67 protein-coding genes and 6 pseudogenes (1 of these 73 running past the window's edge) are annotated in these 54440 nt (G+C 55.5%); 26 read left to right on the top strand and 47 right to left on the bottom strand.

Annotation, left to right across the window (positions count from 1 at the left end; translation table 11 throughout):
- The 12 genes and pseudogenes from G3A56_RS27615 to G3A56_RS27565 all read right to left on the bottom strand — a co-directional run.
- Positions 1–198: the 5' portion of a L,D-transpeptidase gene (locus G3A56_RS27615; protein WP_003501207.1), read on the bottom strand. 501 nt of this gene lie to the left of the window's left edge; only the first 198 of its 699 coding nucleotides appear in the window; it begins with the start codon at positions 196–198; its stop codon lies beyond the left edge, outside the window.
- Positions 199–220: 22 nt separating this feature from the next.
- Positions 221–1867, bottom strand: coding sequence for a phosphoethanolamine transferase (locus tag G3A56_RS27610; protein ID WP_035226354.1), 1647 nt, complete (start codon positions 1865–1867; stop codon positions 221–223).
- 63 nt (positions 1868–1930) lie between these two features.
- Positions 1931–2119: pseudogene (locus G3A56_RS29215) on the bottom strand (hypothetical protein); the annotation flags it as partial.
- A gap of 51 nt (positions 2120–2170) precedes the next feature.
- Positions 2171–2923, bottom strand: a complete 753-nt coding sequence (locus G3A56_RS27605) for an IS6 family transposase (protein WP_035228067.1) — start codon at positions 2921–2923, stop codon at positions 2171–2173.
- 44 nt (positions 2924–2967) lie between these two features.
- Complete coding sequence (locus G3A56_RS27600) at positions 2968–3585, bottom strand: hypothetical protein (RefSeq protein ID WP_164056993.1); 618 nt, start codon at positions 3583–3585, stop codon at positions 2968–2970.
- Positions 3586–3653: 68 nt separating this feature from the next.
- Positions 3654–3929 (bottom strand): hypothetical protein, encoded by a 276-nt coding sequence (locus G3A56_RS27595; protein WP_164056992.1) that lies wholly within the window; start codon positions 3927–3929, stop codon positions 3654–3656.
- A gap of 143 nt (positions 3930–4072) precedes the next feature.
- The gene (locus G3A56_RS27590) at positions 4073–4618 is read right to left on the bottom strand and encodes a hypothetical protein (protein ID WP_164056991.1); all 546 of its coding nucleotides are present in this window, start codon (positions 4616–4618) and stop codon (positions 4073–4075) included.
- Positions 4608–5033 (bottom strand): hypothetical protein, encoded by a 426-nt coding sequence (locus G3A56_RS27585; protein WP_130519743.1) that lies wholly within the window; start codon positions 5031–5033, stop codon positions 4608–4610. The genes G3A56_RS27590 and G3A56_RS27585 overlap by 11 nt, the downstream gene beginning before the upstream one ends.
- The gene (locus tag G3A56_RS27580) at positions 5030–6031 is read right to left on the bottom strand and encodes a hypothetical protein (RefSeq protein ID WP_130519745.1); all 1002 of its coding nucleotides are present in this window, start codon (positions 6029–6031) and stop codon (positions 5030–5032) included. Before G3A56_RS27580 ends, G3A56_RS27585 begins: the two co-directional genes overlap by 4 nt.
- Positions 6032–6041: 10 nt before the next feature.
- Positions 6042–7055, bottom strand: a complete 1014-nt coding sequence (locus tag G3A56_RS27575; RefSeq protein WP_130519748.1) for a hypothetical protein — start codon at positions 7053–7055, stop codon at positions 6042–6044.
- Complete coding sequence (locus G3A56_RS27570) at positions 7052–7807, bottom strand: hypothetical protein (protein ID WP_130519750.1); 756 nt, start codon at positions 7805–7807, stop codon at positions 7052–7054. Before G3A56_RS27570 ends, G3A56_RS27575 begins: the two co-directional genes overlap by 4 nt.
- Before the next feature lie 12 nt (positions 7808–7819).
- Complete coding sequence (locus G3A56_RS27565; RefSeq protein ID WP_130519752.1) at positions 7820–8467, bottom strand: hypothetical protein; 648 nt, start codon at positions 8465–8467, stop codon at positions 7820–7822.
- An 88-nt stretch (positions 8468–8555) separates the two neighbouring features.
- On the opposite strand from G3A56_RS27565, the gene G3A56_RS27560 reads away from it, so the two are divergent.
- Entirely contained in the window at positions 8556–8720 is a 165-nt protein-coding gene (locus G3A56_RS27560) for a hypothetical protein (RefSeq protein ID WP_164056736.1), read from the top strand.
- A 120-nt stretch (positions 8721–8840) separates the two neighbouring features.
- Here G3A56_RS27560 and G3A56_RS27555 read toward each other — a convergent pair whose 3' ends face one another.
- The 11 genes from G3A56_RS27555 to G3A56_RS27505 all read right to left on the bottom strand — a co-directional run bounded on the left by G3A56_RS27555 (position 8841) and on the right by G3A56_RS27505 (position 22344).
- Positions 8841–9812, bottom strand: a complete 972-nt coding sequence (locus G3A56_RS27555; RefSeq protein ID WP_130519756.1) for a helix-turn-helix domain-containing protein — start codon at positions 9810–9812, stop codon at positions 8841–8843.
- Between the two features lie 271 nt (positions 9813–10083).
- Complete coding sequence (locus tag G3A56_RS27550; protein ID WP_164056990.1) at positions 10084–12597, bottom strand: hypothetical protein; 2514 nt, start codon at positions 12595–12597, stop codon at positions 10084–10086.
- Positions 12585–16091, bottom strand: coding sequence for a strawberry notch-like NTP hydrolase domain-containing protein (locus G3A56_RS27545; RefSeq protein WP_164056989.1), 3507 nt, complete (start codon positions 16089–16091; stop codon positions 12585–12587). Before G3A56_RS27545 ends, G3A56_RS27550 begins: the two co-directional genes overlap by 13 nt.
- An 87-nt stretch (positions 16092–16178) precedes the next feature.
- On the bottom strand, positions 16179–17393 hold the full coding sequence (locus tag G3A56_RS27540) for a hypothetical protein (RefSeq protein ID WP_130519760.1): 1215 nt from the start codon (positions 17391–17393) through the stop codon (positions 16179–16181).
- A gap of 140 nt (positions 17394–17533) precedes the next feature.
- Positions 17534–18067: a hypothetical protein gene (locus G3A56_RS27535; RefSeq protein WP_130519762.1), complete on the bottom strand. Its 534-nt coding sequence runs from the start codon at positions 18065–18067 to the stop codon at positions 17534–17536.
- Complete coding sequence (locus G3A56_RS27530) at positions 18064–18354, bottom strand: hypothetical protein (RefSeq protein ID WP_130519764.1); 291 nt, start codon at positions 18352–18354, stop codon at positions 18064–18066. The genes G3A56_RS27535 and G3A56_RS27530 overlap by 4 nt, the downstream gene beginning before the upstream one ends.
- Positions 18347–19024 (bottom strand): YcbK family protein, encoded by a 678-nt coding sequence (locus G3A56_RS27525; protein ID WP_130519766.1) that lies wholly within the window; start codon positions 19022–19024, stop codon positions 18347–18349. Before G3A56_RS27525 ends, G3A56_RS27530 begins: the two co-directional genes overlap by 8 nt.
- A 3-nt stretch (positions 19025–19027) precedes the next feature.
- Positions 19028–20242 (bottom strand): type IV pilus twitching motility protein PilT, encoded by a 1215-nt coding sequence (locus tag G3A56_RS27520; RefSeq protein ID WP_130519768.1) that lies wholly within the window; start codon positions 20240–20242, stop codon positions 19028–19030.
- A complete protein-coding gene (locus tag G3A56_RS27515) occupies positions 20239–21393 on the bottom strand; it encodes a type IV secretory system conjugative DNA transfer family protein (RefSeq protein WP_130519770.1) in 1155 nt (384 codons plus the stop codon). The genes G3A56_RS27520 and G3A56_RS27515 overlap by 4 nt, the downstream gene beginning before the upstream one ends.
- Positions 21381–21620 carry a hypothetical protein gene (locus G3A56_RS27510; protein ID WP_130519772.1) on the bottom strand — a complete coding sequence of 80 codons (240 nt, stop codon included), beginning with the start codon at positions 21618–21620 and terminating at the stop codon, positions 21381–21383. Before G3A56_RS27510 ends, G3A56_RS27515 begins: the two co-directional genes overlap by 13 nt.
- A 7-nt stretch (positions 21621–21627) precedes the next feature.
- On the bottom strand, positions 21628–22344 hold the full coding sequence (locus tag G3A56_RS27505) for a hypothetical protein (RefSeq protein ID WP_210255087.1): 717 nt from the start codon (positions 22342–22344) through the stop codon (positions 21628–21630).
- 745 nt (positions 22345–23089) lie between these two features.
- On the opposite strand from G3A56_RS27505, the gene G3A56_RS27500 reads away from it, so the two are divergent.
- The 3 genes from G3A56_RS27500 (at position 23090) to G3A56_RS27490 (ending at position 24870) form a co-directional block, all read left to right on the top strand.
- A complete protein-coding gene (locus tag G3A56_RS27500) occupies positions 23090–24019 on the top strand; it encodes a site-specific integrase (protein WP_130519776.1) in 930 nt (309 codons plus the stop codon).
- Between the two features lie 70 nt (positions 24020–24089).
- Complete coding sequence (locus tag G3A56_RS27495; RefSeq protein WP_130519778.1) at positions 24090–24428, top strand: hypothetical protein; 339 nt, start codon at positions 24090–24092, stop codon at positions 24426–24428.
- Positions 24429–24441: 13 nt separating this feature from the next.
- Positions 24442–24870, top strand: a complete 429-nt coding sequence (locus G3A56_RS27490) for a hypothetical protein (RefSeq protein WP_130519780.1) — start codon at positions 24442–24444, stop codon at positions 24868–24870.
- Positions 24871–24976: 106 nt separating this feature from the next.
- On the opposite strand, the gene G3A56_RS27485 is transcribed toward G3A56_RS27490, so the two are convergent.
- Entirely contained in the window at positions 24977–25249 is a 273-nt protein-coding gene (locus G3A56_RS27485) for a hypothetical protein (protein ID WP_164056988.1), read from the bottom strand.
- Positions 25250–25737: 488 nt separating this feature from the next.
- Here G3A56_RS27485 and G3A56_RS27480 point away from each other — a divergent pair, with 488 nt between their 5' ends.
- From G3A56_RS27480 to G3A56_RS27460, 5 genes are all read left to right on the top strand, one after another.
- Positions 25738–26118 carry a hypothetical protein gene (locus G3A56_RS27480; RefSeq protein ID WP_130519785.1) on the top strand — a complete coding sequence of 127 codons (381 nt, stop codon included), beginning with the start codon at positions 25738–25740 and terminating at the stop codon, positions 26116–26118.
- A 29-nt stretch (positions 26119–26147) separates the two neighbouring features.
- Positions 26148–26753, top strand: coding sequence for a hypothetical protein (locus G3A56_RS27475; protein WP_130519787.1), 606 nt, complete (start codon positions 26148–26150; stop codon positions 26751–26753).
- 191 nt (positions 26754–26944) lie between these two features.
- Positions 26945–27529 (top strand): MucR family transcriptional regulator, encoded by a 585-nt coding sequence (locus tag G3A56_RS27470; protein ID WP_130519790.1) that lies wholly within the window; start codon positions 26945–26947, stop codon positions 27527–27529.
- Positions 27530–27944: 415 nt separating this feature from the next.
- On the top strand, positions 27945–28622 hold the full coding sequence (locus tag G3A56_RS27465; RefSeq protein WP_164056987.1) for an AAA family ATPase: 678 nt from the start codon (positions 27945–27947) through the stop codon (positions 28620–28622).
- The gene (locus G3A56_RS27460) at positions 28619–28984 is read left to right on the top strand and encodes a hypothetical protein (RefSeq protein ID WP_130519794.1); all 366 of its coding nucleotides are present in this window, start codon (positions 28619–28621) and stop codon (positions 28982–28984) included. The genes G3A56_RS27465 and G3A56_RS27460 overlap by 4 nt, the downstream gene beginning before the upstream one ends.
- A 53-nt stretch (positions 28985–29037) precedes the next feature.
- On the opposite strand, the gene G3A56_RS27455 is transcribed toward G3A56_RS27460, so the two are convergent.
- Both G3A56_RS27455 and G3A56_RS27450 read right to left on the bottom strand, forming a co-directional pair.
- Positions 29038–29616, bottom strand: coding sequence for a hypothetical protein (locus tag G3A56_RS27455; RefSeq protein ID WP_130519796.1), 579 nt, complete (start codon positions 29614–29616; stop codon positions 29038–29040).
- Between the two features lie 3 nt (positions 29617–29619).
- Positions 29620–29991: a coiled-coil domain-containing protein gene (locus G3A56_RS27450; RefSeq protein WP_130519798.1), complete on the bottom strand. Its 372-nt coding sequence runs from the start codon at positions 29989–29991 to the stop codon at positions 29620–29622.
- 145 nt (positions 29992–30136) lie between these two features.
- On the opposite strand from G3A56_RS27450, the gene G3A56_RS27445 reads away from it, so the two are divergent.
- From G3A56_RS27445 to G3A56_RS27435, 3 genes are read left to right on the top strand one after another with little or no spacing between them, the layout of a single operon-like run.
- Complete coding sequence (locus G3A56_RS27445; RefSeq protein ID WP_130519800.1) at positions 30137–30562, top strand: hypothetical protein; 426 nt, start codon at positions 30137–30139, stop codon at positions 30560–30562.
- Entirely contained in the window at positions 30559–32010 is a 1452-nt protein-coding gene (locus G3A56_RS27440) for a M23 family metallopeptidase (protein ID WP_130519802.1), read from the top strand. The genes G3A56_RS27445 and G3A56_RS27440 overlap by 4 nt, the downstream gene beginning before the upstream one ends.
- 43 nt (positions 32011–32053) lie before the next feature.
- Positions 32054–32470: a hypothetical protein gene (locus G3A56_RS27435; RefSeq protein WP_164056986.1), complete on the top strand. Its 417-nt coding sequence runs from the start codon at positions 32054–32056 to the stop codon at positions 32468–32470.
- Positions 32471–32479: 9 nt separating this feature from the next.
- Here G3A56_RS27435 and G3A56_RS27430 read toward each other — a convergent pair whose 3' ends face one another.
- The gene (locus G3A56_RS27430) at positions 32480–32626 is read right to left on the bottom strand and encodes a hypothetical protein (RefSeq protein WP_164056985.1); all 147 of its coding nucleotides are present in this window, start codon (positions 32624–32626) and stop codon (positions 32480–32482) included.
- 188 nt (positions 32627–32814) lie between these two features.
- The gene (locus G3A56_RS27425) at positions 32815–34395 is read right to left on the bottom strand and encodes a secretion/conjugation apparatus DotM-related subunit (RefSeq protein ID WP_130519806.1); all 1581 of its coding nucleotides are present in this window, start codon (positions 34393–34395) and stop codon (positions 32815–32817) included.
- A gap of 97 nt (positions 34396–34492) precedes the next feature.
- Here G3A56_RS27425 and topA point away from each other — a divergent pair, with 97 nt between their 5' ends.
- Both topA and G3A56_RS27415 read left to right on the top strand, forming a co-directional pair.
- The gene (topA, locus tag G3A56_RS27420; RefSeq protein ID WP_245462372.1) at positions 34493–36595 is read left to right on the top strand and encodes a type I DNA topoisomerase; all 2103 of its coding nucleotides are present in this window, start codon (positions 34493–34495) and stop codon (positions 36593–36595) included.
- Positions 36596–36613: 18 nt separating this feature from the next.
- Positions 36614–37012 carry a helix-turn-helix domain-containing protein gene (locus tag G3A56_RS27415; RefSeq protein ID WP_130519809.1) on the top strand — a complete coding sequence of 133 codons (399 nt, stop codon included), beginning with the start codon at positions 36614–36616 and terminating at the stop codon, positions 37010–37012.
- A 13-nt stretch (positions 37013–37025) separates the two neighbouring features.
- On the opposite strand, the gene G3A56_RS27410 is transcribed toward G3A56_RS27415, so the two are convergent.
- The 9 genes and pseudogenes from G3A56_RS27410 to G3A56_RS27365 form a co-directional block, all read right to left on the bottom strand.
- Positions 37026–37547, bottom strand: a complete 522-nt coding sequence (locus G3A56_RS27410) for a PH domain-containing protein (protein WP_130519811.1) — start codon at positions 37545–37547, stop codon at positions 37026–37028.
- A 94-nt stretch (positions 37548–37641) separates the two neighbouring features.
- A complete protein-coding gene (locus G3A56_RS27405; protein WP_164056983.1) occupies positions 37642–37812 on the bottom strand; it encodes a hypothetical protein in 171 nt (56 codons plus the stop codon).
- A 130-nt stretch (positions 37813–37942) separates the two neighbouring features.
- Positions 37943–38491, bottom strand: coding sequence for a hypothetical protein (locus tag G3A56_RS27400; RefSeq protein ID WP_164056982.1), 549 nt, complete (start codon positions 38489–38491; stop codon positions 37943–37945).
- Complete coding sequence (locus tag G3A56_RS27395) at positions 38455–38976, bottom strand: hypothetical protein (protein WP_164056981.1); 522 nt, start codon at positions 38974–38976, stop codon at positions 38455–38457. Before G3A56_RS27395 ends, G3A56_RS27400 begins: the two co-directional genes overlap by 37 nt.
- A complete protein-coding gene (locus G3A56_RS27390; protein ID WP_164056980.1) occupies positions 38939–39232 on the bottom strand; it encodes a hypothetical protein in 294 nt (97 codons plus the stop codon). Before G3A56_RS27390 ends, G3A56_RS27395 begins: the two co-directional genes overlap by 38 nt.
- Before the next feature lie 4 nt (positions 39233–39236).
- Positions 39237–40040 (bottom strand): AcrVA2 family anti-CRISPR protein, encoded by an 804-nt coding sequence (locus tag G3A56_RS27385; protein ID WP_130519817.1) that lies wholly within the window; start codon positions 40038–40040, stop codon positions 39237–39239.
- A gap of 15 nt (positions 40041–40055) precedes the next feature.
- Complete coding sequence (locus G3A56_RS29755; RefSeq protein WP_130519819.1) at positions 40056–40475, bottom strand: thermonuclease family protein; 420 nt, start codon at positions 40473–40475, stop codon at positions 40056–40058.
- A 73-nt stretch (positions 40476–40548) separates the two neighbouring features.
- Positions 40549–41300 (bottom strand): annotated as a pseudogene (locus tag G3A56_RS29750) (protelomerase family protein).
- A gap of 718 nt (positions 41301–42018) precedes the next feature.
- On the bottom strand, positions 42019–42252 hold the full coding sequence (locus tag G3A56_RS27365; protein WP_130521491.1) for a hypothetical protein: 234 nt from the start codon (positions 42250–42252) through the stop codon (positions 42019–42021).
- Between the two features lie 157 nt (positions 42253–42409).
- Here G3A56_RS27365 and G3A56_RS27360 point away from each other — a divergent pair.
- The 3 genes and pseudogenes from G3A56_RS27360 (at position 42410) to G3A56_RS27350 (ending at position 43273) form a co-directional block, all read left to right on the top strand.
- Positions 42410–42687: pseudogene (locus G3A56_RS27360) on the top strand (type II toxin-antitoxin system RelE/ParE family toxin).
- Positions 42688–42699: 12 nt separating this feature from the next.
- The gene (locus G3A56_RS27355; protein ID WP_130521495.1) at positions 42700–42987 is read left to right on the top strand and encodes a HigA family addiction module antitoxin; all 288 of its coding nucleotides are present in this window, start codon (positions 42700–42702) and stop codon (positions 42985–42987) included.
- Between the two features lie 76 nt (positions 42988–43063).
- The gene (locus tag G3A56_RS27350) at positions 43064–43273 is read left to right on the top strand and encodes a hypothetical protein (protein WP_164056900.1); all 210 of its coding nucleotides are present in this window, start codon (positions 43064–43066) and stop codon (positions 43271–43273) included.
- Between the two features lie 23 nt (positions 43274–43296).
- Here G3A56_RS27350 and G3A56_RS27345 read toward each other — a convergent pair whose 3' ends face one another.
- Together G3A56_RS27345 and G3A56_RS27340 are read right to left on the bottom strand one after the other, a co-directional pair.
- Positions 43297–43542: a hypothetical protein gene (locus G3A56_RS27345; protein WP_130521497.1), complete on the bottom strand. Its 246-nt coding sequence runs from the start codon at positions 43540–43542 to the stop codon at positions 43297–43299.
- A 17-nt stretch (positions 43543–43559) separates the two neighbouring features.
- Positions 43560–43961, bottom strand: a complete 402-nt coding sequence (locus G3A56_RS27340) for a hypothetical protein (protein ID WP_164056901.1) — start codon at positions 43959–43961, stop codon at positions 43560–43562.
- Between the two features lie 1226 nt (positions 43962–45187).
- On the opposite strand from G3A56_RS27340, the gene G3A56_RS27335 reads away from it, so the two are divergent.
- Entirely contained in the window at positions 45188–45403 is a 216-nt protein-coding gene (locus G3A56_RS27335; RefSeq protein WP_164056977.1) for a hypothetical protein, read from the top strand.
- Between the two features lies 1 nt (position 45404).
- Positions 45405–45590 (top strand): hypothetical protein, encoded by a 186-nt coding sequence (locus G3A56_RS27330; protein ID WP_130521499.1) that lies wholly within the window; start codon positions 45405–45407, stop codon positions 45588–45590.
- A 283-nt stretch (positions 45591–45873) separates the two neighbouring features.
- Here G3A56_RS27330 and G3A56_RS27325 read toward each other — a convergent pair whose 3' ends face one another.
- The 3 genes and pseudogenes from G3A56_RS27325 to G3A56_RS27315 all read right to left on the bottom strand — a co-directional run bounded on the left by G3A56_RS27325 (position 45874) and on the right by G3A56_RS27315 (position 46657).
- The gene (locus G3A56_RS27325) at positions 45874–46083 is read right to left on the bottom strand and encodes a hypothetical protein (RefSeq protein WP_164056900.1); all 210 of its coding nucleotides are present in this window, start codon (positions 46081–46083) and stop codon (positions 45874–45876) included.
- Positions 46084–46159: 76 nt separating this feature from the next.
- Positions 46160–46444: pseudogene (locus G3A56_RS27320) on the bottom strand (HigA family addiction module antitoxin).
- A gap of 12 nt (positions 46445–46456) precedes the next feature.
- Entirely contained in the window at positions 46457–46657 is a 201-nt protein-coding gene (locus G3A56_RS27315; protein ID WP_425503402.1) for a type II toxin-antitoxin system RelE/ParE family toxin, read from the bottom strand.
- Positions 46658–46889: 232 nt separating this feature from the next.
- Between G3A56_RS27315 and G3A56_RS27310 the strand changes: the two genes are divergently transcribed.
- The 6 genes from G3A56_RS27310 to G3A56_RS27285 all read left to right on the top strand — a co-directional run bounded on the left by G3A56_RS27310 (position 46890) and on the right by G3A56_RS27285 (position 49650).
- The gene (locus G3A56_RS27310; RefSeq protein WP_130521491.1) at positions 46890–47123 is read left to right on the top strand and encodes a hypothetical protein; all 234 of its coding nucleotides are present in this window, start codon (positions 46890–46892) and stop codon (positions 47121–47123) included.
- A 58-nt stretch (positions 47124–47181) separates the two neighbouring features.
- Entirely contained in the window at positions 47182–47514 is a 333-nt protein-coding gene (locus G3A56_RS27305; protein ID WP_164056976.1) for a hypothetical protein, read from the top strand.
- Between the two features lie 140 nt (positions 47515–47654).
- Entirely contained in the window at positions 47655–47864 is a 210-nt protein-coding gene (locus G3A56_RS27300) for a hypothetical protein (RefSeq protein ID WP_164056975.1), read from the top strand.
- Between the two features lie 272 nt (positions 47865–48136).
- A complete protein-coding gene (locus G3A56_RS27295) occupies positions 48137–48541 on the top strand; it encodes a protelomerase family protein (protein ID WP_164056974.1) in 405 nt (134 codons plus the stop codon).
- A 272-nt stretch (positions 48542–48813) separates the two neighbouring features.
- Positions 48814–49272, top strand: coding sequence for a thermonuclease family protein (locus tag G3A56_RS29745; protein WP_164056995.1), 459 nt, complete (start codon positions 48814–48816; stop codon positions 49270–49272).
- A 120-nt stretch (positions 49273–49392) separates the two neighbouring features.
- Complete coding sequence (locus G3A56_RS27285; RefSeq protein ID WP_164056973.1) at positions 49393–49650, top strand: hypothetical protein; 258 nt, start codon at positions 49393–49395, stop codon at positions 49648–49650.
- Positions 49651–49759: 109 nt separating this feature from the next.
- Here the strand turns inward: G3A56_RS27285 and G3A56_RS27280 are convergent, their stop codons facing one another.
- The 5 genes and pseudogenes from G3A56_RS27280 to G3A56_RS27265 form a co-directional block, all read right to left on the bottom strand.
- On the bottom strand, positions 49760–50068 hold the full coding sequence (locus G3A56_RS27280) for a hypothetical protein (protein ID WP_164056972.1): 309 nt from the start codon (positions 50066–50068) through the stop codon (positions 49760–49762).
- Positions 50069–51250: 1182 nt separating this feature from the next.
- Positions 51251–51559, bottom strand: coding sequence for a hypothetical protein (locus G3A56_RS29195; RefSeq protein WP_246231478.1), 309 nt, complete (start codon positions 51557–51559; stop codon positions 51251–51253).
- A gap of 145 nt (positions 51560–51704) precedes the next feature.
- Positions 51705–52310 (bottom strand): ABC transporter permease subunit, encoded by a 606-nt coding sequence (locus G3A56_RS29190; protein ID WP_246231477.1) that lies wholly within the window; start codon positions 52308–52310, stop codon positions 51705–51707.
- Positions 52311–52419: 109 nt separating this feature from the next.
- A pseudogene (locus G3A56_RS29530) lies at positions 52420–53446 on the bottom strand (transporter substrate-binding domain-containing protein).
- 67 nt (positions 53447–53513) lie between these two features.
- Complete coding sequence (locus G3A56_RS27265; protein WP_130521456.1) at positions 53514–54107, bottom strand: recombinase family protein; 594 nt, start codon at positions 54105–54107, stop codon at positions 53514–53516.
- Between the two features lie 155 nt (positions 54108–54262).
- Here G3A56_RS27265 and G3A56_RS27260 point away from each other — a divergent pair.
- Positions 54263–54440, top strand: a pseudogene (locus G3A56_RS27260) (DUF4158 domain-containing protein); the annotation flags it as partial.

The following is a 54440-nucleotide window of genomic DNA, read 5'->3' as shown; positions in this document are numbered from 1 at the left end:
CAGCTTGTGGCCGCCATCTTCGAGGCCCGCGTAGCGTGTGATCATTTCGGCTTCGCCTGGCGGGCCGATCGGCCTGCGGGCAATGGCCGGTGTCGGAGCAGGCTGATTTACCGTCGCACATCCCGCCAGCATCGTGGTCAGGGAAGCGGCTCCCAGCAGGAAGCCCCGGCGTTTAAGCTGTTTATCATCGAATAGCATTCAAGTCCCGTGATTTGCAATTTCAGTTATTGAGAGAGGGTTGGTGTTGGCCGCCACGGCAGGCCGCAAACATGTCCAGATCACGCTCGTAAACGCTGGTGGATACATTCATCATGCCGAGAAGACTGGAAAACAGGTTGTCGTGCGAAAATGTGTTTTCGCGTCTTTGTTGCTGGCAGCGGATATCAAGCCCCATCGAGGCTGCGAACTCCGGGCTGAACCAGGTTAGCAGTGGAATGCGTGTCTGTTCGTCGGGCGCTATAAAATAGGGCGTGCCGTGCAAATAGAGGCCATTTTCCCCCAGCGATTCCCCGTGGTCGGAGACGTAGAGCATACCTGTCGCCAGCGTATCGGTCCGGGCTTTCAGGCGGTCGATGATGCCGGACAGGACGAAATCGGTGTAAAGGATGGCATTGTCATAGGCATTAACGATTTCTTGGTCCTTGCATTTCGCCAGCTCGGTGGTCGTGCACTCGGGCACGAATTTACGGAACGCCTCAGGATACCGCTTGTAATAGGCCGGGCCATGATTGCCCATTTGATGGAAGACGAGGACGCTGTCCTGCTTCACGTTTGAGAGCCACTCATCAATCTTTTCGAGAACGATCTCGTCGTCGCAGGTGCCATCGGCACAGAAGCGTGGATCGTTGGAATTGTAAATATTGACGACGCGAACCCGGTCCGCAACGCCCTTGCTGCCGGTGTTGTTTTCGATCCACGTCATGTCGATGCCTGCCCGTCTGAGAACATCGACCGCCGTTTCATTCTCTAATCCTCCAGCATGGGTGTAGCCCGAACGTTTCAGATTGGAGAACATGCACGGCAGGGAGACGTCGGTTGCCGTGCCGCAGCTGGCGAAATTGGAGTAATAGGTGACGTCCTGTTTTTTCAGAAGCGGATTGGTTTCGCGTTCATAGAAACCGAGAGAGAAATTAGCACCGCGCGCCGTTTCCCCAACGACGATGACAGCAACGCGTAGCTTGCTTAAGCCGTCCACCGGAGTGGTCACGGTTGCATCCTCACCCAGCGGCTTGACGACAACGTTTCTTTCATTTCCTGTCGCCAGAGCCACTTTGGCGATAGAGACGAGAGGTGTAACCGGATTGAGGGTTTTCGCCAGTTCACGCTTGGTCCGTATAACGGCTGAATAAGGCTTGTAGTAAAGCGCTCCGCTACCGGCGATGATTGCAATGCAGGAAGCCGTGATGCCAACATTCCACAACACGACGCGTTCGGCGGATGGAAATCTGACCCGAACCCACAAGATGAGGAGAGAGGGAATAACGGCAACGAGAAGCATGTGCCGGAAGTAACCGGCAGTCAGCAGGTCCCCGGCCTCGGCAGAGGTCGTTTCAAAAACGTTGCGCACCATATCCGTATCGATCAACACGCCGAGATTGTCGATGAACCAGGACGCGCCTCCAGCCAGCAAGACAAGCAACACAAGCACTGGCTTGAAGAGATATTTGACAGCTGAAAGAATCGTCAGGACAAAAAACAACGCAACTATGACGAGATTGAGCGCCAAGAATGCGCCCATCTCGTCCGCCAGATAACGCCCGGCCTTTTCCCAGAATGTCGCGTTTGAAAACGCCCAGAAACATAAGGCTGCCAAAAGTGCGAGCAGACGGTAGTCTAGCGACGGGCGATAAGTTTTAAAGAACCTCAATCTGGCTCCCTTGCCGCAACGTCACGAGATGAGGTGCGTTGCCTTGAATTTAAGAGTTAAGATTTAATTTCCCGCGGACTGTACAGGTCTCCAAGACCTCGAGGTCTCATGGGGATCGGCAAGCGCCGCATCCGGCCGGCTGACGGGATACTTGATGCCCGATACCGCCTCCGCCATCTTTGTCGCTCCCTGTTTCTTCAACAGTGAGCGGAAGCTCGGATGCATACCGCCATCGACATAGGCGAGGGCGGGCTTGTCGCAAACCTTGCAGTAGGCTGAGACTACCCGCGAACGGTGGCATTTTCACGCTTTGTTAACCTTTTGAAGTCCGAAGAGGCGCCCGAGCAGGTCATTCTGGTCGTTGATTGTCCAGTCGCCGGAAAAGCCGAAGCCTTTGCGCAGCCACAACATCGCTTCGAACCCAGCGATCGTCCGGCGCGCCGTTTTGAATGACTGGAAGCAGCCGATCTTGGGCATGTTCTTCTTGACCCGGAAGTGGTCGCTCTCGATGCCTTGCTGGAGGTGCTTCGTGACATAATGTACCGGGCTCGGATGCAGGAGCCCGTCATCGATGGCTGTTTTGATCGTTGAAGGAAACGTGTTAGCGCCATCTGTACCGATCTTACCCGGCGATAGTAGCGGCTCATCCTTGAGCATCTTACGGAAGAAGCGCTTGGCGGCGTCGAGATCGCGCTTCGCGGTGAGCAAGAAGTCGACCGGGTTTCCGTGCTTGTCGATGGCGCGGTACAGGTATCGCCACTTGCCCCGGATCTTGACGTAGGTCTCGTCAATCCTGACTGAGCCACAATGCGGTCGGCGAAACTGGCGTAGGCGCTTCTCGATTACAGGTGCATAGGCGAGGACCCAGCGGTTGATTGTACTATGGTCGACCTCGAAGCCGCGCTCGCGGAACATCTCCTCGAGATCTCTGTAGCTGAGCGGATACCGTAGATACCATGTCACTGCCTGCACGATCAGCCATGCCTCGAAATGCCGCCCTTTGAAATCGTCCTTCGACTGGCGCTTCAGCTTTTCGGCAATGGCATTCAGAATCATGGCTACGCTCCGCTACATCGGGAGCTGAATTTCCACCGTTGTGGTCAACAGCTAGTTAACCAAAAGAATTTGCGACACGCCCCTTTCGCCGCTGCCGACAGCGCTTGAGTAATACGTGCCTTGGCGTCAGTGGCAAGATCGAGCGACAATCCCTGTTGGACGGTAAAGGTGTTCGGGCCGAGATCGGGCGCACCCTTCGGCTGGAATTTCGCTCCATCATAGGCACGATAACTAATCCGTTCGCCCGCAGCCTCCACGAGCCGCCCGCGCAGCGATGAGGCAAGATCAACCTCCGCAAGACCGGTGGCATTGATAACCGAAACCTCGCGCGCAATGGCTTCCACCATTGCCTTGATTGACGTGTCGGCCGCGATCTGCGCCTCGCGCCCACCCGCATCCCATTCCATCAGGCTATCGAGCTTCTCTTGCCATCCATGCCGACCGGTAGAGACAGCTAGCAGAACCGTTCCCCATGTCTCGGCCGCGCGTAAAGGACCAACCTTGGCTACTAAGCGGTCATAAACCCCGAACGCGTCCCCCTCAAATGGCAGTTGCTTGGCGGCAGCGGCTCTTGCACCCATCACCGCATATGCATGCTGGATTGAACGGTTTATATGCTGCAAGAGGGGAACCGGCGCGTCGGCCGCAAAAGCGTTCAGCACCGCATCTGTGACCTCGCGGGAGGATCGAGCGGGAGGCGCAATGTTCGTTGGCGCCCGTGCTGTAACGCTCAGTGCCCCATAATGCGCCCCTTGTCAAAGAATGCTTCCAGCCGGGTCACGACATCATTTAGCGAGCGCACATCGTTCATATGCTCATAGATCGCTGGGCGGCCATCGTTACCGCTCTGGATCATCGCCCATCTGCCTTCGTATGCCTTCTCAACAGCCGCAGGGCTAGGCTTATGCGCTAGCTCCAATCGGAGAAGATAGCGGCCCCCGCTCTGCCTCAAGGAAAGCGAGATGCCGGGGCCGAAATCGAACCACTTTTTCGCGTTCTGGTCCATCTCTCCTCACCTTTCATCGAAGCTGAACGGGTTGATCCCAAATCCTATGTCGCTAACGCGCCCGACCAATTCCTGCTCGTTTATGACGCCTGCCGGGGCAAACTTCGTTCCATCGTGCTTGACGAGGCAACATTTATCGAACTTCAGCTTCTCGCCGTTCTTGTCCTGTGCCTGCAACAAGGCACACGCCTCCATCTGAATCTCACCGGCCTTTTCTTTGCCGAAGGCCAGAGTGACCCGATAACCTGGCTGCACTGCCCCTTCGGTTTCGGGGCTATAACGAAAAGCCAGAGTCCCGAATCCGGCCCATCACCTTTGAACCAAAGGACGCTGCGGCCGGGAGGAATAGCGTCACAGCCAATTCGCGCAATATACTCGCCGATTGGCATGCCGCCCGGCTCACCATCGATGAACGCCTCTTTTTCCGCTGCATATGCAGCATTCTTGAGGGTGATGTTCAGTGAGGTAGATTCCTCAACTGACAGCCTTTTCACCTGCGGCGAAGCCTCTTGCTTCGGCGTGGCGGCAACAGAAGGCTGCTCGAACGACGTTTCGCGCTCCGATCGCTCGAATTCCCCGATCTCATCCTCATCCGAGAACCCGACCTGATCTTTCGCCTGCTTCTCGATCATTGCAGCGCTCGGAGCATCGTCGTCATCTTCCACACTCGAATACGCATCAACCGTCATAGTCGCTCTCCGCATGTTTCGATCCGCTCGATGCAAGTCGCTCGTCAGCCAGCCTCTCCACGGCTTCCTGAATCTGCTTGGCGGCATAGAGCATCTTCGGCATTCGGCTGATCCGACCTAACGCCTCATTGATCGCCGCCTTCATCCTGTCTGGATTGAGCTGCACATCAGATTTGCGTCGAGCCTCTTCGTGCTTCGCCGCCGTTGCCAGCTCTGAAACGTAGATGTCCCGTGCAGCCGAGGGGCGCGAGGGATCATCTACCTCATAGGTAATTTCGATGTCGCCATCGCCGACCTCGAAATCCTGATCATCGAAATAGCCGTCGCTATCCGGGACAGCCACATCAACGTCTACTGTCGCTATCTCGTGGCTATCGTTGTGATCTGCGCGTTCGGCTGGCTTATTTCCTGTCAATTCGATCCCTGTGCCTCTGCTGCGAGCATTCCTGCAACGACCGCGGCCTTGCGAGCCTCTGACTCCGAATGGTAGGTGCGGAGGCGCATCGAAAGTGCCCGCAAGCGGTTAAGTTCGATCATCAGGCCACGCTCTGACTGCATCTGAAGAGCATTGGTCCATTTTTGATAGGCGGGACCACCGCCATAGTTGTCTATCAAGGCATCCATGGCCTGAAGGACGCTCCCCGCCCCATCTCCGTCCCCGCTGGCCTTATTCGACATCGCCGCGACCGCAGCCAACGAAACTAGCGCAGGCGAGCGCCAAGCCTCTGCCTCGCGCGCACGCAGCATCGAGAATTCACCTCCAACAGTGCCTGTCTCATTACCCGTGGGCTTCTCCACCGCAAAACCAGCGAGCTGCTGGATTACTTTTCGCTTATCCTCTTCCGAGGCATTTACATCGAGCAACAACGAGGCGTCCGTCGAGCGCGGATCTCGCCGGTCAGCCGCCTGCTGCGCGACACTCGGAACAGATCCCGGCGATACGTCGATCTGCTTGTAAACACGCGAGGTTGAGCTACCGGTGCCATCAATAGCGCCCGTCACCTTCTGCAAAAACGCCACTTGGGCGCATGCATTGGGTCCTTGCCCTGTCTCATACGAGTAGTTTTCCTTGATCGCGACCAAACGCTCGCGCCGCATCTGCTCAGTTACGGTATTTGCGTAAGCCTCTTGGCTCTTCTTGGTGGCCTGCTGCAACCTTTGCCCTTCGCCGGAAGTTTGCCGGTTGAGCACCTTGAGCGCTGCGAGGACCTGTTCCAGCGTCTCGGAGCCAGCTTTGGCGACATCATTTTCCAAAATCTGCGTTTCTTGGATCAGATGCTTTTCGACTTGCTCGTGGGTGGCAATCCATCCAGTGCTAATCGCACACCATGCCGCAGCGGCCGAATTAGCGCCAAGCAGCATGCTACCGCCGAGAACAACTGAACCGAGAACAAAACGCTTATGCTTTTTCATCGGACAGCTCCTATTGAAGACCGGCGCGGCGCTGGCCAGCGCCTACAGAGACAACGCCCTCGTTGCCGTTGAACACAGCTCGGTTAACCCGAGACAGGGCATAGGAAGACAGCGCCAGTTCCGTTCTCGCATTGTCTTTGACCTGAAAAGCCATCAGAGCGATGTTTGCGGCTTCAATCCGAACAGCGTCGAGCAGCGTGGCTCTCAGCGGCTTGTCGGCGCTGGCCTGCGCCCACTTCACCCCACCATCGTCACCTGTCCAATGCTTCATCAGCTCGGCCAGCTTTTCTCTCGGGCCACCCGGCTCATTTTCGGCAGCGATGGACGACAAAACGTTCACCACGACCGAACGACGAACATCGTTCCTGTTCTTTTCGAAGGTCTGCAAATCGCCTGCCACACCGCCACCGGCTTGCTTCTCAATCGGGGGTCCGGCAACGAAATTGATATACTCTGCCGCCGCCGAGCTGTTGCCGCTGAATATAGCTTCGGCATCAAAGTTCGAGCCGCTTTGCGCCAATGACGCCCAATCCTTCGGGGACCCATATTGGCCCGGCTTGAAATAGGTGCCATTACGATAGGACGCGGCTTTCCCGGCCATTGCCATGTTTGCAGCATAGAAAGACTGGCTCTTTGTCTGCAAACCGCAACTGTCATAGCCCGTGACGCCATAGCGCTCTTTCGCATCGGCAATTTGATACGCCTGCCTCTGCGCAACATTTGCGCTTGCTGCCGCTTCAGCAGATTTCTTTACCACGGTAGAGGTTTGCTGACCCGATCCCGATTCCTGTTTCGTCAGGACCTTCAGCGCTGCCAACAGAAGCTGGCGTTGGCGCATCTCTTCCGTGATGAGCAACGTCTTCGATTTCACGATCTGCGTCGTCACAGCAGTATCGAGCTGTAGCGTCCGCTGGATTACATGCGCCTCAACAGCACATGTCACGGCAAACGCAGGGGACGAAATCCCCGCCATCGTAATCGCAGCGAGATAAAACGCCGCCTTTTTCTTCGAAATAACGGTCATTGCATATCGCCTCCCATACCCGACACCGCCACGCCCATCATTGTCGAACGGGACGCTGAAAGCGCCGCGCCGCGCATACGGGCATTCATCAATTCCAGACGATCCCCTACAACTTCAGCATTAGGCTTGATCGTCGGCAGTGGGGCGAGGACATCAATGTAGTCCGCAGCCGTCACGACTTCAGCGCCGCCATAATTTCTATTCACGAGAAACGGCGCTGCATTCGAATCCCCGGCGTTGCGCTCGCTTCGAACGGTCGATTGGCAGTATGTCGGGCCGAGGGCCGCACGCTCCTGATCGGTGCAGTAATGTCCGATCCTCTTAAGAAGCGAGTTCTTGATTGTCGCGGCCGCGTTTCCGCCGCTGCTCAGGTATTTCTGATCAGATGACCGGAAAGCGGTCAGCATCTTCTTTTCGGAATTATCGACACCTGAGAGACCCGACCTTGCATCCACAACAGCGCAGGATGTCTCACCTTGACCAGTTTCATACGAATATCGGTTTTTGATGTCGGCCATACGGAGCGCCTGCTCTTGCGCAAGTTCCGCATTCACCGCCGCCTCTTCCGATTTCTTGATCACGTGCTGTGTTTGGGATGCTGAGCTGGAGACTTGCCGGTCAACCGTTTTCAGGCCAGCCATGAAGCGCTCGAAACTAGTCGCCCATTCCATGATCGTTGCATTGGCAGCGCCCGGCATCGTCGTGCCAGCGAAAGCGATGCCAATCACCAGTGCGGTTGCTGCTTTTCGCATCGGATATCCCCTTTACTGCTGGAAGAGATTTCCGAACGGGTTGCTCGTGTTTCCGGTATTGCCGGTGGGCTGCGTTCCATTACCCACCGTGTTGTTTCCAGCCTGCACGGCAGGCGGGGTCATGATCGGCTGGTCGATGCCGTTGCCGGTGCTCATTGACGCCAGCGTGAAGTCATACTTTCCGATGCCAGGAATACTCGGAAGCTTCAGCTCTGTTACGCTATTCCCTGAACCGCCAAGCAGCTCATTCATCTGTCCTCCCATGACGGAATCGAACTGGTACATATTGTTGTTGATCTTCCCCACCACCTTCTGCAGTTGGTCATTGAGCACTTGGCAAACTTGCTGCTGAGCTTTCTGGATCAAACCATTGATCAACTGATCCGCCGCCCCGCCCAAGAAATCGAAGCTTGTGGGGATCAGGTTCGAGAGATCGAGGGAATCGAGCAGGTTTGAGCCAAGGCAGCTATTGGCCCCGTTAAAAAACTCGGAGCTATCCACTTTCGCTGCATCGAGAAGCGCTATCTGTCTCTGAACCGCTGCATCGGCCGCTTGAGTGATCCCGCATCCACCCGCACCTTGAGCGGAAGCCGGTGAGGCCGCAAAAATCGCCGCCGAAACTGCCAACCCTGCAAACGTCGCCTTCGTTGTGGCACGCATGTCCGTCTCTCTCCTGTTAGCCTCTTTCCCACGCGGCAAGAGCCGCCAAAGCAATTCTCAAATTTCTGACGGACAAAACCGCCGCGAGATGATCGGCACCATATGCCGCCGTCTTCTCGAAACCTTGGCCGGTGCGATCCTCGACCGCGAGCGGCTTGTACAGGTCAACGAGGACGGCACCTTTCAGCGGATTTACCGCCAGTTGAGTTCCGCTATCGGGGTTTGCGTTCTCTGGCACTCGCTCGACCTCTGAATTTCACTGTGAAATCAAAAAAAGATTTACTGCATAATGCGGCAATATCCAACCCCCGCAGGCCGCATTGAGAGCAATCCCGCAGAGTTGAATAAGAACGGCCTGTCGGCAGGAAAAACGCTAAATACGGAACCTTTGGACGATTTTGATAAACCGCTCTTCGATTTTCGGAGCATCAAGGGGGATATTTTTCTCGGAGCAGAACTTTCGGAAGGCATTCGCCACAATATCTGCATCAGGGGTGACGCCTGTCGAATGCTCCCTAACCAGATCACGCCAATGGCTGAAATAAATCGATCCGCTTGCTGGAAATGCTACGGCTCCAATGGCCCGCCCACCTTCTCTGCGCGGCTCTGTTGTCTTCGATCTTTTATTTAAAAAATAAGATTCTGATTTCTGCCTAGTATTTTGTGTACCCCTTGCAGCGGAAACCGGGCGGTCAGACCGGTCCTTTTTTTGCATTCGCTCAAGTCGAGCGCGGCACCAGTTCACGACCTTGATCAAGCAAGCCTGAGCGGGCCGTATAATCGACGTTACACCCAACGTCTTCCCGCTCTCAACCACGATGAAACCGCTCGATTTCAGATGAGCCAAAGCCTGCTCGACTGATGATCGGCTGCACCCCGCCTTTTTAGCTATTGTCGCAATGGAAGCGTCACATCGCCCGCGCGCGAGGGCGCTAAGCTCGCAGATCGTGTGCAATACCGCTCGAAAACTGGCACGAGGAAGCTTCGCATAGATCTCGGCTACGTTTGCCCCGCTCTTTTCGAGCTTCGCTGAGAACCAACCCGCACTGATGTTACGAGTTCTCGCCTGCGCACGCCGTTCCTCCAAGGTAAGCCTCGAATGGATGGCCAAGGGTGTGCCCCATTTTACCGGTCGCGCTCTCCGGCCCGCCGAGAGTTCCGCCCGACGCTCATTCACCGCGCCGTAGACAGACTCCACAAACTCATCATCCAGTAGCCCGCGAGCGTGCGCACCGATGACAGCCTTGATGCAACTATCCAACGCCGAATGTGACCATGTATTTTTGACGTTAGATAGGATTGTTCGTTCGCTGAGTTGGCACGTCGCCAACGCTGAAGCACTCATCTTTCTCTCTTTCCGGTTAGCCGGAAACGCCGAGAAAAAAAGACAAAAAGACTTGCATTTCGCCCTGAAGGAATCTACCTTCTAGGGAGAACGGCGCTCGGCAAAAGCGTTCTTTTCTATCTTAGTTTTCGACCCCGGACGGGAGACCGTCTGGGGTTCGGCATTTCTGGGGTTAGCTTTCTAGTCCTTGACTGATTCCCTTTCCAAAATTTTTCACAATGAAACCCGACAGAAAAAGTATGTCAAACTTTTTAACGCCGGGTAACTCATTCTACACGGCTGCAACTGCTGGTGACGTGGCTCTCTCTGAGCGCACCGACATAGTAGCCTCCGTTTTTGCTCCCAAATGCTGACTGATCAGCTCACGGGAGAGATTCGCCACAACCTCATTGTACACGACCAGCGCGCCTTTGATGCCGATCATCCCATCAAGGGACTTATCGCTCGCCGCAGCGCATAGAATCGCGGCTACGTCCGACGCCGATGCGATCTCCTTCGCCACTGTCGAGTTGCGCACCACGGCCGTGCCAAGCTTGTTGCTCCAATCTGCGCAAAGCGCATCCTTGGATTTGTCGCAAACATCGTTCTTGGCTTTTACGATTACGCCGAAGGTCTTCCCACCGAAGGCAGCCAGCGCGCCTTTTTCGCTGAGTGACGCGGCGCACCTGGCTATCTCCTTTTGGTCCCAATAGACCCGGAAACCACTGGCCGCGTCAGACGCGCCCTCTCGAATTCGGATCGATGCGCCGGGAGTGAAAAGCTTTTGCGTCGAGTCCCCGAAAGGATCGGTGCCGACAAAAAGACCGGTATTGATCGCCCCTTGCTGCCGTACAGCTTTGACGATTTGCTCATGCATCTCTTGCAGCCGAGGCCGGATCAGATCGCGAACATGATCAATCGTAACCTTGCAGCCACCGTGGACCATCCTTGTGAGCATGTCACAGGCGATGTATTCCGCCCGCGCCTCGTCGTCTGCCTCGCTGATAATCCCCGTCATTCCTAAAAGGAGGCCGGAAACGGAAGCCACGTCAGCTTTCATGAAGCCGACACGGCTTGCCACGCTCGATGTCAATTGCTCGAGCACTTTCTTGTGCCCATCGCGCTTGAGCAAAAAGCAGTGCCGGATCGCGCCGCTTTCGTCCGTATACATTGCCTTTTCGCCCATTCGCTTCCCCGCGAGAGCCGAAACGGCGGCAAAAAGGTTGCCTTCAACAGCATATCGCGTCCGACTGACGCTCCCGCCCTGCACATTCTGGAACAGGGCCATCATCACGCTGTCTTCGGGACTGCCATCTCCCAAGAACGGCTTCCAGTGAAGACGTTCATAACCATTTCCGAAATCGGGGGATTTTCCCTTCGCTTCGGCTTCTTCCAGCGCCTGAGCGAGAGGTTGAGACCACATGGGCGCAATGGACCGGGCGAGGCCAATCCCGTCATCGTCCAGACGCGCACTCTTGAACGCCCATATCTTCGTGACGCCCTTAGCCTCAACTGTCGCTTGGTGTTCTTCGCGTAGGATCGCATAGACAGATGCCATCGGCATATCGATCAGGTGCTCCTCGCCGGGTACTGCGATCCGCACGCTCCACTCGCCAAGATTCAGGGGCTTCTCCTCGTTGAAGCGTACATCGGTGATCACGGCCGGGACACCGATCTCTCTATCGGTGTGATCTGTCCCGTCGATATAATCGACGGCGGCATTGAACAGCGTCGAATCTCGCAGCCTTGAGACCAGCTTGGGGTAAACCGTGACGATAGCGCCGGGTGCGAGTGTTGGTGCTATGTCGAGCAGGAAATCAAGCTTGTGCCCGGCATCGAGCACCATTTTCTCAAGCCCCTTGATTTCCTTTTCAGCATCGCGTGTCCATTGATTATCCCAAAACCCTTGGGCGACCTCCAATGGGTGTTCTGTCGCTCCAAGGCTGCGCAATTCGTCAGAGCGGTTCATCACACGGTCGAAAATCGGATCAGAGAAACGAATTTCCTGACCACTCGGCGCGAGGCTTTCCAGCCGCTCAACAACCGACATCTCGCGGCCAAGGGTTTGATCGATCATCCATCCCTTGCCCCGCGCTACCGCGTCCTCAACAGCCAGCACATCGATTGGCTTGATTGTCTCCTTGTAAGTCAGCTTGTTGAGCGCAAGGGGACGTTCGGACATGCGTGCTGATGCCGCGTTGCCACTTATCAGCGATGCCACTTCTTTCACCTGCGCCCGCCAGTCATATTCTCGCAGCCGCAGAGGATTTTCGCCGAGGGCGTCCAGCAAGGCCACGCGCATCTGAAAAGCGGTGTCCAGCTCGCCCATGATCGTGCGCTGCATGCCGGAAGGCAGCGCGATCATACGGCCCATCAGCTTCTCAGAATATTTCGTCTCGATATCGGATTCCGGGTCGATATCGAGCGTGACGGCAATATCCGGGTTATTCTTGAGATATTCGCGGCTGACAAATTGCCCCACCTCGTTGAGAAGGTCGAGCGTATCCTTAATGTTGGACTCGTTTTCACGGGTGGCCGTAGAAGCCGCTGTAAGCGAACGGTTCTTTCGGTTGAACAACTGCGCCAGACGATCCGAGCTGGCCAGCCCTTGCAGGGGCACCGTATAGAGCGGAGGATGAATTTGCCCGACACGATTGATGCGGCCGTCCATCTGGCGCTCCTGCGTCACATCGCCCTGCATCTGCGCCTTGATCATCTCCCGCTGCCGCACGTCGAAACCATTTGCGGGTGACGCCTGCGCCGACAGGCCCACAGCGGCCGACTGGTTCAGGATCAGAACATCCACACGACCGTTATTGAAGTCCGAAACAACATCGTGCTTAAGCGGCTTGGGCCGGGCGCTAATGACAAATCCGCCCCATCTTCCGCTGGTCGCGACATAAAGGAACGGCCCGTGATTTCTCCCAATGATAACCCGTGCTTTTCGAGTGCCACGGCTAAGTCGTCGATCACGGTCATCGACAATAGGGAAAAGTCGGCCGCATCCACCCGCGCATTGAAATCAGCCAGCCAATCTTCGTATTCGTGAAGGCGAATTTCTGTGACCGCCCCGAATCCATTGCTTTCCTTAACGGTCAGCAACCGGTCAGCTACACGCTTGATCACATGCCCGAGGTGGGGCTTCTCAGGGAGGACATAGGCTGACCCCTTCATGATGCCCGCATTGTCGGCATCATCGAGGCCATCATTATCCCAATGGCTCGCGATCAGATCGCGCATCAACGTGTCGCCAGTATTGGCGACCGCCACCAGAGGCTTCCTGCCTTCGGCGATTGACTTCAGCACGAGGTCTTCCAAGAAAACCCCATTGATAGCCAGCGTCAGGTAGTTCGACAAATGATGGAACCGGGAGGCTGGTGATTGATAATGCACGCCGACCGAGCCTAGAGCACGGTCCCGTTCCGCACCCTCTGGCATCTGTTCGATGTCCTTTTTCAGCTCCTTTTGCCGATGCTGAGACCAATCTTTGACCTCGCGGCCGAGGGCCAGCAACTCGGACATCTTGTGCGCGAAAAGATCGACCTTTTCGAGTACCTGAGCAAAGCGAACCGGATCGACATCTTGCAGAGAAACAGTTTCGCGAGCGACTTCAGTGTTGTCGAGTTCACGCGCAATAAGCCCTCCCGACCGCGCCATCTCGTAAGAAAGCGCTTCCTGCAAAGCCAGCGGCTCTTTTTCGATCAGCTCCACCAGTCTGTCGGGCGGAATCCCGACATCCGGTAGCGCAGAGCCGTAGACGCGCAAATTCCGCGCACCCTTCAACGCCGTCCCTGACGCATATGCAACGGAACCACCTGCCGCTTTGACGCCCTCAACCAGTGCTGTCATCGAGAGACCGACGTTCGACCCCTCACCGGCTGCTCGATGAGCCTCGTCCATGATCAACAATGGTGGCTTGTCCTGCTTGCCAAGCCACTCCATGATCGCCGCAAGTTTCGCTTCCCTGCCCTGCGCGCCGAGCTGCGAATATGACGACAAGATCATGTTCATCGACGGATCAATCGTCTTTTCACGTTTGGCAGACGATGGCGATGCCCGGAAAACGAAACCCTCTCCACGTCGCCGCTCCCCCTGAAAATCGGGGTCAAGGATCGATGCATCCTTACTGCTGTTGACGATGTAGGGTTTGATAAACTGCGGCAGCTCATTGGCTGGCTTCCGCATTACCGTGGCCAGATCGCGCGCTACAAAATCCGTGAATAACGAGGCATTATCGGTGAAGAACAACACCGGCCGATCCTCTTTGAAGGCCGCACGGGCGAGCGCCGCGAGCTGACGGCCTTTCCCAACGCCCATCAGATCTCCGACAATAATGGATTCTGCCCGCAGCGCTTTATGAAGCGCAAGCCCTACACCATCGACCTGTCCAGCATGCAGCAAGCCTCCCAACTCGCTGACCTCAACGCCAAGGCTGTCTGCAACAAAATTATCTACCGGCCCGCGAACGCGCTCCAGCTCCGTGAGGGCAAGTGCGACCGGTTCTGCCAGCGCTTTTTGAATCTTGAGAACAGGGCCACCAACAAGGGAGGCGGACTCATACGTGACTTGGAACGGATCATTCTCAACAACCAAGTCATCGACCAGCACATCAGGCGAAACCACGAACTCGGCCTCGTCCTCCGACATCTCAAGTTCGTCTTCACTGACCGCCTCGAACACCGGTTCCTCGACACCTGGACCGACCGGGGGAACTGCCGGGACCAGAGCCGCCGGCACATCACCGTTGGGCGTCTCATCTGTCGTGATATCAGCGTCGTCAAAGTCGGGAGCTACGAACGTTCTAGCAACCCGGGTGTCTGGCGCCGAGCGCCGAGCCATAATCTCGTCCATGGCCAAACGTGCAGCATCGCCCCACGCGAATAGCTGATCAGTGGTATGGAGATATGGCAGCTCATCGGGGATTTTTTTCGCTCTCTCAGCGGAGAGCGGGTTTTCAAGCCGGGGGCCAAGGGCATAGACGATCACAGGGAACTCAGCGCCGGATTTCCGATAGAGCCTTCCGTCGAGCATGGCAGCGCCAGCAACCTCGAAGGTCGCATGGAGATAGTTGTTGAAGAAGCGTGTCGCTCCCTCAAGCTTGCCTTCGCCCATCATCTCACCCGGTAGAACTAGGAACGAGCGACCACTGTCCGCTCGCACCTGGTTCAACGCGTCATAGACGATCCGATGGTCAAGGCGTGAGATGGAGAGCGTGCGGCCCTCTCTATCAGCCACATTCTGTGCCTTGATCGCCTCAAAGGGTGGGTTTGCCAGAACGGCGTCAAACGCCATTCCTCCAAATCCACCTTCAGCGTTCACTTCGAAAGCTCGCGGCCTGATATTTACAAACGGTGCGCCCGCATCCTTCAGCACTCTTGTGCCACGTTCTGCGCGTGCCTTGTCCAGCTCAAAGCCTTCTATACGTGCTCCGGCCGCCGCAGCGCCGAGCGCCAGCGTTCCGTTTCCGGCCGTTGGCTCAAGCACCAATTCTCCCTCGCGGATGCGCAATATATCCTGTGCGACAGCCGAGATCGTAAGAGGCGTTGAATATTGCTGCAAACGCAGCCGTTGCGCATTTCGTTCGCCATGAGCGGCAGACCTATCAGTCAGCTCTCTGGCGACTTCACGGAAAGCCCCACCGCTGCGCACGAGGTTTGCAGCTTGGACCGCCAATGCGGCTTCAATTTCCTCCTGAAAGGCGAAAACGCTAAGGAAAGGAGACGCGTCATCGACAACTATATCCTTGTGCAACCGGGCTATCGATCCCCGGTCAAAGCTATCACCTTGCACGATAGCCAGTGCTACACCGGCCGCGCACCCTGCCAGCTCAGTTGTTCGAATCGCGCGTAGGAACCGATCACGATGCTCGCCTTTTTCACGACCGTTGCTGAAGCGGTCGTACTCGTAGTGGGCCTCATTCGCTTTGTTGACTGCTACTCGGCCCCCGATGGTTTCAAATACCTTTGAACCGGCGAGGTTAAGGCCGATCTGGCGCGGAGTGACCATATCACCCATGCCGGTGCCGCTCATGCACTCGTGAAAACGCTTGGACAAGAGCGCGCGGTCGGCAACATCGACGTTGAAATCATCGTCCCAAAGCCGCCTGATCGGAAGGCCGCAAGCAACCCACAAGTCGCTTGGATCGAGATCGCCGGGCGGTCTTACGACGAAAATCGTGGCTTCGCCCCTCGTAACCGTATTGAGAACGGGCACATTGCAATACTTCAGACCGCCCCGCACGCCGGTTGCCCGCACATCATCGGTCGTCGCAATCAAAAGATCGCCTGCATTGCCGTGCATGCGAGAAGCACGCGGTATATACGCGGCTCCGATGCCATCGACAGAAAGAATGGGGAGTGGAACGGAAGGCATACCTTAGCCCCGGCCCTAGAAGTCGCGACCCGGCGAGGCAAAACGCGCGGGCGGGCGACTTTGAAGCGAAGAGGAAGGCTTTTCTCCTCCAGCCGACAGCAACCTTTCATGCGCTCTAATCGCTTCCTTCGCAGGCGTCGGCGTGACCTCTGGCGCGGACTTTGGCAGTGCAGAATAGCTCGTAACTGCATACGCGGCCGGACGCTCTAAAGCCCCGCCGTCTGCACCGCGAATGGCTATTGCTATCGCCCCGGCGAAGGAACCCGAATGAAACAACTCTGGCCGCTTCAGCAGATTATCCATCGACTTCCGTACGATTGGCACCGTAAAGCCCGGTGTAAGGGCAACCGATGCCTCTCCGGACTTCACCACATCATAAATCCGTTGAACCGCTGCGCTGTCCTCGGGAGCGGCTTCGGACATCCGGTCGATGACGATCTGCGCCGAAACGCCAGTCGCCGCCGCAATTGCTGCCGCTGCCGCCGCTGAGTTGCTATCGAGCTGGCTACGTTTCAGCGTGTCACCAAAACCGTTCGACAATTGGAACTGCACGCCATTCCCGAGGTCAGCCTCAAAGCTTGCGCTCCGCATGTAGAACGCCTTGCTCTGCGCCTCGCCTTCTTCATTTTTCTCTGAAATCGTCACGATCACGGTTCGAGCCATAACGCCAGAACCAACCGGCGACCGAACGTCGAAAGCCTCTTTGACAGCGCGTTGAGCCTCATCCTTTGAGGAAGGTGACAGCAACACCGCCTTGTCTGGCTGGTAAACCTGTAGCCGCATCGAGCCATCGGAAAATTTCGAGAGTGACACCGTACCCGACATTGCTGCCTGAAACTCGGGATCGCTAACAAAGCCATATGCTGCTTGCGCGTAATACTGGCGATCACTGAAATCGAGCCGGGTATTGTTGAGCAAGATTACTCCGCCCGGCTTCACGCCTTGATCGTTTGTCCTATCGGCGAACTCGGATAGCTCTCTTCGATTGGCAAAGCGATCTTCCCATAGACGCACCCGCTCACGATCATCAACATCATTGCGGCCCTTCATCATGTTCGCCGCTCGCGCTGGTGACATGAGTTGGACGGTCAGCTCTTCGCCATTTTGAAGTTGAGTGCCCTTAACGGACGTTACACCGTCTTTTGAGGTGTATTCGCTCACACTGAGAGCGACGTTGCCGAGGGTGGCAGGCAATTTTGGACCAGCAAATTTCTTAGCACGTTCGGCCATGCTCTTCTCCAACCAACTAAATCACCGTCTGACAGACTCGCCAGCACTCACTGCGAAATAACAGACAGCAATCAAATTGATTGTCAAGCCGGACTCAAAAACACTGTCGAATCACCGACGAGGACGGACACGCCGAAACCCTACAGAGCAGCTAGTTTCCATGCATTGTCGAGGCCAATTGACAATGCATCTCTGTCGGAAAAAATCTCTCGTGTCGAATGGGCGACCACCTGACCGTAAGCTAAGGCAGTGGCCTTTCGCGCTTCTTCCGTCGCAAAGATCGTGGCTTTTGAAAAACGCACGTCGAACCAGCCACCTCGTTTTAAGTCCACGGAAAATAACGGTCTTTCGGTCGGCAGCATCCCGATTATTTTCCCGACATGTTCTGAGTGCCCCAAGACAATCGGCATTATGAAGCCGTCTTCCAGCCACAAGCCCGATGCAAAATCTGGAAATTCGGGTGCAGCCATCGCTTCACCAAGAAGCGCAGCGGCATCCGATCCGATCTTAGAGGCCGCGCGCTCGATGACGGCTTCATACAGCTCACGTTGCACATCGAACGGGTTGGGACATTTTGCTAATCGGGTAGCCACAACATCCGCAAACGCACCTTCGACAACGAATCGCGTTAGCTGCGAGACTGTGAACTCAGTACGTTGATCTGGTGCGCTCAAACCTTGTACCTACCTTGGAACAGTTTCATGATCACTTGCCGCTCGATCATGTCACGAGGCGTATAACCTTTACGGGACGCATAGGCCGCGAGCGCGATGTAGACGACCCAAAAAATGACGAATGGCCAAAGGAGGGGTAGCTTTGTGAACTGCCACACCATCCCCGTCGCGATCCCCGAGGGGATAAGCAGCATCACTGAACCATGAAGCCCTAAAACCCCATTGATCGGCTCGCCCGTCCAGCGCCACCCATCACCGGAAAAACTTACCCGCTCTTCATCAGCCATTCCGATCTCCTATGAACTGGTTGCATGAATAGGGCCAGCAGCGGATTTGCCCGACATCCAAATGTGTGAAGCGGGAATACACCCCTACACCGCCGCCTTTAAAAGTCATCGCCGCGATAGCCAGTGATCGAGGCGGATATCCCGGCACTTTCAGGTCAGCGGCAAGCCCACCCATATGAAGAGAGTTTCTAGCCGCAGTTTCTATGGCCGCATTATGCCGGGGCGTGCGATAACCGCTTGTGAGGATAAAAGGCAGCATCGAACCATGGATCATCGCCATCGTTGACTGAACCGACGACACGAAGTCGAACAGCGACGGCTCGATCCAGAGCGCCTTATCGTCATCCTTCACATCTCGCCAGAACCACGATAATTCCGCGACCGCGCGACGGTCCAGCTCGCCGTTGAACCGGTATCTAGCCGCGATGCTCTCACCCGTTGCCTCACGGTAGAGCTGTAGTGACCCAAAACCAGAAGTGCGAGGATCTGTTTCGGGCGCAGCCTTCTCGACTTCTTTTGTGAATGCCCGATCCTCGGCATCATCAGCCGACGGCGCGAACGGTATCCTGTCCTTCTTATCGACCGCACCCTCTTCGGCCGCAAAGGCTGTCGCCCCCACGGCCCACGCGCTCGAAAACGCCCCTACGAGGAATGAGCGACGATCCAGCATCTGTCAAAGTATCCGCTCTGAGCTGCTATAGCCGTAGCGCTTGAGCGCCAGTATTGCAGCCTCTTCCGAGATATTGCCGGATTTAAACTGTTCCGCGACAGTCGTCTTCATCGGCTTGCCTGATCCGCCGCGCGACATGAGGTCGTAGAGAAAGGCACGAGAGCCGAGAAAACCAACTTTCGTAAGTTCCTGCCGCGCGTCGTCATTGAGTACCACCCACTCCCGCAGGCAGACACGACCTCCTTTGGTATCTCTCACCAGTACCTGGCTGACGATCATATGAGTTGTCGCCACCGCCATCTCGAATGCTTGGCTCTGCATTTCACGCGGAAATTTGCCAACAATACGCTGGATCGCCAAAGCCGCAGTGTTTGAGTGAACCGTGGTATAGACCGCGTGCCCCGTGTTCGCCGCCTCTTGGGCTGCGGCCATTGTCTGATAGTCGCGCTGCTCGCCAACCACGATCAGTCGCGGCACGCGGCGCATCGCTTCTTCAATCCCCATTTCAAAACTGCTGAAATGCGTCGGGATTTCTGATTGCGCTATTACGCAGCGGTGAGACTGAATTGAATCAAACGTGAACTCAATAGGCTGCTCAAGCGTAACGATGTTGCCTTCAATGGGCGTTTCTTCTTCCATCACTCGCCGAAGAAGCCCTGCAAACGTTGTCGTCTTCCCCGATCCGGTCGGGCCAGACAAAATTACAGACCCCATCTCAGGCGTCGATTCCGCGATAATGTCTTCCTCAAGCTGGATGTCTCGAACGGTGGGCGGATGTTCGGGAATATAGCGCAGCACCATTTGCCCCCCGAGCGAGGCCCCGAAAGCGCAAGCGGTCACGTTCGCTCGAAAACGGTAGACTTTAGGCTCGCCATGCTCATCGCGATCCCCGAAATCACGAGCGTCGATCCGCTTATTGAATGACCGCGCCCCGGCAAGCCGCGTCTCGACATCACCACCCGAGCCGCTGATGTGTTTTGCAGCCCGCATGAAGTCCGTAGTGTCGTATGTCCACTCGGTCAGAGCGATCAGCGAGCCGAGCTTGTTCATCAAGATTGGGGAGCCAGTCTGGAAAATGACATCCTGACAGCCATTTCGCGCAGCGTAGCAGAGGATGCGCATAACATCCTCGCCAGTCTCAGTCATGCGAAAGCTTTGCGACAGATCGCGTTTACCCGACCATAGGCCAATCACCTGCGCATACTGCTGGTCCATCATTTGCCCTTCGCGATTGGCACCGGCACGTTGCGCATCGTCACATCAGCAGACCCCACAGGGAACGCATCCACACCGGCCTTGCCTCGGAATGTCGGCGAGACGACGATCTTGATCGTCTTACTTCCGCGAAGCGCTACGCGGCCGTCACGGCTGATCTGAAGAGCCTTGCTCTTTTGAGAAGCGATAGGCATCGAAATTGCGCCTCGGGATGCCAGATCATGGTAACGGGCCATTCCCTCGTAATCACGCCGCATGCGCCGTTCAGCTTCTTCAAAATAAGACCGAGCCTCGGCAATTCCAATTGACTGGCCTTCCTTGTACCCGCTTTGCCAAGCTGTGCTGTCCTCTTTAGAATGAGGACGCAGGTCGATGCCATTCTCAGGATCGGACTGCATGAACAGGTACGTGCGCCATGAAGGAGCCTGCGCTGTCACTCGCGCAGGAGTGACGATTTCAAACCTTCCAAGCGTTAACTCAAGAATCTGAGGACCATTCTTTTCAACGCGGCTGTTCGTGAGCACGACAACTGGCGGGACAATATGATCGTTGATCATAAGTGAGGGAAAAGGATAGGTGCGGTCCAACCAGCCCGCCATCTTATTGAGGGAGGCGTTAATCCGCTGAGCCTCCTGCGCATAACCGTCTCTGATACCGGCAGTGCGAGCAGTCTTCCTGACCATCTCTTTTCGGGCGGGACCCTGCCCCCCGAGACCGGAACCGGGCGGGACTTGTGGTCCACGTCTATCAGGCGTTTGACCACGCATATAAACTGAAGGATCGACAACCACATTCGACCCTGCTCCTGTAGGTGCTTGCAGCATCTGACCGGACGCAGGATCGCGGATGACGCTCTGGCCAGCCATCCCCGGCTGGTTCAGCATAACGCCCTGTTGCTGGCCCGGATATGCGCCGGGATAACCACCGGGATAAACGCCGGGATAAACGCCGGGATAACCAACTGCCGGATAACCGGGATAACCCATAGGATACATATTAGGATAAGCAACCGGGGGCTGATATCCGCCGGGATAGGCAGTCACCTGATTGGGATACACATTCTGTCGTACCGGCAGAGTGTCCTCTTGCGCATGCGCTAGGGAAACCCCTGTCATCAATATTGCCGCCGCAAAAGCGCCGTTCATGCGAACCATCTGATAGTGCCTCCTAGAAAATCAACCAAGGCAACATTCCCCGGTGGATCGCCCAAGCCTCGCTTGGCAGTTGCAATGCTCTTTTTCTCAAACCCGATTCGAGCAAACCGCGCTATCGCTGCCGCACGTTTCTCAACCGGTAGAGATAGAAGATGAGCGGATAGCTTCTCTTCCAATATCGTCAGGGGGAGCACGATCCCGGCTTCTCCTGATGTCTCATCATCCATTTGTAAATCACCCCTGCTCTCCCCAACGACGAGCGCTTTTGAGCAGCCCCCTTACTATACTAACTTCACATTGCTTCGCAATCTTGAAATCAATGTCCTTTATTCCCGATGAGGCTTCTTTCAGGACCGTTGCATTCCCGCCAGCCCCATAAATCGTTGATGCACCGTGGCGACCGATCTCAGCAATTAGAATTGGCCCAAACTCCCGCCACGCTTCGCGACGAGCTTGCGCAATATGCATAGTGATATCGCGCTTGCCTCGCTTGGCGTAGCAAACGCCGGTTTCGAATATCTCAGCGACCCCATTTACCGAGACGTTCAACCTCGTCTCAATGATCTCGCAGGTGCGCTTTTCAACGAACATGGCCGTCTCGATATCGACCTTACGAAACTCGACCTCATCGCCTTCAGCTCCATCAGAAACCAGTGCGATCCGCCACTCCTTTGAGCCAAAATCTACAACGGCAAAACGTCCCTTTTCCTCTTTGCCCCCACGAGGTGAAATCCCTGCAAATTGATCCAGCGAGAAATCAGCCAACACCGCTTCAGCCGAACCCATTACACCCAACTTTGAGACCAACAACGCGCTACCATTCGACAAGCGGCAGTTCGAAAGAGAAGAACGTAGATATGCCGCTTCATCGCTAGATGGGGCAACACCTGACCCGACCATTAGGACTGATGAGCCAGCTATCCCCAAGCGGTCATAAGCTGCGGCGATCATTACCGCCGATGAGTGAGTATCCGAGAGGGCCTTCGGCAACTCAGATTCAACGAAGCCTGTCCGATCTGAACGGTCCCCTACCCTGACAACCGCATCACCGTAAGTGACAACTTGGGGAGGCTTATCGCGAGGACCCGAGACGCGAGTCCCCAATCCTAGACGTGTTGGAAACTGAACCAGACGTGTCCCACCGGGAACCGTCGCCATAGCCTTGACCCAAACCGAACCAATATCGACGGCGCAATTTCGAGCGGTTACTGCCATGCTAATATTTATGAATTTGGAGCAGCCGCTGTGTTTACGTCAGCAGAGGCCGAGACCCGTGGAGCCATGGTGGTAGCGTTGTTCTCCAGCGTCCGCTTTACATAGGCGTCAGTTGGCTCATTTGATGTTGTCTGGCAACCGGCGAGAGTGGCGGCGACAACAATCACAGCAATTGACTTTCCAAGCATGTTCACAACCTTCTACAAATCAAATTCAATGTCCTTTTATGCCAGCTAGAGGATGAAATGAAAAGCACCAATTCGCTTGATGCCGAGGCCATCGGGAAGCCATCACCTGATAGCACGTGATATCACTTGATGGCAGGGATATGCTGCAATACATCTGATGATATCAGTGGTCCGTAAACGTAGGGGATGTTGTTTTGCCATCATTGAGAACGGAGAAGGCATATCGAAGGGCTGCGACCCGTTGGAATGCAGAACTGGCTCGTTGTGGTTTGGAGCCGACCCCCGAGAATTATGTGGTGGTCGCCACGGCAGATGATCCTTATCTAACTGATGCGAGTTGGCGCTTCATCAGAGCGGCGATAAAGTGGTGGATTACAAGCGAGATTGGTCATGAGGAAGCTGAGCGATTTACGCGCCTTTTTCGTGAGAAAAAGCCAGCCGTAAAGCCGAAGCTAAAGCTGCCAAAAGGCGTTGGGCCACAGTTAGAACAGGATTTGATCCATGTCCTTCGAAATGGAAATCGTGGACGCTTCCAGCTTCTTGCCGCAGATATGATTGAAGCCGGTATCGCAACAGGCTTGAGACCGGTTGAATGGAAGGATGCAAGCCTTGTTGATGATGTCTTGACAGTTCCGAACGCAAAGTATCGGCCGGGCGTTTCCGGTAATGGTGAGAAAAGAGAGCTATTCCTGCTAGATGACGTGATTACGTTCGAGCAGCGTTCGGCCATTGATAGGGTTATTACTGCCTTGAATGGCGTTGAGTGGGATGACATTGGAACGCATGTTCGCCGCGCCCTACGTGGAGCAAAGGCAGAACTAAGAAAGATGAAACTGATCACTCCCAAGGAGATGAAAACGCGAATTTACGACGCCAGACACCAGTTTGCAGCTAACGCGAAAAATACATTGGATTATCAAGGTGGTGAGGTTGCGGCAGCTATGGGACACCGTAGCGCAGTAACTGCACACACATCCTACGGAAACCGTAGGAAAGGGCGTGTTGGTCTCCCGGTTAAACCGTCCGCTGTAAGCGTTGAGAATGTCGATAAAAGGTCTCTTGCTAAGTTGGCCGGTTCAATTGCTAAAGCCGTTAATCAGTCCGTGAATATTGCTCAACCGAAAGCTTCTGATAATGGCGCTTCCAACCAGACTACGAATAATGAAATGAGCACGGCGAAAGTTCGCGCAACACCCTCACAGACATCGGGGTTCAAACCATAAATCAAGCCGTCTCGTATTGCATTATTTGCTGTCTTTGATAACTTCTAGGCTCTATTTTTGTGAGGCTTAGATGACGACAAAACGCGTTAGGTCGGAACGGGATGATAATCTCAGCTACGACGCGAAGAAGGCAAAAGAGATTTTTGCACGCAAGCTTGCTGACGATGCAGGTGGAAGGCGCAGCAATTCACAGATGAAGCGCGATGCTGATTTGATATTGACCCTCCTTCGTGATGGAGAGGTCAAAGGGGCCAGAATGTCTGTTTTCACAGCTACGTTCCAAGACCTCTTCAGCATCTCTCGTGAAAGTGCGGGTGCTCGATGCCGGGCTGCGATCAAATTTTTGAAGGATGAAGGCCGGGTTCATCCCAATGAAGACAAACATCCGGTATATTCTCTCAGCGAGTAGAATGAGGTGTGATGTGCGCGACCTGGCTGAAGTTTCGATGATTGATCATTTTCCGCGTGGCGGCATGGATCGCCGGGGCGCAGCCAACGCCAACGATGGCGCTGTTCATCGTGCGCCTAAGCGCGCCAGCTTCCCTGCCGACCGCCTTACGGTGCCCGCTAAGGGGGTTTTGATCCGTATTCCAGTTTCAATCGATATGTTCGATGACTGTGCTATTCGTGACAAGCATCTACCACAACCGGACCTTGAAGTTTCTATTGCTGTTGACGAGCAGGGCGCGTTCCTTACGGCGCGTCTGAATGGGGCGTCTTTCAGGCGAACAATGAGGCGTGTTCGCGATGATCAACGTGATCATAAGCCGCTTGGTAGACTGTTTATTGTCGGGAGAATTGTCACGCCGGGTGTCATCACCGATCCCGGTTTGCAATACGAGTACATTTGATCTGGTAAGGCTGTGATCCGATTTGGATCGCTCCCGTCACCTACGGCGCAATTTGGGAGCGCGGTTCCCGCTCGCGATCTGCTTCATGAGCGGTTCGGTAAGGTGATTATTTCTCAATTAGCGTCAAGGTTTCATAATCGATGAGCAGCCGAGTGTTTCCATCGGCGGCAATCTTGGCGTTGTCCATCATGAAGATCAGCATTTCGCCGACAGACAAGCGGTGATTTTTCTTGAAGTTTTTCATGCGGTCAGACTGGTCGCGTGGCAGACGCATGGAGGAATTATCTATCGTCGGCCTCACGTCATCGTCTGAATCGAAACGGGCGTAGTCAACGAGGACCCTGTTTGATCCATCTTCGTTGATGCCGGTGATGTTCATCAGGAACACGTAAAGGTCGCCTGTTGGAAGCCGGTGGAGTTTTTTAAAAGTCTCAACTCGTGCCGCCTCTTCTCGGGGAAGGCGCAACGTATGCATGTCAATGATGGGGCGTTCGGCTATCGCCTCGCCCGATCCAGCTTTCGATGCTCTTCGCGGAGCCATTATCTCCCCTTCCCCAACCTATGTCGCCGCATCTGGAGCGGACGCTTAATGTTACAATCAATACCGTGCAATGGAAAGTGATATCCTGCGAATGATTAAGATATGGGATGTCGAAATCTACGACGCATTTCATTAAATCAGATCATTGCGCGCTGTGCATCTATATAATGCTACCAACCGTTAGCACGCGCATGATAGCGATGTAAGGCGATATGAGGTGATAGCACGTGATATCATGCGGTGTACGCCGTGGTAATATGGCGGTCTTGATATCAGTTCACGATTCGATTACTCTGTCCTTGAGCGATAATAGGGAGCGTACACCCATGCCTGACGTTTCAGAAATGGCTTATAAGCCAACGAGCCTGCCCGTCGCTGCATGGGAAGCCTTGCCCTTCGCATTTTCAATGGATGTCGCAGAATCGCTGGCTCACCCTGCAATAAAAAGCCTCTTTAGGCTATGGGGTTCTTCAGACGGTGAAGTCGCTCGGGGCGGCTATACATTCACAGTAGATTCGGGTGATCTTTCTGTATCAACGGAATTCCTTAACGGAGACGGCGATTGGTGCTCTCTTTCCTTGTCCGGTGATGGTCTTGTGCTTGTAATTGGTAACAACGGCGAGCGGTTGAGGCTTACTGTCCCGGCAGATCAGTTGGATCGGGTCGAGTTATTCGAGGAATGGTTCCCGCACATCCAGCTTCAGTGAACCACAACAAGTAGCGAGCTGGTCTAACAATGAAAATCTTCCGACGCCGCAAGGTGGCTCAGACTACCGATGCTGATGATACGCCCCCGGTTGCAGATAAGAGGGGCTTTTTGCGTTGGCCCGGCAGGGTGATCCCCCGCCCTATTAAAGATTCTCACCGCAACGCGTTGAAGATGACGGTCTCGGCCTTCAGCGCTGATCGACCTGATTGTCCTGACTGCAAGCGTGAAGGCCGTAGCGGCGTTCTTGTGCCGATTTCGGGACGGCCCAACGCTAGACGATGCTCCGATCCAGATTGCGGACTGGAGATTACATTACGTGAGCTTGCGGACATCAATGGGCCTGTCGTCCATTATGCTCCCGAGGCTCGTAGAGCCTATTTTATTAGATCGGCGACCATTCTGTTTGTGATTGCTTGCGCGGTTTTGTCAGCCGCAGTGCTTTATAGCGGCTGGGTCGGATCGGGCCTAATGATGTTTGCGGCCTTTCTGCTTTCGATGCCGCTTTTCATGGGCTGCTTCGCTATGCGCTACCGCGCTTGGCAGGTCGCTGAGAACCGATTTTATGAGGAAAAAGCTCCACTTGGGGAGTTCATACAAGCAGAATTAGCAAATATATTTAAAAAACAATCCTAAATGGAACAATAATAAGGTGGGGGTAGAGAAATAATAAAATGCGAAAGGATAACGCTGTACACGAGGGCACCAGCCATTTTATTTAATTGTGACAATCTGACAAATCACTAAGCTTTGATTGTCACGGCATACCTACAGGAGTCTATCCCGACAATGAGAAATGAAGTTCTGCCGCGTGGGGAGGTGTACCAATGACGCGGAAGACGCAGAAGCGCGGTAGCCATCGTCCCACTGAGAGGCGATTGCGAACGCGTTTACGAGCAGTCATCGAGAAGCAGCGTGAGTACATCGGTGAGTTGTCGGAGCTTATGCGTCAGGAGCAGTCATTGATTGCCGAGCTGGACCATACCCCGCCTCGTGCAGATGAACTCCAAAATTTCGATACCGCCGCCCGGCGCAAAGCGCACGACACGCTCACTCAGTACATCGTCAAGCTCACTCAGCTCCGAGATTACACCAAAGATTTTCTCACCGTGATCGATGAACTGGATGACCTCGACAGCCGCCCTCGCCTTCTGCCCGTGAGAGATGTCGATACCGCGACTACCAGCGATCACATCACCAGCTTGCTTGATGGCTCCCAGTTTCAGATCCTGACGCGCAGTCTCGTCGGCTATGAGATTACGGCCGACGATTATCGCAGGCTGTTTGGCCTGCCAGATGAATATTTGCTTTGGACCAAGAAGGTCCAAGACACGCGGCGTGGCGTCGTCCTGAAACATCGGGTGTGGGATAAGAGGCGCGTTAGCAAAGGCCACGACGATGATGAAGGCTGAAAACGGCCACAGAGCTTCGTAGGGAGGCGTTTCGCCCCTCTGACGTTAGTTTCCCCATTGAACCTCGCATTTCGCTCTGTACGGGCAAATGCGGGGTTTGTTTTTTCCTGGCTGTTGGTAGTTTCGCAGCCTTGATAGATCGCTCCCGTCACCTACGGCGCAATGTGGGAGCGCGGTTCCCGCTCGCGATCAGGCTGCGTGCATTAGAACGCAAGTAAACGCAAATGCGTTCATGCACGTGCAAGCAAAAGAACGCGCAAGAACGCAACAGCAAGCGAAAGAACGAGACCGCACGCGAACGCTTGCAAAAGCTGTTTACAGAACGTTAAAGATTGATAATGTATATGAAAGATACCGAACGCATTTGAATGAGTTTGCGTGCGTGCTCACGCTACAATCCAAAAGGAGCGCTTATATGCCCGTTATTGCAGCATTTAATTCGAAAGGTGGATCAACCAAAAGCACGGCCCTGCTCGTGCTGGCGGATTCGTTGGCACGACAGAATGCCTCAGTGACGGTTATCGATACTGACCCTCAGCGATCGATCGCTAACTGGCGTGAGCAGGCGACGACATCGACCATTGAAGTCATTGAGCAGACATCGAGCACCGGCATTCACAAAGCTATCAAAGATGCCTCAGCCAAGAGCGCGTTTGTGTTCGTTGATATGGCGGGTTTCACGTCCGATATGAGAACCCCTGTCGTGAGCAGGGCCGATCTCATGATTATCCCGATGCAGCCTAGTCCAGAAGACGCACGAAAAGCCGCAGACTCCTTCGCATTGATTACGAGCGACGAAGAGACGCTAGGTCGGACGGTCGATAAGCGAATTCTCTGGTCGAGGACCGTACCGAATATGATTTCGCGCGTGGAGCGCAAAATCATGGCTGAAATTCAAGGGAACGATGTGCCTTCCTTCACAACCCACCTCCACGAGCGGTCTGCTTACAAGGCCATGATGCTGGAAGGCGTTCCACTCGCAGAGCTAAATCGCGACGAGTACAACGGTGTCGATAAGGCGATAACAAATGCCGACCTTCTCGCGGCCGAGCTGGTCGAATACATCATCAACAAGCAGGAGAAAGCCGCATGAGCAGCAAACCTCTCGGATTTGGGAACCGTCATATCGATCCAAACCCGGCCGATGTGAGAAACAAGCTTAGCCTTGCTGCCAGCATGAAGCCGACCCCTGTAAGCGACGATCTGCCGACCGCCAAGGAAGTCGAGCGAATTGTAGAAACGCAGGAAGGTACGATCCGACAGCAGCCGCTCAAGATCGCCAGCAAGCGCAAAAGCAAAGGGATCGTTCAGCCTCTGAACATGCGGGTGCGTCTGGCAACCCACAACCGGTTCGTGGAGCTTTCCAAGACATTGCGCATGCCCTACGACGAGACGCTTGAATGGGTTCTGGAAAGGGCAGGGGTGGATGAAGATGGGAATCCGCCAGCTCTCTAGTGGCGGATCGACGCGAGGACCGCAGCCTTGCTTGCGGTCCTCGCAACAGACGATTAAGCCCCGGCCATACCGAAAGCCTTGCACATGTTGTCGAGTCCGACTTCAAGGCCGATAGTGTTCGCGATCATTGCAGTGATGCCGTTGACGAAATAGCACATAATTCCCCCGATCAGATAGTAGACCGGTGTGCTCCATGGCACCATCTCGCCATTGGATTTGCGATATGCCGAACGGGCGGCGTTGAAAAGCGCCACCGTGCCGATGATCATCCAGATCAGAGTTACGGAGTATTGGAACTGCTGGCAGTACGTGCCCGTGATCGAGCCAGATTGCGCATAATCGAGAACATTGCTCGTGGTCGCATCTTCGGCGAGTGAAAAGGTGCCAGCCAAGCGGTAGAAAATAACTGCGCCCATCGCCGCTGCGCTGCCGAGGGCTAGCTTCATGATCGCGCCGGTAAACGTCGCCTGACGCGTCGAGAAACGGCTATTGCCGCTGGTGTACTGGTAGCCTTCTAAAAGTCCCATGCCGCCCACGATGACCCCAAAGATCGTGATCGACAGGATCATAATGGAGAGAAGGATTGAGTTGGCTTTGAAGAGATTGATTATGATTTCGGTGAGATCGGTCATCTTTTAATCCGCTTTCCCCAATTCCTTCAGAAGTGTTTCGTTGTACGCTTTTAGCTTCCGGTTCTCCGCCCGAACCTCCATCAATGCGTTCTCCAGCTCGCGGACCTGATCGCGAAGAATATCGACCTCGTTGCCGAACAGATCGGTGTCAGCTCCCGCAGGCGGTGCTTTGTATTGAAGCGTCGGCTGGTCTTCTGGCGCAAATTCATAGCGAGACACGTTGCCTTCGCCGCCCGGCCTAGTAATCACAGGGTCTGGTGCGCGCGCGTCCTGAGCTGCGGCCATCTGCGGTAGCGCTCCGCACAGGATCGGTAGCGTTATCGTGAAGAGAATTCGTGAAAACATACCTTGTCCGTGACCTGTTTCGAGTTTCATTCGACAATGTATCTCGATACGGAAACATTGTCATGTCGCCTTTCTTCTGGCAAAACAGTTTCCAGTCAAGGGCGCTGGAATCTTCGTCTGCGCCTTGTGCGAGTAGGAGTAGCACTCGCGCGCTTGAGCAAGGAGAGGAAAACTCATGCAGTTGAAGCGAACGGCCATAATTACTGCTGTTTCGGTCGCCACGGCGCTCTCGTCTACCGCCACCATGGCGGCACCGTTGACGTTCACAGAGCTTTTTAACCCGGCCGAGATCAACGATCCGAAGAATGTCGTTGCTTCGATTATGAACCGCTTGTGGAAGAACGATATCCAAGAGGTTATGGGCGCGAATTACGAGTTCATGTATGCCTCTTTTGAGGCGAAGGGTAACACTTACCTTGTCTCGATGATGGGATCGCCTCTGTGCGGCGCCAATTCTTGCTCATGGTACGTCCAGCGTGTTTCGCCTGACTTCAAGGTGCTGGCGACAAGTGAGCGCATCAACGCTTGCCAAGACCGGAATACGGTCGATGTGACTGACGACAAGCTTTCGATTTGCGGCAAACAGGTGGAGCTTCCATGATCAGATCCTCGCGCATCCTGTTCACGGCCGCGACGATCTTTCTCGCGGGCACCATGTTTGCCCATGCGGCCAGAAACCCGCAGCCCACCGCAACAAATTGCGGCTCGATGCTCAACAACATACGGCAGAGCGAGGGCAGCGGGAACTATAGCACCAACACCGGGAACGGTTACTATGGTGCTTATCAGATGGGCCGATCCGCTTTGATCGATGTCGGGTATATGCGCGGCGACGGCACTTGGACCGGTAAGAATGGCATCAACTCGCTAGAGGACTATCTGAATACGCCGTCGGCGCAGGACGCCGCATTTCTGGAATACGGAAACCGGAACCTCACCTATCTCGGGAATTACCAGCAGTACATTGGTCAGACGATAAACGGGGTCACTGTCACCCGTGGCGGCTTGATCGCCGGCAGTCACCTTGTCGGAGCGGGGGGCCTCAAAGATTGGCTCACAAGCGGCGGTTCCTGCACTGGCAGAGCAGTGGACGGCAATGGAACGTGCGCGGGCACCTATGTTGCTGAAAATCAGGTCAATGAGACGTGCAGCGGGGATGAGGTCGCGGCAGGTGGGGGCGGCTCCTGCTTGTCAGCCCATCCCGTTCAGAGTCCTGTTGTCTTCAGTGAGTACGGTGCCTGGAATCGCCCCGGCGCGGGTTCTGGTAACGGCTGGCATCGCGGATCGGACATCTATCCGCAGGGAGCGCAGGGCCAAGCTTCCACTAATCAGCCTCTATTTGCTGCCCATGACGGCAAACTGAGCGTCGGTTCGATGGGCGTCAAAGTGACAGGCAGTCAGTTCCGAACGCTCTATCTGCACTCATATTCGCGGCCTGACCCGAAAGACGTGAGCGCCGGGGAAGAAATCGCCAAGATCGGCGACAATCAGTCGGCAGGAAAACCGCACCTCCATTTCGAGGTGCAAGTTCCAGCAAGTGCCGTCAAAGCGAGCAAATGCGTGCCGGGATCGAGCACTGACGATTGCGTGTTTCCCGTAGGCGGCGGCAAACGCGATCCGAACGGCTATGCCACCTCGGATGCATTGTCGTCGGCATCCCCGAATACGTGGTATTATGTGAATCCAGAGCGCTACTTGAAAGAGCGCGTGCCTGTCGTCGGCATGGCTGCTGTTCGCGCCGGTCGCAGCCAGTCGCTCCCCAATACCTGCACGCCGGGCCAAGATGTTGCCGAGACACCGACCAGTTCTGGCGACAGCGACAATTCTGCCGCGATGGCAGGAGGCGAGGGGACTTACATGACCAGCGGAGGCAGCGCGGCGGCAAACGCCGACAAGGATTTGCGCTCGCTGGCGATAAATATGACCCGGCAGAATGCCCTTGAGCTTCGCGCAGCAGCTTCGCTGGCGCAGAACCTTGAAGGTCGAACCGATAGTGCTCTCGCACATATGCTCCTGTTGATGTCGCGAACAGAGATCGGGCAGCAGTGATGATCCGCGGTTTCGTGATCGCGTTAGTTTTCTCGGGGGCGCGTTGGTCGCGTCTCCCGAAATTGCTTTTGCGGATGGATACGTTGGGCACTGGCTGCGGGTGATAACCGCCGAGGGGGAAGAGCCTGATCCAAAGAACAATGAAGGCTGTGAGGCTTTCTTGCGGTCAGACGAGTACGATCCCGACGAGAGTGCAGCGGCAAATCTGACCATCACGCCCCATCGCATGGAGACAGATGAAGAAGGCTCAGATGTTACCGGGGTCGTTGAATTCGGCCGGACTGAGGGAGGGCGCACGCCTTTTTCGATCAAGGCAGAACACGAGTACAGCGTGGTTGGCCGTAAAGGTTTCATCGAGCAGCACGACAGCAACTACATCTCGATCACCATCCATGATGTCCAGCTTGACGAGCAGGGCAGCGTCGGTGATGTGGTAATGCGTTATTGCCGCCAGCGCTGACGCCCGGCGCTAACGCCGCTCATAGATCGGTCGCAGCATCAGATAGACGGGATGAGCGACAATCGCGATCCTTCCCACCAGCTCATAATCTGAGGTCGAATCCGCAAGCCTCTCCATCTGCGCTGCCGTACCGAAGAGGCCAGCGAGAGCGAGCATGATTCCACCTAGCAGGAAAGTGGAGAGTAGCAGGGTGATTTGCCACGGAAGCACGAGAGATTCCGTGTAGTGCGCGACAAGGAACACGCTCGCGCCGCCACCCAATAGACCGCCGAGTGTTACGAGGTAGCTACGGCAATATGTGCCCCATGAGGCTTGTGATTTATCCGATCTCGTCATCGTAATCCCTACCGATCCGGCACCAGCTCTGGCACTTGTGCGTTGTCGTCGTTCCACATTTCGGACGACTTGATAATCATCTCATCGACCGTGTTGGTCTGGTTTCGTACCTTCGCTACCAGCTCATCAAAATCGCGCATTGTAAGCGCGTCAGGCGACTGTTTTCTGGCTTCTTGGACGATGGCCGTTATCGTGCTTTCCGCAATCTCAGGCCGTGTGCGGCCGGTCTTCAGAACAAGCTCTGTCTGCCAGTGATCGTACATTCCAGCCGCTTCCGGGCAGGGGGTTTGCATGCCGACATAGTTTAGAAAACGCCACATGCTTCTGTCGGCAAACCGCAGCCAGAGGAACGTGTTTGGTGCCATGACCCCGGCAGATCGAGCGGCTTTAAGTGTACCATCCTTGCCGTCAGTAAGCGACGATGCCAAGACGCCAAATACGTATCCGTGCCGCTGCACGATCCTGTCTATCACATCGACCGGGCGCTTCGGATCGATCCCGGTGGCGGGCTTCACGATGATCTTTGCCAGCTCTTCTTTCGCCCGCTTCGTTGTTTTGAAATTGGGGCCGACCTTTGCCAGATGTTCCGACAGGATTATCATGTTGGATGGCTGCTCGATGCCGGTGCCGATATCAGCACCCTTTGCTTTCTTTTTCTTAGGCTTCCCGGCCTTTTTATCGGGATCAGGGTAGTCGTATGGCCCGATCACAAGACTGTCGCCAAGCTTGGTCTTTTCACGGTTGATGTCGCGCCAGACATCTCGAAGGAACTCTTCGCTCGCATCCAAGACACTTGAGAGCTTGATGTCGCTGTCGTGAAGCGCATTCACGCGCACAAGGGCCGAGTACAGGATCACGGTCGCGTACCATGGCAATTCATCTATCGCAGCCCTTACAGCGGCGTCATTACGAAGGTTCACATTTAGAAACGGGTTGTGCGGCCCAAAGGGCTTCTCTAGGGCCTTTCGCAGAGCGCTGCGATTGATTGCCCGTTCACCTGCCTTTCGGTCCTCGTCGGCTTCTTCCGGCTTGGGGGAGGTCTGTTCTTCGTCGTTCTCAGGAACCTTGAATTTATCAGCGACGATAGCGCCGCTGTCGATCAGCAGCTCAAGTGCTGACATCGGCTGAGACGCAGGGCCGGAGCTGGCCGAATATCTGTGCATGGGGAATTTCAGGAAGAACTCGCAATGAGGATAGAACGGCGCGAAGCGCTGCATCAGCTCCTTGTGGCTCATTGCATACTCTGCATCCTTCTTCGGCCGCAGATAGGTAATGATGTGCTTGCTCTCGACCTTCGCTCTCATAAAGAGGCCGACCAGAACTATGATCCCGGCGCACACCACGCCGAAGGGAAGGGACGACAGAAAGATCGACTGGATACTCAGGTCCTTGCCCGGCGTGTAGGCGAAATAGTCGCCCCACGCGGTCAGTTTCCAAAGCGTGCCGGTTTCAGCAGTGCGAGCCGCGCGATAGAGCATTCCTACTGGCGCGCGGAAAATCACCCATACTACAGTTAGGATCGCCAGACAGAAAAACAGCGCCGTGCCGATTTCCAGCCATCCGACGCTCTTCTGATCCCTTGGTGCCATTTTCCCTTTTCCCACTCGATCATTGACAATGATTTCATTAGCGGAAACGTTATCAAATGTTTCAGCGATTTGCTATCAGGAGGGTGCAGTGAAACTCATGATTGTCGAAAGCCCTACCAAGGCTAAGAAAATTGGATCGCTGCTTGGTTCCGATTGGCGAGTAGAGGCCAGCATGGGCCATATTGTAGATCTTCCAACGGACCAGATGGCCGTTGAACCGCAAACATACCAGCTCACCTATGTAGCATCCGAGCGCGGCCGATCTGTCATCAGCCGGTTGAAGCCATTGGTCGCCGAGGCCGATGCCATTTATCTTGCAACGGACCCGGATCGTGAGGGGGAGGCGATTTCCGAGCATCTGAAGCGTTACTTGCGCATCGAGCGGTATCAGCGGGTCACATTCAACGAGATAACCGAGACCGGTATAAAGGCGGCACTCGCCGCGCCTCGCCCGATTGATCGGCGGCTTGTCGCGGCACAGGAGGCACGCAGAGCAGCGGATCGGTTGATCGGCTACCGAGTGTCCTTTCCGATATCGACGGCAGCGGGGCAGTCCCTGACAGCCGGTCGTTGCCAGTCGCCCGCAGTCCGCCTCGTTGTCGAACGGCAGAATGAGATAGACCGCTTCAAGGTGACAGACCATTTTTCGGCGTTAGCGGAGTTTGAGAACGGCTCGTGGACCGCCGAGTGGCAGACCAAATCCTTTCTGCAGGGCGATGACGAATACATCCTCGATCAGAGTTTGGCCGAGCGAGCTGCGGCTTGCCGCCGCTTCACGGTGACGGCAGCGGCCGAGAAGCCCGTTGCCAAGGGACCACCCGCACCGTTTACGACCTCCGCGCTCTTGCAGGCGGCGGGAGCCACCCTTGGATACCCTCCAGCCCTGACACAGAAGCTTGCACAGAGCCTTTTCGAAGCCGGTTTGATTACCTACCACCGGACAGACAATCCGAACCTCTCAGATGACGGGATTGCGGCTATCGGTGCCTATGCTGAGGGGCAGGGATGGCAGCTTTCGGAAAAAAAACGACGCTGGCCGCTGCCTGAAGGAGCACAGGAGGCTCATGAGGCTATTCGACCAACTCATGTTGAGGATCGTGAGGCGGGGGAGGATGACAAGCAAAAAGCGCTATACAAGCTGATTTGGCAGCGCGCCGTTGCCTCGCAGCTCGCAGATGCCGTCTACAAAACAGTGACGCTCGATCTCACGGCCGATGCCGGTGGCGAGCGCTTCCATTTCCGTGCTCGCAGCGCCGAGCTGGTTAAGCAAGGGTGGAGGATCGTTGCTGCGGATGAAAAGAGCGATGACGAAGATGAGGACGAGTCGACCAACGGGCGCGTCCCGATGCTACAGCCAGGTACTTCCGTGACAGCGACGGGAGGCAAGATTTTGCGCAAGGCGACAAAGCCGCCCCGGCGCTACACCGAAACCAGCTTGATCCGCAAACTTGAGCAGATGGGCATCGGTAGGCCATCGACCTTTGCGGCTATCGTATCGAATATCTGCAACAAGAAATATGTTGTGGTGGAAAAACGGTATCTCGTCCCGACACAGAGCGGCCGGGCCATCGTCGGAAACCTCGTCGGCCGTTTTGACTTCGCCGAATACGACTTCACCAAAGACCTCGAAAAACGCCTCGATCTCATAGCGGAAGGCAGAGAACGCTATGTCGATGTGATCGCTGATCTTGATCAGCGCCTCGATGTTGAGCTTGGGAAGCTCGCGAGCGTGAAGCCTGCCCACCCATGTCCTAAGTGCGGCAAGGCGCTGCGACTTGTGACGGGTAAGTCGCGGAGCTTTTTCGGTTGTTCGGGCTATCGCGATGGATGCCCTGTCATTTGTGAAAACGACAACGGCAAGCCGGGAGCAGTCATCGAGCGGTCGGATACGCCTTCTGAGAAGCAGGCAGCGTTTGCAAAGCGGATCGCGGAAGAGAATGGCTTATCTCTGCCGGAAGAGGTTATGGCGTCTGCAAAAGCTCTCTCGGTGTGGATTGATGAGGCCCTTGCCGCCGCGCCGCCTCGACTTGCCAGCGACAAGCAGCGTGAGTTCATCGCGACCTTGATCGAGCAAAATGGGCTACAGCCCCCTGCCGGATGGCCGGATAATGTCACAAGCGATGTGGCGAGCGCCTTCATTTCCAAGAACGGGAAGGCTAAGGGAAAATCGAAGCCCGCGCGCAGGCGTAAAGCTTCATGACATCAGCAGGGGAAACAGATGGGCGTTCATCCTAAACAGCCGAACCAGATTGACATCGATGTGGGCAATAAAATCCGGCTGCGCAGGCGACTTACTGGCATGAGCCAGACGGCTCTAGGAACAGCGCTTGGGATCACATTTCAACAGGTCCAGAAGTACGAGAAGGGCACAAACCGGGTCGGCGCAAGCCGACTGTCGGATATGGCCCGCATTCTAGGGGTGCCGGTTTCGTATTTCTTTGAAGATGGGCAAAGCCATGATGTGGCTGAAAGCTCCGGGGAGTCTGAACTTCTTACTCAGTTCGTTGGCACTTCCGAAGGTCTAGCCTTGAATCGTGCGTTCGCGCAAATACCCGATGGGGGTATCAGACGAAAGGTTCTCTCACTGGTGAAGGCTCTAGCCGACGAAGAGCAATGACCGGATGGCCGTCCTATTCGGCGTTGTTCTTGAGTGCCATAATCGTTCGTGATGCCTGCGGCGCTCCGCTGATCAGGTCAGCTACGATCTGATCGTCCCCTCGCGTACTGATCGATATCGAGCCGAAGCCGAGTATCCGGCCGAGAACGGATTGCGTAAGCTGAACGCCTATGATCTCTCGAACAGAGGTCGTGAACATATCTCGGCTGATGAAACCGGTTCGCCAGAGCACGCGGTTACTGAAAACTCTAAGCTCTGTTGTCATGTACCTGATGAGGCACACGAGCACTTGTGTTGCAAAGCCCATGGCAATGATGGCGGTCGCAATTCGGCAGACAAGGAAGATCGTGGGGTAAAAGCTCTCGTAAAGAGATAACCCGAGCACCATCGGGCCAAGATTGTGCATAAGGTAGAGGTCAGAGGTCCAGACGTACCAGAGAGCCGCTGTTCCGAGGCCAGCAATCAGCACCGGCCCGACGAATATGATTTTCGAGAGACGGTAGATCGTCAGTGGTTCTTGTTCGCCGTCTTCCATCCATCACTTCCGTTGTTTGTTTCACAACGAAGTCATATCATTTTTTGTTGTCGAAGGAAAAGCGGGAAAGGGGCGCATGAGCGCCCTTCTGGTTTCAAGGTAGCCAGCGTTCGCGCGAGCACCAGTCGTCCAGCCAGTCGGCGGCAACCTTGTAAACGATCCACATGACGAATGCACCGCCGAGACCGATTGATGGAAATCCGGCCATAAAAGCGACAGTGAGGACGATAAGGGCGTGAAAGCTTGCTTCGATAGATGTGCTCATTTTGTATCTCCAAGGTTTGAGCCGCAGGGAGATAACCCCTGCACCTTGATTCTCTCCCGCTTCCTTGCAAGGCACAAAAAGGCCCTCGAATCCGCCGATAGCCGATCAGACAGGGTTGGGTCGGAACCGCTCAGGTTTCCTTGTTTCGGGTTTTGACGAGCCGATACTCCTTGGAGACGACGCCGCTCTCACTGGCTGCACCAACCATGGCAGCTCTTACCCACACGGTCTTTTCAGGTAGACGACGAAGGTGGCCCCGGCGAAGATGAAGACGGGGGCTGGCGTGTGTTCCACTTGCGCTGCCGGTATTACCGGGGGACGGACGATCAGCGGCCAGCGCCAGAACCTTATAAGAAAAGAAAGGCTGCTTCCCCTTGGCAATCCGCGCCTTGTTCAGTTTGGCAGGGGCTTCAATATCCGCCGTCGCTACGTTTTCGCAGTTGAGGACTGCACACGCTTGAACCACGGCCATACCTTCATCCCTCGTGTCGTTCATTATGTTCGCGAATCCGGTTTCACGGTCGCTTCTCGCAATGACCGCTTCGAAATGCTCCGGCTGAAGAATGAACGGCTCTGCTGCAAACTGCTGCGGCTTTTTGGGCAGCAAACCGGCGCTGTTAAGGGCTTCCATCGCGCGGGCGCTCAAAGGGCTGACTTGAGCCTGATCGACTGCTGCCAAGCTGTTCTCGTAGGGAACGAAAGCCCGCCGATACCTACATTCCACGTCTCGATGACATCCAGCCATGAAATAGGAAGGATAAAGACGCCTCCCTGCGGAAAGCGATCTAGGATGACGTTGAGATGCGCCAGTTGCGGCGGCGTTGCACCTGGCTCCCAACAAAGGGCAATGCGACGGGTTGACTTGTAGTGATCGAGATAACCCGCGTCCTTTGCATCGGTTTTCTGCCAAGGAGCTTCGAAAGCAACGAGCGGGAAGGGGAGCTTCAGGAGGTCTATGTGCGCTTGCGATACGTGCAGCGGATCAAGCAGCTCTGCGCAGTTGGGCAGGATAAATTTCACTGATCTGCGAAGCATATCGCTGACGATGCGGATCGCGTTGATGGACTGAACAAAATGCGGGGGGAGACGCTGTACGACCTCTTTCATGCTCTCAATCGCATGGGCGCTATAGTTCAGCGCCGTAAAGTTCTCGCCTGTCTCCATTTCTAGTCTCCTTGCCGTAGATCACTTCCAGAAGACCACGGGCATCCGCGTCTTCAATTGCTTTCAAAGCCGCCGCATGTCCGGCGACATTTTCACGTTCTCGTGCGAAGCGCGCTTCAACATCGCGCTTGAGAGTTTGGATCAGCTCGTGCTTCTCGGCGGTAGGAAAGACGGCATAGTGCTCAGCGGCCGCGAAGGCGACGTGCGGGATCGTAAACTCGTCAAGCGTCGGTTCATCTACATGATCCGAAGGCATGGGATCAGACCTTCACAACATATTCGGGCTTGATGGGAATGCCTGTTTCCATATTGACGCAGCAAGGCGGGATGGGGATCATGCGGCCATCAGCCAGATGGCGAATATGACCTCTTCGCCAGTGTGGTTTGACGGTCCAGCCGCCCTCTCCCTTCCGGTTTTGTGATGCCTGTTGGCTGGCGCGAACATCGATCACGATCATTGGGCCAATAGGCGGCTTTTTCTTCTGCAAGCGCTGCTTGTTCAAGCGCGCCGGGGCAGGCTCTTCCCGGCGGATGGCTTGCGGAGTGGCAAGGGCGCCGATCAGCGCCGCTGACACACCAAAGCCCGTGTCCACGAGCAGTTGCGTCGAATCGTTGTCGGCGTGGCTGACAAGGACGTGCTTGTGATCGCCGCAAACTCTCTGTCCGACTTGATTCAGGAAGACCAAGCCATTGCGGCGATGATTTTCGAACATGACGCGCACGGAAAGCGAGACGAGCTTTCCATCGATAGGGCTCATATTTTTCTCACAGAGAGCCGCCATATGGACGTGCTCATCGAGCACCTTCTGCACCCACGAGACCCAAAAAACATCGTGAGGGATAGGAGCAACTTCCGCGTCCCATAGCTCGTTGGCAAAGTCTATGAATGTTTGGAGGGTATCGTCTTTGGGGTCTGCATCGAGAAAGCTGAAGGTAAATTCGGCGGCGCTGGCGGCGCACGCCTCAACATGCCGGGCCATCTCATCGATCTCATTGGCCTTCCATGGCTCCATTGAGCGGTAGTGGCCGGATTTCAGGTGTTCGAGGGCTGTGTGCAATCGCATTGATGGATCTCCGGTTTACGACTGACACCATTGGTTTCGATCACGGTATCCTCCGCGATAGGCATGGCCGAGGCCGAGCTTGATCATCTGGTCTGCAATGTCTCCATGCTGCGTCATCACCTGCGTCAACACGCGGCCATAGCGATCTTCGCCTTGATCTCGGTATTGGATGCCGGGCGTGCTCATGAGACGCTGAAGCTGTTGGGTAGCGCGATCCGCAAGCGCTCGCTCCTGACCGCAACGAGCGCCTTCGCCAGCTTCTGGTGCGTCATAACCGACGATCCGGTACTTAATGCCGTCCCGCCAGAACGTGTCTCCATCGACGATGCAGGTTATCCGCTTGCCCGTAGTGCAGATCGGCCATTGATCCTGTGCTGTTGCGGGTAATGAGGTGGTGAGTGCTGCGAGAGCAGCGATTCCAGCTCTGATATGCAATTCTTGCTCCTTCAATTGTCCTCAGCTTCGCGCTCTTCGGCTGCTGCCTCGATCTTTTTCGCCAACTGTTTTTTTACCCGGCGTGTCGCGCCGGCATCTTTTTGATCGGGAGGTAGTATTTCATGTAGGAAGAGGCCGTTTCGATATCCTTCTCAGTGTGGCCGAGCGCTTCTGCGAAGAATGCGGCTTTCGTCTTCGACTTAGGCCGGAAAAACTGGTCCGCGATTTCCGCGTACAGTGCGCGAACGTTATGCGCCTTGATTTTCTTGGCTTCGATCACGTTCGGCGTGTCTTCGAGCGAGACTTTTGGCCAGAGTTTTTCGAGGATTTCGTCACGGACGGCGGGAAGGATGCACTTGGGGTTCGGAGCGCGCAGCAAGTCTGCTTTGAATTCGTCGCTCGTCATCTCGCGCCATATCTGGCCACTTTCACTGTAGCGGAGCACCATCCAAGCAAAAATGACATCTCGCGCTTTTGTCAGCACGGGGATCGGAAACGACTGGTCGAATTGCGTCCCTCGTTTCCACGAGTCTTTGCCTGTCCGGAGAATAGGACGCGCCACGTCTCGTAGCCACGGCCACGGGTATGTTCTGTGTTCGTGGTCGGGTCTGCCATAATCGGCAGGGGCGAGAAGACGCCTTGGCAGAAGATTTCGAAAGGGCGACGGCCGGTCAGGATACCGAGAGCCACGCCGATCTCGACGGCGCGTGTTCTCGATATATCAGAGGCCGTTTCACGAGCTGCTTGTTCCAAGGCGCTCCAAGAGGCGTCTGTGGCCGGAATAAGCTCCTTTGCGCGATCTAGGATATCCTGCCAGTGTGGCATAGGCACCAAGTCGCGGTGTTGCTCAACAATTGCATCTCGATATTGGATGGATCGGGCCTTTTGGGCATCTTCGGGTGGTCTGACGATGGAAAGCGTTAGTTCATCATCCAGTCCGCGTCTGCGAAGCTCGTTGCGATAGGCGGCGGTTGTCGTCAGAACGGTGTTGCTCTTGAGGGTTTGCAGCATTTCGTCCAGCTCCGACTTCCAGAGCTTCCCGAGGCCGCGCTTATAGACGGCGCTGGCCTGCTTTTCGGTCTTGCCCTCTGCGAGCGAACGATCGTGCTCTTCTTTGAGCGTTTGAGCTGCTGTGCCAAACAGATCAATACTATCGGCGCGGGTCGCCTTGCGCCCGCCAGCGCCGCGAGATTCAACCGTGCGGAGTGGATCGTCAGAGCGGTCGAGGACCTTAACGAAGTGCAGCGCCGGGTGATTGTCACCGTAGGCTTCACGAATTGCATTGCGGTAGCGCGAGGCATAGATGTTGCGCGTCGATACGGACTTGTCCGCAAACGTCTCCCATTCCTTTTCCCAAAGGTCGGCGTAATCATCGGCGTCGGCTGTCAGGTTTGCAACAAATGTTGCAATGGCATCCTTGACCACCGGGCGACGGCCGGTCTTTGCACGCTGCTGTTCGTCGGCGTCGGTCTTCTTCGCGTTCATTGAACTTTCTCATTTCCTTGATGTGCGGTGATCATTGGCGAAGGCTTCATGAAGCCGCTCACTGCGGTTCGCTTTCATCGCTGACTGTGAAAACCACCGTTTCACCTTCGATAGTGTACGGCACCTTTTTGCTAAGGAGCTGATCGGCCGCGATTTCCGGCAGATTGTAGGTTTCCACGATGACCTTGCGCAGTTGGGGCCTGTCGTCTTCGAAATGATATCCATTAATCGCCCATGCGACGATTCCGGGCGTGTGAACGGCGGGGCTTGATCCGAGACGGTAGGTTGCCATTTGCGATCTCCTTGGATGACTATGGAGGCAGAATAAAATAAAAATATATGGTCGGCAACATAAAAAGTAAAAATAACGACTGTTTATTTTATTAAATTGAGGGAGCAAAGCCCGATTATGCCCTTGTAGCGCGTAGCGTCACATGCTACATAGGAGTATGATAATCGGCTTTCGACACAAGGGGCTTGAGACCTTTACAAAACCGGCTCTGCCCGTGGGGTTCAAGCTGCTCATGCGCCGAAGCTGTCCCGTATCCTTGCTGCCTTAAATGCAGCGGCATCGCCTGCCGAACTGAACCAACCAGCCTACAAGCTACACCCCTTGAAAGGGACGCTGAAGGGGCATTGGTCGATATGGGTAAATGGCAACTGGAGGGTTACTTTCCGGTTTGTCGGAGCTGACGTGGAGTTGGTCGATTACGTGGATTATCATTGAAGGAGACATACAGTGATGAAGAACCATCCCCATCCGGGCGAGCTGCTTCGCGAGGATGTTTTGGTGCCTCTCGGCATTGAGGTGACTGACGCGGCGCAGCGCCTTGGAATTGCCCGGTCTACGCTCTCTCGGATCATCAACGGGAAGGCTGGCATTAGTCCTGATCTGGCGATCCGGCTTGAACGTGCTGGCGTCAGCACCGCACGGTTTTGGATGAATTTGCAGTTGAACTACGAACTGTCCAAGGCCGAAGCGCGGGATCAGCCGGAAGTGAGGCCATTGCAGTCGGCAGCGGCTTGAAAATCGGAATCGTTCGTTCATTGGATTTGGCACGCCCAAACGTTACCAGTCTTTGCAGGATATCGAGGGAACCAAGATGAACGTCGTTTTTGCAGCAATAAGCGCCAGCCTCTTTTTGGCAATGCCTGCGATGGCTCAAAAGAGCGAAGTGAAACGCTCTCAACCATTTCAGGCGCAGGAGCGTTGCGAGACCAGATTGCAGGGACCGGAGCAGGAGCTATGCGAGGTGGCACAAAAGGCGACCCATGCGCCTAGCGGAAACCAAGAGAGCAGCGGAAGACAATAAGGGCACAGCCAGGTCATCGGGGCCTAGCTGCCAAGCGTACCAGCGTCCCGCGCCATCTCTTCTGCTGTACCCCATGCGTCTTCCCGGTCTTGAGTGTAGTATGCGATTGCCTCTGCCCTTTCACGCGAAAGGTTGGGGCGAGAGATGCGATATTCGCCCTCCCGCTTACTGATTGTCAGGCCGAGGGCGCGCACCGCGCCAAACAGGGCCTTGTCGTTTCGTGTGGGAACGTTGAGAGCATCGGCGATAATTTTGGCTACAGTCACCATGTGCATTCGATCTCCGGTTAGAATTCGTATGTTCGAGTGCCGTCCGGCAGCTCGCAGGCGATTTCCACGTGCAAGCTTTCGATCTCGTCCGTCTCGTAGTATTCGTCACGCCACTTGATCGCCGCTCCGTAGCTCTCAGCCGTGTGCACGTCGCATTCGCGCTCGTAGCCTGCGTTTTCCACCACAGTGTATCGCTTCTTCATATCAGCGTCCTTTCGGTGATGCTGCGGGCATCGAGGGATCGTGCCGTAGGTGTACGTATCCAGCTTCTGGTTGGCGTGCTCGCGCTCGGCCTTGCGGATATCGCGACCATATCTGAGCGGATCAAAGTAGAACTCGATCTCAAGGCCAAGATCGCCATATGTGGCGACGTAGAACCGGGGCATTTCTACCCCGGCGCTGTTTAGGCATTTTGTCATCTCATCGTTTCCTTGTGGCTGATTTGAAGGTGTGTTCGACGGTGATTTTGAGGAAGAGGGGGATGGAGATTTCGAGGGCGATTTTGGTAGAGCCGTTGGGTTTGAGCTTTGCGAGGATACGGGCGAAGGAAGCCTTGAGGCGTCGGCCGGTTGCGCGGCAGAACTGGAACGTCTGGAACATTTGCGGACCTTTCGTTAGGCATCAGCGCCATGTGAAGACTATAGGCTTGAGGCCGCAGGCGGTCAACATAAAAAGTAAAAATAACTGAAAATAATTTTACGAAATAGGCGATTAAGGGGCTTGCGTTTAGTAAAAATATCAGGCATATTGAGACCATGAAGAGCGGGAAAGCGGGTTCCACCATGACGACGACGAGAAAAGTAAAAAAAAGCGAGAAAAGTAAAAATAATTGTTGACCTGAGCGCAGAAAACGGCCATAGTAGGATTGGAAAAGGCTCCGATATTGGCTGAACGCGCAAGAAAAGTAAAAAAATCGCGATATGGGCGATAAAAAGTAAAAATAATGCTTGCGATTAGTAAAAATAGCTGGTAATATAGTAAAATTATGCGGGTGAAAGGGACACAGGCGGCGCGTTTAATATAAAACTACACCGGTGTAGTTTTATATTAAACGCGCCGCCTGTGTCCCTTTCACCCGCATAATTTTACTATATTACCAGCTATTTTTACTAATCGCAAGCATTATTTTTACTTTTTATCGCCCATATCGCGATTTTTTTACTTTTCTTGCGCGTTCAGCCAATATCGGAGCCTTTTCCAATCCTACTATGGCCGTTTTCTGCGCTCAGGTCAACAATTATTTTTACTTTTCTCGCTTTTTTTTACTTTTCTCGTCGTCGTCATGGTGGAACCCGCTTTCCCGCTCTTCATGGTCTCAATATGCCTGATATTTTTACTAAACGCAAGCCCCTTAATCGCCTATTTCGTAAAATTATTTTCAGTTATTTTTACTTTTTATGTTGACCGCCTGCGGCCTCAAGCCTATAGTCTTCACATGGCGCTGATGCCTAACGAAAGGTCCGCAAATGTTCCAGACGTTCCAGTTCTGCCGCGCAACCGGCCGACGCCTCAAGGCTTCCTTCGCCCGTATCCTCGCAAAGCTCAAACCCAACGGCTCTACCAAAATCGCCTCGAAATCTCCATCCCCTCTTCCTCAAAATCACCGTCGAACACACCTTCAAATCAGCCACAAGGAAACGATGAGATGACAAAATGCCTAAACAGCGCCGGGGTAGAAATGCCCCGGTTCTACGTCGCCACATATGGCGATCTTGGCCTTGAGATCGAGTTCTACTTTGATCCGCTCAGATATGGTCGCGATATCCGCAAGGCCGAGCGCGAGCACGCCAACCAGAAGCTGGATACGTACACCTACGGCACGATCCCCTCGATGCCCGCAGCATCACCGAAAGGACGCTGATATGAAGAAGCGATACACTGTGGTGGAAAACGCAGGCTACGAGCGCGAATGCGACGTGCACACGGCTGAGAGCTACGGAGCGGCGATCAAGTGGCGTGACGAATACTACGAGACGGACGAGATCGAAAGCTTGCACGTGGAAATCGCCTGCGAGCTGCCGGACGGCACTCGAACATACGAATTCTAACCGGAGATCGAATGCACATGGTGACTGTAGCCAAAATTATCGCCGATGCTCTCAACGTTCCCACACGAAACGACAAGGCCCTGTTTGGCGCGGTGCGCGCCTCGGCCTGACAATCAGTAAGCGGGAGGGCGAATATCGCATCTCTCGCCCCAACCTTTCGCGTGAAAGGGCAGAGGCAATCGCATACTACACTCAAGACCGGAAGACGCATGGGGTACAGCAGAAGAGATGGCGCGGGACGCTGGTACGCTTGGCAGCTAGGCCCGATGACCTGGCTGTGCCCTTATTGTCTTCCGCTGCTCTCTTGGTTTCCGCTAGGCGCATGGGTCGCCTTTTGTGCCACCTCGCATAGCTCCTGCTCCGGTCCCTGCAATCTGGTCTCGCAACGCTCCTGCGCCTGAAATGGTTGAGAGCGTTTCACTTCGCTCTTTTGAGCCATCGCAGGCATTGCCAAAAAGAGGCTGGCGCTTATTGCTGCAAAAACGACGTTCATCTTGGTTCCCTCGATATCCTGCAAAGACTGGTAACGTTTGGGCGTGCCAAATCCAATGAACGAACGATTCCGATTTTCAAGCCGCTGCCGACTGCAATGGCCTCACTTCCGGCTGATCCCGCGCTTCGGCCTTGGACAGTTCGTAGTTCAACTGCAAATTCATCCAAACCGTGCGGTGCTGACGCCAGCACGTTCAAGCCGGATCGCCAGATCAGGACTAATGCCAGCCTTCCCGTTGATGATCCGAGAGAGCGTAGACCGGGCAATTCCAAGGCGCTGCGCCGCGTCAGTCACCTCAATGCCGAGAGGCACCAAAACATCCTCGCGAAGCAGCTCGCCGGATGGGATGGTTCTTCATCACTGTATGTCTCCTTCAATGATAATCCACGTAATCGACCAACTCCACGTCAGCTCCGACAAACCGGAAAGTAACCCTCCAGTTGCCATTTACCCATATCGACCAATGCCCCTTCAGCGTCCCTTTCAAGGGTGTAGCTTGTAGGCTGGTTGGTTCAGTTCGGCAGGCGATGCCGCTGCATTTAAGGCAGCAAGGATACGGACAGCTTCGGCGCATGAGCAGCTTGAACCCACGGGCAGAGCCGGTTTTGTAAAGGGTCTCAAGCCCCTTGTGTCGAAAGCCGATTATCATACTCCTATGTAGCATGTGACGCTACGCGCTACAAGGGCATAATCGGGCTTTGCTCCCTCAATTTAATAAAATAAACAGTCGTTATTTTTACTTTTTATGTTGCCGACCATATATTTTTATTTTATTCTGCCTCCATAGTCATCCAAGGAGATCGCAAATGGCAACCTACCGTCTCGGATCAAGCCCCGCCGTTCACACGCCCGGAATCGTCGCATGGGCGATTAATGGATATCATTTCGAAGACGACAGGCCCCAACTGCGCAAGGTCATCGTGGAAACCTACAATCTGCCGGAAATCGCGGCCGATCAGCTCCTTAGCAAAAAGGTGCCGTACACTATCGAAGGTGAAACGGTGGTTTTCACAGTCAGCGATGAAAGCGAACCGCAGTGAGCGGCTTCATGAAGCCTTCGCCAATGATCACCGCACATCAAGGAAATGAGAAAGTTCAATGAACGCGAAGAAGACCGACGCCGACGAACAGCAGCGTGCAAAGACCGGCCGTCGCCCGGTGGTCAAGGATGCCATTGCAACATTTGTTGCAAACCTGACAGCCGACGCCGATGATTACGCCGACCTTTGGGAAAAGGAATGGGAGACGTTTGCGGACAAGTCCGTATCGACGCGCAACATCTATGCCTCGCGCTACCGCAATGCAATTCGTGAAGCCTACGTGACAATCACCCGGCGCTGCACTTCGTTAAGGTCCTCGACCGCTCTGACGATCCACTCCGCACGGTTGAATCTCGCGGCGCTGGCGGCGCAAGGCGACCCGCGCCGATAGTATTGATCTGTTTGGCACAGCAGCTCAAACGCTCAAAGAAGAGCACGATCGTTCGCTCGCAGAGGGCAAGACCGAAAAAGCAGGCCAGCGCCGTCTATAAGCGCGGCCTCGGGAAGCTCTGGAAGTCGGAGCTGGACGAAATGCTGCAAACCCTCAAGAGCAACACCGTTCTGACGACAACCGCCGCCTATCGCAACGAGCTTCGCAGACGCGGACTGGATGATGAACTAACGCTTTCCATCGTCAGACCACCCGAAGATGCCCAAAAGGCCCGATCCATCAATATCGAGATGCAATTGTTGAGCAACACCGCGACTTGGTGCCTATGCCACACTGGCAGGATATCCTAGATCGCGCAAAGGAGCTTATTCCGGCCACAGACGCCTCTTGGAGCGCCTTGGAACAAGCAGCTCGTGAAACGGCCTCTGATATATCGAGAACACGCGCCGTCGAGATCGGCGTGGCTCTCGGTATCCTGACGGCCGTCGCCCTTTCGAAATCTTCTGCCAAGGCGTCTTCTCGCCCCTGCCGATTATGGCAGACCCGACCACGAACACAGAACATACCCGTGGCCGTGGCTACGAGACGTGGCGCGTCCTATTCTCCGGACAGGCAAAGACTCGTGGAAACGAGGGACGCAATTCGACCAGTCGTTTCCGATCCCCGTGCTGACAAAAGCGCGAGATGTCATTTTGCTTGGATGGTGCTCCGCTACAGTGAAAGTGGCCAGATATGGCGCGAGATGACGAGCGACGAATTCAAAGCAGACTTGCTGCGCGCTCCGAACCCCAAGTGCATCCTTCCCGCCGTCCGTGACGAAATCCTCGAAAAACTCTGGCCAAAAGTCTCGCTCGAAGACACGCCGAACGTGATCGAAGCCAAGAAAATCAAGGCGCATAACGTTCGCGCACTGTACGCGGAAATCGCGGACCAGTTTTTCCGGCCTAAGTCGAAGACGAAAGCCGCATTCTCGCAGAAGCGCTCGGCCACACTGAGAAGGATATCGAAACGGCCTCTTCCTACATGAAATACTACCTCCCCGATCAAAAAGATGCCGGCGCGACACGCCGGGTAAAAAAACAGTTGGCGAAAAAGATCGAGGCAGCAGCCGAAGAGCGCGAAGCTGAGGACAATTGAAGGGAGCAAGAATTGCATATCAGAGCTGGAATCGCTGCTCTCGCAGCACTCACCACCTCATTACCCGCAACAGCACAGGATCAATGGCCGATCTGCACTACGGGCAAGCGGATAACCTGCATCGTCGATGGAGACACGTTCTGCGGACGGCATTAAGTACGGATCGTCGGTTATGACGCACCAGAAGCTGGCGAAGGCGCTCGTTGCGGTCAGGAGCGAGCGCTTGCGGATCGCGCTACCCAACAGCTTCAGCGTCTCATGAGCACGCCCGGCATCCAATACCGAGATCAAGGCGAAGATCGCTATGGCCGCGTGTTGACGCAGGTGATGACGCAGCATGGAGACATTGCAGACCAGATGATCAAGCTCGGCCTCGGCCATGCCTATCGCGGAGGATACCGTGATCGAAACCAATGTGTCAGTCGTAAACCGGAGATCCATCAATGCGATTGCACACAGCCTCGAACACCTGAAATCCGCACTACCGCTCAATGGACCATGGAAGCCAATGAGATCGATGAGATGGCCCGGCATGTTGAGGCGTGCGCCGCCAGCGCCGCCGAATTTACCTTCAGCTTTCTCGATGCAGACCCCAAAGACGATACCTCCAAACATTCATAGACTTTGCCAACGAGCTATGGACGCGGAAGTTGCTCCTATCCCTCACGATGTTTTTTGGGTCTCGTGGGTGCAGAAGGTGCTCGATGAGCACGTCCATATGGCGGCTCTCTGTGAGAAAATATGAGCCCTATCGATGGAAAGCTCGTCTCGCTTTCCGTGCGCGTCATGTTCGAAAATCATCGCCGCAATGGCTTGGTCTTCCTGAATCAAGTCGGACAGAGAGTTTGCGGCGATCACAAGCACGTCCTTGTCAGCCACGCCGACAACGATTCGACGCAACTGCTCGTGGACACGGGCTTTGGTGTGTCAGCGGCGCTGATCGGCGCCCTTGCCACTCCGCAAGCCATCCGCCGGGAAGAGCCTGCCCGGCGCGCTTGAACAAGCAGCGCTTGCAGAAGAAAAAGCCGCCTATTGGCCAATGATCGTGATCGATGTTCGCGCCAGCCAACAGGCATCACAAAACCGGAAGGGAGAGGCGGCTGGACCGTCAAACCACACTGGCGAAGAGGTCATATTCGCCATCTGGCTGATGCCGCATGATCCCCATCCCGCCTTGCTGCGTCAATATGGAAACAGGCATTCCCATCAAGCCCGAATATGTTGTGAAGTCTGATCCATGCCTTCGGATCATGTAGATGAACCGACGCTTGACGAGTTTACGATCCCGCACGTCGCCTTCGCGGCCGCTGAGCACTATGCCGTCTTTCCTACCGCCGAGAAGCACGAGCTGATCCAAACTCTCAAGCGCGATGTTGAAGCGCGCTTCGCACGAGAACGTGAAAATGTCGCCGGACATGCGCGGCTTTGAAAGCAATTGAAGACGCGGATGCCCGTGGTCTTCTGGAAGTGATCTACGGCAAGGAGACTAGAAATGGAGACAGGCGAGAACTTTACGGCGCTGAACTATAGCGCCATGCGATTGAGAGCATGAAAGAGGTCGTACAGCGTCTCCCCCCGCATTTTGTTCAGTCCATCAACGCGATCCGCATCGTCAGCGATATGCTTCGCAGATCAGTGAAATTTATCCTGCCAACTGCGCAGAGCTGCTTGATCCGCTGCACGTATCGCAAGCGCACATAGACCTCCTGAAGCTCCCTTCCCGCTCGTTGCTTTCGAAGCTCCTTGGCAGAAAACCGATGCAAAGGACGCGGTTATCTCGATCACTACAAGTCAACCCGTCGCATTGCCCTTTTTGGAGCCAGGTGCAACGCCGCCGCAACTGCGCATCTCAACGTCATCCTAGATCGCTTCCGCAGGAGGCGTCTTTATCCTTCTATTTCATGGCTGGATGTCATCGAGACGTGGAATGTAGGTATCGCGGGGCTTTCGTTCCCTACGAGAACAGCTTGGCAGCAGTCGATCAGGCTCAAGTCAGCCCTTTGAGCGCCCGCGCATGGAAGCCCTTAACAGCGCCGGTTTGCTGCCCAAAAAGCCGCAGCAGTTTGCAGCAGAGCCGTTCATTCTTCAGCCGGAGCATTCGAAGCGGTCATTGCGAGAAGCGACCGTGAAACCGGATTCGCGAACATAATGAACGACACGAGGGATGAAGGTATGGCCGTGGTTCAAGCGTGTGCAGTCCTCAACTGCGAAAACGTAGCGACAGCGTGATATTTCCTGAATGCGAACACGCATCCGAGCCCCGCACCAACCATGGCAGCGACGATCATGATCGCGACCCAAGCGCGCCATGCCTGATCGGCTGGGAAGATACCGATCATGAGCACGCGCTGGCTCCGCGGAATGATATCCCATTGCGCTACCGTCAATGCCCAGCGGACGATCTGCCAGATGAGCCAGAGAACACCGGGGATGACCGTAAGAGACAGAAGGCGTCGAACGGTTTGCCGAACAGGTTGTACCGCGACCATTTCAGGGAATTGGCGATCATCGCGAGGCTCCACGTTTGGTCATGCGGCGGTCGGGCAGCCGACGGCGGCGCTTATGGCCCAGCTGAGGATCAGATAGGACATCATCACGATCACGATGCCTTCGAGGCTGTGACCGTCTGGTTGGCAATGGTGCCGTAGATGTTGAAGAGTTCGGGATAGCCGATGGCGATGCCCAGCGCCCGTGTTCTTCGCCAGGCTGATATACTGGTTGCCGAAGGACGGCAGCACGACGCGGAAAACCTGCGGCAGGATGATATCGTTGACGCGTCCCGGCTTGTCAGGCTGAGCGAGGCCGCGGCCTCCCATTGCCCCTTCGGCAACGCGTCGATGGCGCCGCGCACGATCTCCGCGATGTAGGAAGCACTGTTGACGACGATGGCGAGGAGGAGCGCGGCCATTTCAGGGCTCATGCTCGAGCCGCCGCGCCTGGAACTTCGAGGCGACGGGCACGTCGAGGCCAGGATGCCGGTCGAGAACATGATGCCGGCAAGCAGACTACCGCGCCGGCGCAGATCCAGCGGACAGACTTGTGGCGGTCGAAAATCAGGCCGAGGAGCGCAACCCAGAATGCGGTCGCGGTTCCGATGGCGAGCGTCGAATCCCCTCCCTGCCAGGGGGCACGGGAAATAGAGGCCCTGCTGGCTGATCACGACGCCATAGAACTTGCGGCGGCGGCGATCGGCGGGAAATGCAGGCAACGGCGAAGTACCAGAAGACGAGCTGGATCAGGAGCGGCGTGTTGCGCACGAACTCCACGCACCAGAAGGAGAGATTGCGCACCACCCAGTTCGTCGAGAGCCGGCCGACGCCGAGCATCGTACCGAGCACGGTGCTGAGCACGATGGCGAGGACGGCGACCTTGATCGTGTTGAATATGCCTGCGACGAAGGCCTGCGCGATCAGGCGGTCCGACGTGAAATCCGTGAAGGCCGGCCAGAAGCCGCCGTCGAAGACGAAGGTCTTGCCTTCGCTGATGTCGAAGCCGGCGGCATCCCAGAGGAACGAGAAGCTGAATTTGATCCCGTGACGGGCAAGCCCTTCCTTTACCGCATAGGCAAAGGACCACCAGGACGACAGCAGCCGCGATGATGGCGAACTGGGTGGCGTCGTACCGTATCCGGTTGCGCCGGCGGCGGGCCAGAACGTCATCGTCAGCCGCATTTCCGGGCGCGTTCGCTTTGGTGCACAGTCATGTCGAGATACCAGAACCGAGGAAGGGACTGGGGCGGCGTGCCGCCCCGGTCCGGTCATGGGAAGATCAGTTCCAGAGCGGCGAGTAGATCGAGCCACCCTGCGACCACTGGGCGTTCGGCGTGCCCTTGCGGTCGAGGAACATCTTGGTGTTCGGCCGAGGTTACGGTCGTAGATCTCGCCGTAGTTGCCGGTAGCCTTGATCGCCTGCGCGACGAAGTCGTCCGGAAGCCGAAGTCCTTGCCATAGCCGCCGCCGACGCCGAGGAACTTCTGACGAAGGGATCTTCGCTCTTCAGCTTCTCCTCGAGATTTGCCTGGGTAATCTCGGATTCTTCAGCCTGGAAGAGACGTAGGGTGATCCAGCGCAGCGCGTTGCCCACTTGGAATCGTTCGCCGCGACGAAGCCGCCGAAGGGCGACTTGTCGAGCGTGTCGGGCAGGATTAGGTAGTCGTCGGGCTTCGGCGAATTGCCGGCCCAGGCGGCGAGCGCGACTTGTCGGTGCTCATCGCGTTGCAGCGGCCGGAATTGAGGGCGGCGAAAAGCTTTTCGAGGTTTTCGTAGGTCAGAACCTTAGAGCCTTCCCAGCCGCGTGCCTTGAAGGCGCTGGTTAGGACCGTCTCGGTCACGGAGCCCTGCGTCGTGCAGAAGGTGGCGCCGTCGAGATCGGCGAATTCCTTGACGCCGGAATCCGTCTTCACCATGATGCCCGTGCCATCGTAGAAGTTGATCGCAGGAAATCGATGGCGATCGAGGATTCGCGCGCCGGCTTGATGGTCGTGTGCGCGAAGACGACGTCGACCTGGTTGGTGAGCACTGCGTCGAAGCGGCTCTTGTCCGTGACGGTGACGAACTTGACCTTCGAGGCATCGCCGAGAACGGCGGCCGCGACGGCGCGGCAGAAATCGACGTCGAGACCTTCCATCTGGCCCGGTCGTCGTGTTGAGGTAACCGAAGCCGGGCGCCGTGTTGTCCGTGCCGCAGTTCAGCGTACCGCGTTCCTTCACCGTATCGAGGACGGAGGCCGATGCGTGACCTGCGGTAAGAGCGAGACCAGCAAATGCGCCGGCCGTGAGAAGCTTGATCATTTTCATTGCGTTCCCTGTGAATATCGCGAGCGCCCTGCAAGGGGTCGGAACAAGATCTGTTCAAAATCCTGCGCTAAGGTCGAACGGATCGTGAACCCTCGTCTCGAACCCGCATAATGGTTTGACGACTGGTCATGAATTTCCTGGCGATCGCTGAAACGCTCATCCCAGTTGCGAGATCGTCGCGCACATCCTGCTTCTGTTTGTCGCTGAGCGTCGAGGGGCGGCCGAGGGCCTTTCCTTCCGATTTGGCGCGCTTGAGACCGGATTGCGTCCGCTCGATCAGCAAATCGCGCTCGAACTGGGCGACGGCGTTGAGCACGGTCATGGTCATCGTGCCGGCCGAGCTGGTGAGATCTGCGCCGCCGAGCGCAAGGCAATAGACGCGCACGCCCATTTCGGCCAGAGCCTTAACCGTGGTGCTGACGTCGATCGCATCGCGGCCGAGGCGATCAAGCTTAGTCACGATTAGAACGTCGCCGGACTCCAGCTTGTCCATAAGCCGGGAAAAGCCGCGGCGCTGCGCAATGGCGGTGCTGCCGGAAATCGTCTCGGTGACGATCCGGCGCGGCTCGACCTGAAAGCCGGCGGCTTCGATTTCCTGAATCTGGTTTTCGGTGGTTTGCCCGATCGTGGAGACGCGGACATAGGCAAAGGTGCGTGGCATAGGTCGAATTTCGTCCGAATAGGATGTCCGAAAATATCCCGCCTGTTCAAAAGCATGTCAAGATAATTTGTGGACAGGCTGTTTTGCCCCTGTACGAAATCGACCGTTTCCGTACAGAGGATTGGCCACCAGCGTATGTTGTAAGGAGTAAAACGGTGGCCCGGCGGACCCTTCTCAAGCCTCAGGATCGACAGGAGCTTTTCGACGTTCCAACCGACGAAGACAGCCTGATCCGCCATTATTCCCTATCGCCGCCGATCGACTTGAAATCGAGATTCGCCGACGCGAGCATAATCGGCTTGGCTTTGCGGTGCAGCTCTGCCTGATGCGCTA

Origin of the sequence: Rhizobium oryzihabitans (assembly GCF_010669145.1) — a bacterium.
In the GTDB taxonomy this organism is placed as follows: Bacteria; Pseudomonadota; Alphaproteobacteria; order Rhizobiales; family Rhizobiaceae; genus Agrobacterium; species Agrobacterium oryzihabitans.
Note: the sequence above shows the minus strand (reverse complement) of the source record. Positions and strands in the feature narration are given on the sequence as shown.

Bases quoted from the DNA above. Each gene is read 5' to 3' on its own strand.
- G3A56_RS27605 (WP_035228067.1), bottom strand. From the start codon at position 2,923: ATGATTCTGAATGCCATTGCCGAAAAGCTGAAGCGCCAGTCGAAGGAC.
- G3A56_RS27595 (WP_164056992.1), bottom strand. From the start codon at position 3,929: ATGGACCAGAACGCGAAAAAGTGGTTCGATTTCGGCCCCGGCATCTCG.
- G3A56_RS27590 (WP_164056991.1), bottom strand. From the start codon at position 4,618: ATGACGGTTGATGCGTATTCGAGTGTGGAAGATGACGACGATGCTCCG.
- G3A56_RS27580 (WP_130519745.1), bottom strand. From the start codon at position 6,031: ATGAAAAAGCATAAGCGTTTTGTTCTCGGTTCAGTTGTTCTCGGCGGT.
- G3A56_RS27575 (WP_130519748.1), bottom strand. From the start codon at position 7,055: ATGACCGTTATTTCGAAGAAAAAGGCGGCGTTTTATCTCGCTGCGATT.
- G3A56_RS27570 (WP_130519750.1), bottom strand. From the start codon at position 7,807: ATGCGAAAAGCAGCAACCGCACTGGTGATTGGCATCGCTTTCGCTGGC.
- G3A56_RS27565 (WP_130519752.1), bottom strand. From the start codon at position 8,467: ATGCGTGCCACAACGAAGGCGACGTTTGCAGGGTTGGCAGTTTCGGCG.
- G3A56_RS27560 (WP_164056736.1), top strand. From the start codon at position 8,556: ATGATCGGCACCATATGCCGCCGTCTTCTCGAAACCTTGGCCGGTGCG.
- G3A56_RS27555 (WP_130519756.1), bottom strand. From the start codon at position 9,812: ATGAGTGCTTCAGCGTTGGCGACGTGCCAACTCAGCGAACGAACAATC.
- G3A56_RS27545 (WP_164056989.1), bottom strand. From the start codon at position 16,091: ATGCACGGCAATGCAGGCGATCTTTTGATTGCGACGACCGATGATGTG.
- G3A56_RS27540 (WP_130519760.1), bottom strand. From the start codon at position 17,393: ATGGCCGAACGTGCTAAGAAATTTGCTGGTCCAAAATTGCCTGCCACC.
- G3A56_RS27530 (WP_130519764.1), bottom strand. From the start codon at position 18,354: ATGGCTGATGAAGAGCGGGTAAGTTTTTCCGGTGATGGGTGGCGCTGG.
- G3A56_RS27525 (WP_130519766.1), bottom strand. From the start codon at position 19,024: ATGCTGGATCGTCGCTCATTCCTCGTAGGGGCGTTTTCGAGCGCGTGG.
- G3A56_RS27520 (WP_130519768.1), bottom strand. From the start codon at position 20,242: ATGATGGACCAGCAGTATGCGCAGGTGATTGGCCTATGGTCGGGTAAA.
- G3A56_RS27515 (WP_130519770.1), bottom strand. From the start codon at position 21,393: ATGGTTCGCATGAACGGCGCTTTTGCGGCGGCAATATTGATGACAGGG.
- G3A56_RS27510 (WP_130519772.1), bottom strand. From the start codon at position 21,620: ATGGATGATGAGACATCAGGAGAAGCCGGGATCGTGCTCCCCCTGACG.
- G3A56_RS27505 (WP_210255087.1), bottom strand. From the start codon at position 22,344: ATGATCGCCGCAGCTTATGACCGCTTGGGGATAGCTGGCTCATCAGTC.
- G3A56_RS27495 (WP_130519778.1), top strand. From the start codon at position 24,090: ATGACGACAAAACGCGTTAGGTCGGAACGGGATGATAATCTCAGCTAC.
- G3A56_RS27485 (WP_164056988.1), bottom strand. From the start codon at position 25,249: ATGAACATCACCGGCATCAACGAAGATGGATCAAACAGGGTCCTCGTT.
- G3A56_RS27480 (WP_130519785.1), top strand. From the start codon at position 25,738: ATGCCTGACGTTTCAGAAATGGCTTATAAGCCAACGAGCCTGCCCGTC.
- G3A56_RS27475 (WP_130519787.1), top strand. From the start codon at position 26,148: ATGAAAATCTTCCGACGCCGCAAGGTGGCTCAGACTACCGATGCTGAT.
- G3A56_RS27470 (WP_130519790.1), top strand. From the start codon at position 26,945: ATGACGCGGAAGACGCAGAAGCGCGGTAGCCATCGTCCCACTGAGAGG.
- G3A56_RS27465 (WP_164056987.1), top strand. From the start codon at position 27,945: ATGCCCGTTATTGCAGCATTTAATTCGAAAGGTGGATCAACCAAAAGC.
- G3A56_RS27460 (WP_130519794.1), top strand. From the start codon at position 28,619: ATGAGCAGCAAACCTCTCGGATTTGGGAACCGTCATATCGATCCAAAC.
- G3A56_RS27455 (WP_130519796.1), bottom strand. From the start codon at position 29,616: ATGACCGATCTCACCGAAATCATAATCAATCTCTTCAAAGCCAACTCA.
- G3A56_RS27450 (WP_130519798.1), bottom strand. From the start codon at position 29,991: ATGAAACTCGAAACAGGTCACGGACAAGGTATGTTTTCACGAATTCTC.
- G3A56_RS27445 (WP_130519800.1), top strand. From the start codon at position 30,137: ATGCAGTTGAAGCGAACGGCCATAATTACTGCTGTTTCGGTCGCCACG.
- G3A56_RS27440 (WP_130519802.1), top strand. From the start codon at position 30,559: ATGATCAGATCCTCGCGCATCCTGTTCACGGCCGCGACGATCTTTCTC.
- G3A56_RS27430 (WP_164056985.1), bottom strand. From the start codon at position 32,626: ATGCTCGCTCTCGCTGGCCTCTTCGGTACGGCAGCGCAGATGGAGAGG.
- G3A56_RS27425 (WP_130519806.1), bottom strand. From the start codon at position 34,395: ATGGCACCAAGGGATCAGAAGAGCGTCGGATGGCTGGAAATCGGCACG.
- topA (WP_245462372.1), top strand. From the start codon at position 34,493: ATGATTGTCGAAAGCCCTACCAAGGCTAAGAAAATTGGATCGCTGCTT.
- G3A56_RS27415 (WP_130519809.1), top strand. From the start codon at position 36,614: ATGGGCGTTCATCCTAAACAGCCGAACCAGATTGACATCGATGTGGGC.
- G3A56_RS27410 (WP_130519811.1), bottom strand. From the start codon at position 37,547: ATGGAAGACGGCGAACAAGAACCACTGACGATCTACCGTCTCTCGAAA.
- G3A56_RS27405 (WP_164056983.1), bottom strand. From the start codon at position 37,812: ATGAGCACATCTATCGAAGCAAGCTTTCACGCCCTTATCGTCCTCACT.
- G3A56_RS27395 (WP_164056981.1), bottom strand. From the start codon at position 38,976: ATGGAGACAGGCGAGAACTTTACGGCGCTGAACTATAGCGCCCATGCG.
- G3A56_RS27390 (WP_164056980.1), bottom strand. From the start codon at position 39,232: ATGCCTTCGGATCATGTAGATGAACCGACGCTTGACGAGTTTACGATC.
- G3A56_RS27385 (WP_130519817.1), bottom strand. From the start codon at position 40,040: ATGCGATTGCACACAGCCCTCGAACACCTGAAATCCGGCCACTACCGC.
- G3A56_RS27365 (WP_130521491.1), bottom strand. From the start codon at position 42,252: ATGGCAACCTACCGTCTCGGATCAAGCCCCGCCGTTCACACGCCCGGA.
- G3A56_RS27350 (WP_164056900.1), top strand. From the start codon at position 43,064: ATGAACGTCGTTTTTGCAGCAATAAGCGCCAGCCTCTTTTTGGCAATG.
- G3A56_RS27345 (WP_130521497.1), bottom strand. From the start codon at position 43,542: ATGGTGACTGTAGCCAAAATTATCGCCGATGCTCTCAACGTTCCCACA.
- G3A56_RS27340 (WP_164056901.1), bottom strand. From the start codon at position 43,961: ATGACAAAATGCCTAAACAGCGCCGGGGTAGAAATGCCCCGGTTCTAC.
- G3A56_RS27335 (WP_164056977.1), top strand. From the start codon at position 45,188: ATGACAAAATGCCTAAACAGCGCCGGGGTAGAAATGCCCCGGTTCTAC.
- G3A56_RS27330 (WP_130521499.1), top strand. From the start codon at position 45,405: ATGAAGAAGCGATACACTGTGGTGGAAAACGCAGGCTACGAGCGCGAA.
- G3A56_RS27325 (WP_164056900.1), bottom strand. From the start codon at position 46,083: ATGAACGTCGTTTTTGCAGCAATAAGCGCCAGCCTCTTTTTGGCAATG.
- G3A56_RS27315 (WP_425503402.1), bottom strand. From the start codon at position 46,657: ATGCGCCGAAGCTGTCCGTATCCTTGCTGCCTTAAATGCAGCGGCATC.
- G3A56_RS27310 (WP_130521491.1), top strand. From the start codon at position 46,890: ATGGCAACCTACCGTCTCGGATCAAGCCCCGCCGTTCACACGCCCGGA.
- G3A56_RS27305 (WP_164056976.1), top strand. From the start codon at position 47,182: ATGAACGCGAAGAAGACCGACGCCGACGAACAGCAGCGTGCAAAGACC.
- G3A56_RS27300 (WP_164056975.1), top strand. From the start codon at position 47,655: ATGCTGCAAACCCTCAAGAGCAACACCGTTCTGACGACAACCGCCGCC.
- G3A56_RS27285 (WP_164056973.1), top strand. From the start codon at position 49,393: ATGAGCCCTATCGATGGAAAGCTCGTCTCGCTTTCCGTGCGCGTCATG.
- G3A56_RS27280 (WP_164056972.1), bottom strand. From the start codon at position 50,068: ATGTCCGGCGACATTTTCACGTTCTCGTGCGAAGCGCGCTTCAACATC.
- G3A56_RS29195 (WP_246231478.1), bottom strand. From the start codon at position 51,559: ATGGCCGCGCTCCTCCTCGCCATCGTCGTCAACAGTGCTTCCTACATC.
- G3A56_RS29190 (WP_246231477.1), bottom strand. From the start codon at position 52,310: ATGACGTTCTGGCCCGCCGCCGGCGCAACCGGATACGGTACGACGCCA.
- G3A56_RS27265 (WP_130521456.1), bottom strand. From the start codon at position 54,107: ATGCCACGCACCTTTGCCTATGTCCGCGTCTCCACGATCGGGCAAACC.